Genomic DNA, 57,671 nt, shown 5'->3' with positions numbered 1-57,671 from the left:
CCCCACCGTCCCCGACGACCCCCGTACCATCAGGCGCGTCGACGACCTCCGAGCCGTACGACCAGCCGGGGCGACGAGCGGGAGGCCTCTCGGCGCCACCGACGCGGGTCGGTCACGTCCCGGCGATGACCGCGGAGACCCCACGGCCCACGAGGGCGAGCACCTCGTCCAGGCAGGCCGGGCTCACGGCGAAGACGTCGGCCTGGAGGCGTCGAAAGTCCGCCGTCCCGTCAGGCCGGAGGAGGTGGTACCCGTGGCCGGTCAGGATCTCCCCGGCGCGCCCCCGCGGCTCGCCCATGTGGTCGAGCGACAGCCGGTTCCACTCGAGCTGGACGACATCGATCCGGTGCTCGCGCAGCAACTCCTCGGCCCCCTCCAGCACCAGACGCTCGAAGCCCTCGACGTCGACCTTGACGCCCCGGACGTGGGTCCGCCCGGCCAACGCGACGTCGAGCGTGGTGGCCTCTTGGGCATCATCGCCAGCGCCGACCGCGATGTGGTTCATGGCGTCCAGGCCCCTGGTCATCCGGGCCCGGCCCACCGTGGCCGACACGATCTGCGGTCGGATGTCGATGTCGAACCCGTTCAATCGGGCGTTCGCTCGGAGCCGGGCCCGGGCCCCGGCATCAGGCTCGAAGGCGACGACCTCGGCCCCCAACTCGGCGGCCCACATCGAGTAGCTGCCGACGTTCGCGCCGACATCGACGAACAGATCCCCGGGTCCGAGGAGCCGTTCCCACAACCCGATCTCGGCGTGGTCGTGCGGGTTGGCGTACACCACGAGCGAGGAGCCGCGCTCCCGAAGATGGGCGACCAACCGCGAACGCCGGCCGACCGGGACGACGGTGGGGCGCCGCAGGAGACGGCCCCGAGCCTGGAAGGCCATGGCCTGGCAGAGCTGGCGAACCCGTCGGCCCCGGTTGGAGGGGTGGGTCCAGATCCAACGAACGACCTCGACGGCCAACCGTAGGGAGGACACCAGAGGGAACCTAGTGGCTCGCCCTCCGGCCCCACTGGCGAACCGTCAGGGTCCGATGACGGTCATCGCGGCCTTCACCCTCACCATCGGGCCGAGCCTAGGTCCGTGGCGCCGCCCGCCGACTGGGGCCCGGATCCGGACCCGCCATCCCGACCGGAGCGGCGACCGACCTCGGCCTCGATGACGGCTCGGATCGTCGTCACCGTCGACGCCCAGGTGAAGGTAGCGGCGTGGCGGGCCGCCGCCTCCACCCCGTCGTCGCTCATCCGGATCGCCCGCCAGGTGGCCTCGGCCAAGGCTTCGGCCGACCAGCTCGAGGCCACCGGTGCGTGCCCACCCGTCACCTCCACCAGGGCCGGGTCGGGGGAGATGGCGACGGGGACCCGCCGGCGCATAGCCTCCAGAGCGGGCAGGCCGAAGCCCTCGTGCCGCGACGGGAACAGGAGGACGGCCGAGTCGTCGACGACCGAGGCCAGCGCTCCGTCGTCGAGCCAGCCCGCCACCCGGACCCGGTCCCCGATGCCCAGCTCGCCGGCCATCGACTCCCACCGCCCCCGGTCCTCCGGGGGGACGCCCACCACCAGCAGGGGCAGGTCCACCGCGTGCCGCTGCCCGAGGGTGGCCCAGGTCTGCAGGGCAAGGTCGACGCCCTTGTTGGAGAAGTGCCCGTGCACCAGGCCGTGGGCCCGGGCGCCGCCTGTCGTCGCGGCGGCGACGTGGTCGGCGCCCAGGTGGGCCACGGTGACCGGGGCGTGGGGGGCGATCAGGGCGTCGAGGTCGTCCGCGGTCCGCTGGGAGATGGCGAGCACGGCGTCGGAGCGCCGCACCGCCCGGTGGTACAGGACGCTCCGCTGGAGGACCGTCGCCCTCGGGAAGTCCGTCGGGCGGACGCGGTGGCGCATGTCGTAGAGGAGGACGACGGTCGGCAGGGCGCGGACGCCGAAGGTCGGCAGCACCGGCAGGGTGGCCAGCAGGGCGTCGGCCCCCCGACTGAGCTCCCGGAGGGCCCAGGCCCCACGGGTCAGCCGGTTGACCTGCCGGCGAGAGCCGAGGTCGAGGGGGACCACCTCGAGCCCCGGGCCCGCGGCCGGGAGCTCACCCCTGACGGCCCGGTCGACGACCAGGACCAGCTCGTCGCCCGGAGCCACCTCGGCCCACGTCCCGACCACCGAGCGGACCGCGGTGAGCAGGCCTCCACCCCGCTGCACGCCGAGAGCGTCGACCACGACCCTCATGCCGTGACCGACCCCTGGGCCCCGAGGGCCCGGGTGCACTGAGCGGTGAAGTAGCGGGCCCAGCCCTCGGGCGTGTAGCTGGTGGACAGCGCCCGTGACCGGTCGGACATCCGGGCCCAGTCGGCCGCAGGGAGCCGGGCCGTGTCGGCCAGGCGGCCGGCCAGCAGGTCGGGGCGGCGGGGGGGCACCACCCACCCGTTGATCCCCTCGCGCAGTAGCCCCGTGGTGGCGCCGACCGCGGTGGTGGCGATGATGGGGAGCCCGGCCGCGCACGCCTCGTTGACGGCCACGCCCCAGTGCTCGACCCTGCTGGGCAGGACGAGCGCTCCCGCAGCGGCGTGGATGGCCGGCAGCTCGTCCGGCTGGACGAAGCCGAGCATCTCGACGTCGGCGAGGTCGGCCATCCGCTCGGCCAGGGGCCCCACCCCGGCGACCTGGAGGCGCCAGCCCTCCACCGCGCCGTCCGCCGTCGCCGTGGCCCACGCCTCGGCCAGGTCCTCGACGCCCTTCTCGGGGACCAGGCGGGCGCAGAGGAGGAAGGAGGGCCGTGCCGGTGGTGCCGACCGGGGACCGGTGTCGAAGGCGGCGTTGTCGGCGACGTAGGCGCCCTGCCAGATGGCGTCGTCGTCGAACCCGAGCATCCGGGCGAAGACGGCCTGGCGCTCACCCGGCAGGAAGGCGGCGTCGTAGTACGGCAGCACGTGGGACCGGGCCACCAGCCGCCCGGCCCACTGCTTCGGCGTGCCCCTCCACGGGTTGTCCATGAAGAGGACCCGCAGGGCACGTCCCCGCCACCGGCGCAGGACGGCCCGGAAGGCGGGGCGGTGCCACGAGACTGCGAGGATGGCGTCGGGACCGAAGTCCTCCAGGTCACCGAGGAGGCGCTGGGGATCAGCCTCCCCGGCGTAACAGTGTCGGCGCTCGATCCACCCGAACCGCTCGTCCCGGAACGGCGCCTCGGGCCCCGCGGCCCGGTGGGCGAGGTAGAGGTGGTGGCCCAGGTCTGCCGTGGCCCGGAGGCAGGCATCGACGTAGCCGGACATCTGCGGCCAGAGGAACGCCAGCTTCACGAGGGGTCCTCGAGCTCGGTCAATGATCGCCCGGGCCCACGGTCAGGCTGTAGGAGCCGTGACCGGCGAAGACCTCCTCCAGACGGACAGCGGCGGGCACCGGCAGCAGGGCGAGGACGTCCTCGACATCCGCGTTCCACGGAAAGCGCTCCAGCCGATCGGGGCGGCGGAGGTAGCCCTCCCGGTAGGCCTCCTCGGCCGAGAGGGACTTCGGCGCGACCTCGCGGGGCATCAGCATGGCGTTGTTGTACTCGAGCGCCACGATGGCGTACCCGTGCCGCTCGACCAGGATCTCCAGTTGGGAGATGGACTGGCCGTAGCAGTGGGAGCCGTCCCATTGGTGGTCGTCGCGGTACTGCACGGTGAAGCGAATCGGTGGGGGGACCTTCTCGTTGATCTCCGCGCAGATGAGGGACGGGCGGTACTCGGACAGGATCTGCTCCAGGACGAAGAAGTCGTAGCTGTCGATGTCGAGGTTCAGGAAGCCGAGATCAATCGGCACCTGTGCGGCGCGGAACAGGCTCACCACGTTCTCGGGCGTCACCCGCCCTCGGAAGAGGCGACAGCTGTCGAACCCGGCGTTCCGGGCCGCCAGCGATCGGAACAGCCGCCCGTCCATCTCCACCGAGAGCCCGGCCCAGCCCCGGGCGTAGAGCGCCAGGGAGTTCGACCCGGTGCGCCCGTCACTGGCCGCGATGTCGACGCAGAAGGGCACCACCGAGCGGTCGGCCAGGAGCTCGCGGATGATGCGCTCCTCGCCGTTCGCCGAGGCGGCCCGACCGACGAGGTCCTCGACCCTGCGGACGGCCGGAGCCAACGTGTGGCGCACCTCGGCGGGGAGGGAGTTGCGGGCCAGGCGCCGGAACCGGGTCGCGGTGGAGGGCCGCCCTGGGTTCTTGGGGCTCGCGTCTGGCATGCGCCGGTCCTTCGTCGAGGCGGTCCTTCCTCTCACCGCCATCAGTGTCGCACCCGCGCCCCGCGCCGTCGAACCACCGGCGGGCCGAGCGGACCCTCGGCTGCCACCGGGACGGTGGGCCGGGCGAGGGCGGACCTCAGGGCCACCCAGTGCCACGCCGCGGAGCCCGCCGACCCAACGGTCAGGCCGTAGACCATGCCGGGGGCCTCGCCCAGGACGGCCCCCAGGCAGGCGAGGACGAGGGTAGGCGCGGCCGAGTAGAGCCGGATGCGCAGGAGCACGGCGGCCTCCTCCAATGCACGAAGGCCCATGGTCGGCCCGGCCAGCACCGCGCCAGCGCAGGTCTGGGCGCAGACCGGCACCACCAGGTCCCGGGCGCTCGGCCAGGTGGCGCCGAACAGCAGCTCGCCCACCGGATCGAAGGCCCGGAGGGAGAGCACGACACCGATGGCCACCGTCACCAGCAACAGGATCACCGACGTCACCACCAGGACCTCCACCAGCCGGCGGGACGAGCGGAGGGCCAGCCGTCGCCCGTCGGGGACCAGGGTGACCATGACGCTCACGTACAGCACCTGCAAGGGCCCGAAGAGGGCGTAGCCGGCCCGGACCCCCCCCAGGGCGGCGATCCCGGAGATCAGGACCAGGGCGTACAGGGCCACCTGGGCGATTCCCAACGTCCCGATGAAGTCGACCAGGTAACGCCCCCCCAGGTCCAGGTTGGCCCGGATCCACCACACGCCGACGCGGGCGCTGAGGCGGAGGCGCTGGACAGCTACCGTGCCCATCCCCAGCACCGCCCCGGGCCCGGCCCAGGCCAGGACGGTCCACTCCGGCCGGATCTCGCCCCTGACCGCGGTCAGCGCGCCGAAGCTGGCCACCATGCCGACCAACCAGGCCACGTCGGAGGCGAAGGCGGCTCGGGGACGTCGTCCGGTGAAGCTGGCGTACCGCCAGGCGTCCTGCAGGACGAGGCCGGGGAGGCACGCCGCGAACGCCACCAGGCAGGCGCCGACCGACCCGCCGACCAGCGCCCCGGCTCCGAGCAGGACCACCACGGGCACGGGCACGAAGGCGGTGACCGCGCTGGACAGGTCGGCCATCAGGCGACGACCCGACTCCTGGCCCCGGACCAGGGCGGCTTCGAGGGCGAGGGCCCGCGCTCCTCCGACGGTGATGGTGAAGGACACCACCGTGGCCGCAAAGGCGCCGAACCCCACCGGGGTGAGCTCCCGGGCGGCCAGCACCGTGGCTGCCGCGTTGGTGCCGTTCGAGACCATCTGGTCGAGGATCGACCACGACACCCGGCCGGCTGCCGACCGGTACCTCCGGCGGGCGGAGGCCACCCGCCCGAGAGACCGACGGACCGCTGCGGAGATGGCGTGTGGGATCAAGGGTCGACCGTGGCGCCGTCGGGTGATGGGCAGAGGCGCGGGCTGATGGCGTAGAAAGCTGTCCGAGAGCGTGCGTCCCTCCCGGCCGGGCCGGCGCCTGGCAGACAGTATCGCCGACACCCTCGGCCGCCGGACCACGTCTCGTCCACCGTCCCCTCCCCCTGGTTGCTGATGCGTCGCTCCCTCCACCTCCCCAGCCCGTCGGCCAGCTCGGCACCGCCCCGCAGCCCGGCGGGCCGAGAGCCCATCCGCCTGAACCTCGGGAGCGGCCCCGACGCCGTGCCGGGGTGGCACAACCTGGACCGCTCGCCGAACATCCTCTTGGACCGCCTCCCCCTGGCCAAGGCCGCGCTGCGCAAGGTGGGCCTGATCGACGCCGGCCACATGGCGGCGTGGTCGAAGGGGATCCGCTACTGGGACGCCCGCCGGGGGCTGCCCTACGAGGACGGCACCGTCGAGGCCGTCTACTCCTCCCACACGCTCGAGCACATGTACCTCGACGTAGCCGAGGGCCTCCTCGCCGAGTGCCGGCGGGTGCTGCGTCCCGGCGGCCGGATCCGGCTCGCCCTGCCGGACGGGGAGCAGATCGCCCGGGCCCTGGTCGAGGACGGCTCAGCCGAGGCGGCCCGTCGCTACAACGAGGCCCTGGCCGCAGCGCCGGCAGCCCAGCCTCCGCGCACGCGCCTGTCCCACCTGGTCTCGGGGGCCTACCACCGCTGGCAGCCGACCTACCCGCTGGTGCGCGAGATGCTGGAGGACGTGGGCTTCGTGGCCTGCACCCGGCGCCAGTACCGCGACGGCGAGCTCCCCGACCTCGCCGCCGTCGAGACGCGGCCCGAGAGCTTCTTCATCGAAGCCACCGTGGGCCACGACCCGTCGGGGCCAGGTGGCCCCGACTCGCCCTAGCCTCCCGCCCGCGACGGCCGAGCCCTCACCAGGGCACGGCTCAGGACGCGGGCGCGTGAACCTTGCTCTCGAGGAACCACCGGTAGGTGCTCTCGATGCCCTCGCGCAGACCGACGGAGGCGCGCCACCCGAGCGCGTCCAGCCGGCTCACGTCCAGGACCTTCCGCGGCGTGCCGTCGGGCTTGGTGGGGTCGAACACCAACACCGCCCCTGGGTGGACGATGTCGCGGACCATCTCCGCCAACTCGCGGATGCTGAGGTCCTCCCCGGTGCCCACGTTGATCGGGCCCGGCTCCTCGTAGCGCTCCAGGAGGAAGAGGCAGGCGTCGGCCAGGTCGTCCACGTGCAGGAACTCACGCTTGGGGATGCCCGAGCCCCACACCTCGACCTCCTGGGCCCCGGTCGCCCGCGCGTCGTGGAACTTGCGAATCAGGGCCGGGAGGACGTGGCTGGAGGCCAGGTCGAAGTTGTCGTACGGCCCGTAGAGGTTGGTCGGCATGGCGGAGACGAAGTTGCAGCCGTACTGGGCCCGGTACGAGTCGCACAGCTTGATCCCCGCGATCTTGGCCAAGGCGTAGGCCTCGTTGGTCGGCTCCAGCGGGCCGCTGAGGAGCTGGTCCTCGGTGATGGGCTGGCTCGACAGCCTCGGGTAGATGCACGAGCTCCCGAGGTAGAGCAGCTTGGCGACACCGAAGCGGTGCGAGGCCTCCACCACCGTGGCGTGGATCATCATGTTGTCGTAGAGGAACTCGGCGGGCCGGGTGGAGTTGGCCAGGATCCCGCCGACCGTGCCGGCCACCAGGAACACGTACTCGGGGCGGTTGGCCCGGAACCAGTAGTTGACGGCGGCCTGGTCCCGGAGGTCGAGCTGGTCACGACCGGCGAGGAGCAGGTTGGTGTAGCCCTCGCTCCGCAGGCGCCGGACCACGGCCGAGCCGACCAGGCCACGGTGCCCGGCCACGAAGATGCGGGCGTCGGGCCGTATGGTCACCACGGGCTCGCCTCCCTGGTCCCTGGGCCTGCGATCACATGGTCCTCCTGCACGGCGGGTGTCGCCGACGGTCGGGCTGCGGGCCCGTCGACCCTACCACCGGCGCCCGGGTGGCCACCGGGTCCTCACCCGGGGCGGACCCCAACGGGGCGCCCCCGCTTGGGGCCGGGGCGGTGGGCGCCGTACCGTCCCCCCGTCGGCCGCCCCCTCCCGTGGCGAGGCGTCCCGGCCCCGTGCACCGCATGACCACGACCTCCTCCCGATCCGTGCCCGGCGACCCGTCGAGGCGTCGACGTGGGCCGGCGCGCCACGAGGCCCTCGCGGCCCGGGCCTTCGCCGCCGCTGCCGCGGTGGGAGGGGCCCTGGCCGGGTGCCACCCGACCGGGACCGACGTGGTCGACGTCCTCCTCAGCGCGGCCGCCGCCGTCGTCGTGACCCTGGCCGCGGCCCGGTCCACCCGCTGGGCCGTGCTCACCCCGGCCGTGGCCGCGGTGGCGTTCTCGGGCGGGTGGGCGCTGGTCCCGGCGCTGGCCTCGGGGGCGACCGCCTTCGCCGGGGCCCGCCGGTCCCGCCGGTCGCGCCTGTGGGGGGCGGCCACCGGGGCACTGGCCGTCCAGGCCCTCCTCCGGCTCCCCGACGTCGGCTTCCACGGGGCCACGGCCCTGGTCGCAGCACTGGCGGTGACCCCCGTCCTGGTCTCCGGCTACCGCAAGAGCCGGCGCCACGAGCGCCGAGCCATCCGCCGGGTGGCGCTGGCCCTGGTGGTGCTGGTCGGGGTGGTCGGAGGCGCCTACTGCGCCCTGGTGCTGTCCCTGGCCGGTGGCCTGGACCGGGCCACCGGCGACGCCCGGGCCGGGCTGTCGGCCACCCGGCGGGGCGAGACCGACGCCGCCCAGGCCAGCTTCGCTCGGGCCGCCTCGGCCTTCGAGCGGGCCGACTCCTCGCTCGGGGCCTGGTGGGCGGCCCCGGCCCGGGCCGTGCCGGTGCTCGGCCAGCACGCCCGGGCCCTCAGCAGCGCGGCGGCGGAGGGCCACCAGCTGAGCGTCACCGCGGGGGCGACGGCGGGGGCGGTCGACTACGACCGGCTGCGATCGACCGACGGGCGGTTCGACCTGGGCCGCATCCGGTCGGTCCAGGCACCGCTGGCCCGCACCATCGGCTCCCTGGACGGCGCCCGGCGGTCGCTGGCCGACGACGACTCGGGCTGGCTCGTCGCCCCCGTGGCCGACGGCCTCGACGACCTCGACGGGGAGCTGGCCCAGGCCCAGCGGGAGGCGGCGCTGGCCGACGAGGCCGTGCAGGTGGCCCCCGGCCTCCTCGGGGGCGACGGGCCCCGTCGCTACCTGGTCGCCTTCGTCACGCCGGCCGAGCTCCGCGGCTCCGGGGGCTTCATGGGCAGCTGGGCCGAGATCACCACCGACGGTGGCGAGCTCCGCCTCACCGACTCCGGCCCCTTCACCGACCTGGTGCCCATCGACGGGGCGGCCCCGCCGACCATCACCGGCCCGGAGGAGTACCTGGCCCGCTACGGGCGGTTCGCCCCCGAGCGCTACGTGGGCGACGTCACGTTCTCGCCCCACTTCCCCTACGACGCCCAGGTGATGCGCGAGATCTACCCGCAGACCGGACGGGGGGAGCTGGACGGCGTCATCAGCATCGATCCCATCGCTCTGGCCGCCCTCCTGACCTTCACCGGCCCCGTCGAGGTGGAGGGCTTCGATCGGGTCCTCACCTCCGACAACGCGGCCGAGTTCCTGCTCCGGGACAACTACGCCCTGTTCCCGGACGGGCAGCAGCAGAACGAGGCCCTGTCCCGCCTGGTGGAGACCACCTTCGACCAGCTCACGACCGGCGACCTGCCCGGCCCCCGCCAGCTGGCCGACGTGCTCGCCCCCCCGACCCAGCAGGGCCGCATCCGCCTCTGGTCGCCCCGGGGCCCCGAGCAGGCCCTCTTCGCCCGCCTCGGCGCCACCGGGGCCTTCCCCGAGGCCCGGCCCGACCACGACTTCCTGGCCCTCTCCAGCCAGAACACCAGCAACAACAAGATCGACGTGTTCCAGAGCCGGACCGTCGACTACGACGTGGACGTCGCCTCCGACGGCGGGGTCCGGGCCACGGCCCGCATCACCGTCCGCAACGACGCCCCCCTGGACGGCTCCGTCCCGGCCTACGTGATCGGCAACACCCGGGGTGACCCGCCGGGCACCAACCTCATGCTCCTGTCGGTCCACACGCCCCACGGCCTGGTGCGGGCCACGCTGGACGGCCGGCCGGTGGGCATGGAGTCCCAGGTCGAAGCCGGCTTCCCCGTGTACTCGCGCCTGGTCTCGGTCCCGCCCGGTGGGGCGGTGACCCTCGAGCTGGAGCTCCGGGGGGCCCTCGACGTGGCCGGCGGCTACGTGCTGGACCTCGCCCCCCACCCGACCACCAACCCCGACCAGGTCACGGTGCGGGCCACGGTGGGCGACGGAAAAAGGGTCGTGCGACACATCGACCAGGGCGACGGCCGGCGGCGGCTGGCGCTGCCGTCCGGAGCGTGATGGCACCCCCACGGAGCACGGTCCTGGACACGGAGCCGTCTCATGTAGCAAACTGCTCCGGTCCTGACCGCTGCGTCCCTCGGAGCCTTGCACCATGCTCAAGAAGATCGTGATCATCGCTGCGGCTCTGGTGGCCCTCCTGGCCACCCCGGCTGCAGCCCAGTACGGCGAAGTCTTCTCCGCCACCATCTCGAACAGCAACCCCGCCCCTGGCGAGACCACCACCATCTCCGGCACCTGTGAAGCGGCCGACGAGGTCGAGGTGGCCATCGAGGGCGAGGGCTCCCTCGGGACCATCCCGGTGGTCGACGACCAGTTCTCGGGTCCGGTGACCATCCCCTCGGACCTCGAGCCCGGCGTCTACACCCTCACCGTCACCTGCGGTGGCGAGGTGCTCAGCACCACCATCACGGTGGGCGGCAGCGGCGGGGGCACCACCACGGTGACCACCACCACGGCCACCCCGCTGCCCCGCACCGGCGCCGACGACACCAGCCTCCTCCTGAAGCTCGGTGGCGGCCTGGTCCTGGCCGGCGCGGCCTTCGCTCTCGTCGCCACCAAGCGGCGCAGCGCCACCGCCTGACCCTCCCTTTCCAGCACTCTCTGACCAGCCCGGTGCCCGGCACCGGGCTGGTCCGCGTCTCGGCCCCCGGTCCCCGACCCCGGCCGGTTCCCCTCCCACGACGACCCCGCCGATCCGTGCCTCCCACGGCCATCCCGGGCTCCGGCCCCGAAGGACCCAGCCACTACCGTGCACTCGATGACCGACCGACGTGAGACCGACCAGCTCGAGCTCCGGGACTACCTCACCGTCCTCCGCCGTCGGAAGCTCACCATCGCCCTGACCGCCATCGCCGTGGTGGCCGTCGCCCTCGGCCTCTCCCTCCTGCAGGAGCCGCAGTACCGGGCCACCGCCGAGATCCTCCTCCGCCGGCAGGGCACCCAGGACATCATCTCCGGCGACCAGCAGCCGACCAACAGCTTCGACGAGACCCAGCGGGTGCAGACCGAGATCGAGGTCATGCGCTCCCGCTCCGTCCGTGACGCCGTGCGGGACGAGCTCGGCTACACCGCCTCGGTGTCCATCGCCCCCAAGGGCGACACCAGCGTGGTGAGCATCAGTGCCACCGACGGCGAGCCGGCCCGGGCCGCCCGCGAGGCCAACGCCTACGCCGAGATCTTCATCACCATCCGCCGCGACACCAACGTGGCCGAGCTGGAGGCCGCCGTCGAGGTCCTCCAGCAGCAGCTGACCGAGGTCGACGACCAGCTCCAGCAGGCTGACGTCGGCGTGGCCGAGCTGCAGGCCCAGGTCGACGCCACCGACCCCGAGGACCCGGCCTACCAGGTCCTCCTCGACCAGCGTGACCAGGCCGCCGCCGCCCGCGACGCCCAGCGGATCTCGCTCCAGACCCAGCGGGGCGGGTACTCCGAGCGCCTGGGCCAGCTCCAGCTCTCCCTCAACGGGGCCCGGGCCGACGGCGGCGGGGAGATCGTGTCCACCGCCAGCGAGCCGGCCTCGCCGTTCGCCCCGGACCCCATCCGCAACGCCGCCATCGCCCTGGTGCTCGGGCTCCTGCTGGGCGCCGGTCTCGCCTTCCTCCGGGAGTACCTCGACGATCGCATCCGTTCCAAGGACGACCTCGACACCGTCACCGGGGGCGTCGACGTGCTGGGCCTGATCCCCAGGCTGGAGTCGTGGCGCAACCGGGCCGAGCCGCAGCTGGTGTCCCTGACGGCGCCCAAGTCGCCGGTGGCCGAGACCTACCGCGGCCTGCGCACCTCCCTGCAGTTCATCGGGGTCGAGCGCACCATCAAGGTGATCCAGCTCACCAGTGCCTCGGCCTCGGAGGGCAAGACCACCACCCTGGCCAACCTGGGCGTGACCTTCGCCCGGGCCGGCCACCGGGTCGTGCTCATCGACTGCGACCTGCGTCGGCCCCGCCTCCACCAGTTCTTCGGCCTCGACAACCACATCGGCCTCACCTCGATGATCCTGGGCGAGCACGGCGCCGACACCGCCGTGCAGCCCGTGCCCGACGTCCCCCGCCTCGCCGTGCTGGCCTCGGGGCCGCCTCCGCCCAACCCGTCCGAGCTGCTCTCGTCGCGGACGGCCCAGACCCTGCTCGACTCCATCGCCGACTACGCCGACTACGTGCTCCTCGACTGCCCGCCGCTGCTGCCGGTGGCCGACGCCGTGGTGCTGGCCAGCCAGGTCGACGCCACCGTGCTGGTCACCACCGTGGGCAGCACCACCAAGCGGGGCCTGCGCCGCTCGCTCGAGCTGCTCGACCAGGTCGACGCCCCCCTGGTCGGCATCGTCCTCAACGGCCTGGAGGCCGAGGCGGCGTATGCCTACGGGTACGGCTACGGCTACAGCTACGGCGGCTACGACGAGGGCCAGCGCTCCTCCGGCCTGCTGGGCCGCCGCAAGCGCAAGGGCTACGCCAGCGTGTCGGCCGACGAGGCCGCCGCCGCCCCGCTCCCCACCACCGAGCCCGTCGAGCGCTGAGGGCGCCCCCCATCAGGGGGCGGCCCCCACCGCCACCGGGGTGGCGCGGACGGCATCGGCCGACTGGCGGGCGTGGTAGCTGGACCGGGTGAGGGGGCTGGCCTCGACGTGGCCGATGCCCATGGCCTGGCCGACCTGGGCCACCCGGGCCAGCTCCTCGGGCGTCCACCACCGGGCCACCGGCAGGTGGTGGGTGGTGGGCCGCAGGTACTGGCCCACGGTCACGATGTCGCAGCCCACCGCGGCCAGGTCGGCCAGGGCCTCGACCAGCTCGTCCTCGCTCTCTCCCAGGCCCACGATGAGGCTGGACTTGGTGACCAGCCCGGCCTCCTGGGCCCGGGCCAGGACCGACAGGCTACGGGCGTAGCCGGCCGAGGGCCGCACCGCCCGTTGGAGTCGGGCCACCGTCTCCAGGTTGTGGTTGAGCACGTCGGGCCTGGTGTCGAAGATGGCGGCCAGGGCCTCGGGGTCGCCCTTGCAGTCGGGGATGAGCACCTCGACGGCGGTGGCCGGCCGGCGGGCCCGGATGGCCCGCACCGTGGCCGCGAAGCCCGAGGCTCCCCCGTCGGCCAGGTCGTCCCGGGCCACCGCGGTGACCACGGCGTGGGCCAGGTCCATGCGAGCCACGGCCTCGGCCACCCGCTCCGGCTCCCCGGGGTCGAGGGCCTGGGGGTGGCGGGTGTCGACCAGGCAGAAGCCGCAGGCCCGGGTGCAGCGCTCGCCGTTGATCATGAACGTGGCCGTGCCGTCGGACCAGCACTCGAAGATGTTGGGGCAGCCGGCCTCCTCGCACACGGTGACCAGGTCCAGGTCCCGCAGGGTGCGCTTGAGCCGGCGGTAGTCGTCGGTGATGCGGAACCGGGCCCTCATCCACTCCGGCTTCCGCTCGGCGATGGCCACCCCCTGGGTCACGCCGGCCTCGGCCAGGCGCCCCAGCAGCCGCACCGACGTGCCCTCCTCGGCCGCCCCCTGCAGGCCGTCGGGCACCCGCTGGGCCGGCTCCCCCGGTCCCTCGCCCCGGCTGAACGGGGCCAGATCGGCGGTCGAGGCCCGCCACACCACGTCGGCCCGGTCGGCCCCCGCGGCCCCCCACCGCTCGGCGGCCAGCCGGGCCACCACCTCGACCACGTCCCGCATCGAGGCGCCGACGCCCTCGGCCCGCAGCGAGGTCACCGGCCGCTCGGCGATGCCGCAGGGGACGATGGCCCGGAACATGTCCATGTCGGGGTCGACGTTGAGGGCGAAGCCGTGCATCGAGCGGCCCCGGGTGAGGCGCACGCCCAGGGCGCAGATCTTCCGGGGCTCGGGGCCGTCCAAGCCGACCCACACCCCCGGGTACTCGGGAAGGCGGCCGGCCTCGACCCCCAGCTCGGCCAAGGTGTCGATCACCAACTGCTCGACCGAGCGGACGTAGGCCACGGTGTCGGGCTTCGAGCCGCCACCGGCGCCGGGCACGGTCAGGATCGGGTAGCCCACCAGCTGGCCCGGCCCGTGGTAGGTGACGTCACCGCCCCGGTCGGACCGCTCCAGCTCCGCGCCCACCTGGGCCGGTGGCACCAGGACGTGGCCGACCTCGGCCCGCACCCCGAGGGTGAAGACCTTGGGGTGCTCCAGGAGGAGCAGGTGGTCGTGGCCCGGGGTGCGGTGCAAGCCGTGCTGCAGGGCCAGCGCGTCGCGGTAGCGCACCCGGCCCAGCCATCGGACGTGCAGCGGGGGCACGGCAGGAGCGGCCAGCGCCGCCACCTAGAGCTCGGCCTCCCAGTCGCGGGTCTCCAGGATGTCGACCACCCGCCGCAGGAAGGCGGCGGCGTAGGCGCCGTCGAAGGCCCGGTGGTCCCAGCCCAGGGTCAGGTTGCCGACCGAGCGGATGGCGATGGCCTCGTTGCCGTCGGCGTCGGTCACCACCACCGGCCGGCGGTTGACCCCCTCGGTGGAGAGGATCATGACCTGGGGCTGGTTGATGATGGGGAGCTGGACCAGGGTGCCCGAGGCCCCGGCGTTGGTGATGGTGACCGTGCCGCCGCTGATCTCGTCGGCCGACAGCTTGCGGCTGCGGGCCCGGTCGGCCAGGTCGGCCACCGCCCGGGAGATGGCCGGCAGCCGCAGGTCCTGGGCCCCGTGCACCACCGGCACGATGAGGCCCTCGTAGCCCAGGTCGACGGCGTAGCCCACGTTCACGTCGTGGTGGACCACCAGCTCGCCCTCGCCCACGCTGGCGTTCATGTGGGGGAACTCGGCCAGGGCGTCGACCAGGGCCCGGGTCACGAAGGGCAGGTAGGTCAGGCTGATGCCCAGCTCGTCGCGCACCCGCTGCTTGTGGGCCTGGCGGACCCGCTCCACCCCCTCCATGTCGACCTCCATGGCCGTGTAGGCGTGGGGGCTGGTGGCGGCCGAGCGCACCATGTGCTCGCCGGTGCGGCGCCGGATGTTGTTGAACGGCACCGACGTGTCGCTCTCGCCGGCCCGGGCCGGCGCGGTCCGGGGTGCCGGGGCGGCCGCCGGGGCCGGTGAGGGCCGCTCGGCCCCGGCCGGGGCTCCGGGCGGGGCCGAGGGGCGGGCGGCCGGGGCCCGGCCCCCTCCCCCGCCCTCCACGGCGGCCAGGACGTCGCTGCGGGTGATGCGCCCGCCGGCCCCGGTCCCGGTGAGGGAGGCCGGGTCGAGGTCGTTCTCGGCGATGAGGCGCCGGACCACGGGCGAGAGCACCATGCCCTCGGCCGACCCACCGGACGGTGGCGGCGGCGGGGCCTGGGCCGGGCCCTGGGCGTCGGTGTCGGCCTCGGCCGCGGCATCGCCGCCGCCGGCGGTGTCAGCGGTGTCGGGCTCCGGGGCCTGGCCCCCGCCCGACGGCTCGGTGGCGGCGTCGATCTCGGCTTCGGCCTCGGCCTCCTTGGCCTCGGCCTCGGCCCCCTGGTCCTCGGGCCGACCGGAGGACGGCACGTCGGAGCTGGCCGACGCCTGGGCCTGCTCCTCGGCCCCCCCGCCCTCGGCCTCGCTGCCGGCATCGGCGCCGCCACCGTCATTGCCGCCCCCGGCGGCGCCGTCGCCCACCAGGGCCAGCACCGTGCCCACGTCGACGGTCTCGCCCTCCTCGACCTTGATCTCGGTCAGCGTCCCGCTCACCGGCGAGGGGATCTCGGAGTCGACCTTGTCGGTCGACACCTCGACGATGGCCTCGTCCTCGGAGATCTCGTCGCCGACGGACTTGAGCCACTTGGTGATGGTGCCCTCGGTGACGGTCTCACCCAGCTGGGGCATCTGGATCTCGGCCATGGGGGAAGGACTCCTGGGGTGGGGACGGGGGCTCAGCCGTGGAGGCCGCGGCCGGTGAGGGACAGCACGGTCTCGCCGAAGTTCTCCGACAGCGACGGGTGGGGCTGGATGAACTGGGCCACCTCGTCGACGGTGGCCTCCCAGTTGACGGCCAGGTAGCCCTGGCCCAGCTGCTCGGTGACCCACGGGCCGGCCATGTGGACCCCGAGGATGCGGCCACCGGTGCCGTCCTCGGCCCGCTCGGCGATGACCTTCACCATGCCCTCGGTCTCGCCCAGGATCATGGCCCGGCCGTTGCCGGTCCAGCGGTGCTTCGACACCACCACGTCGTGGCCGGCGGCCTTGGCCGCCTCCTCGGTCAGGCCCACGAAGGCCACCTCGGGGTGGCAGTAGACGCACCACGGCACCCGGCCGTAGTCGACCGGCACCGCGGCCTCGCCCATGATCTGCTTGATGACCAGGATCGACTCGGCGTAGGCCACGTGGGCCAGGCCCGGGGTGGCGATCAGGTCGCCCACCGCGAACACGCCGTCGGCCGAGGTGCGGCACCACTCGTCGACCTTCACGAAGCCCCGGTCGTCGACCTCGACGCCGGTGCCGCCGAGGCCCAGCGAGTCCGAGAGGGGACGCCGGCCCACCGAGACCACGACCTTGTCCACGGCGACGGTGTCGCCGCCCTCCAGGCGCACCGTGGTGCCGCGGTCGGAGGGCTCGTGGCCCTCGACCTTGACCCCGGTGCGGATGGTGATGCCCCGCTTCTCGAAGGCCCGGCCCACCAGCTTCACCACGTCCTGGTCGACGCCGGGCAGGATGCCGGGCAGGGCTTCGAGCACGGTCACCTCGGCCCCCAGGTCGGCCAGCATGGAGGCGAACTCGCAGCCGATGGCCCCGCCGCCGATGACCGCCACCTTGTCGGGGACCTGGTCGAGCTGGAAGACCTCGTCGGAGGTGAGGACCCGGTCCCCGACCTCGAAGCCGGGGATGGTGCGGGGCACCGAGCCGCTGGCCAGCAGGACGTTCTCGCCGGTGACGGCGCTCGACTGCCCGTCGGCACCGGTGACGGTGACGGTCCGGTCGGGGCCCAGGGTGCCGGTGCCCTCGATGACGGTGACCTTGCGCCCCTTGAGCAGGCTGCCCAGGCCCTTCACCAGCTGGTCGACCACCGACCACATGCGGTCGGTCGAGGCCGGGAAGTCGAGGGTGACGTCGCCGGTGGTGGCAATGCCGAAGCGGCCGGCGTCGCTGACGGTGCGGGCCACCTCGGCCGTCTGGAGCAGCTCCTTGGCCGGGATGCAGCCCCGATTGAGGCAGGTGCCGCCGAGGCGGCGGTTCTCGATCATGGCCACATCCAGGCCGGCCGCCGCGCCGTACAGGGCGGCGGCGTAGCCACCGGGGCCACCACCGATGATCACCAGGTCGTGCGTGTCGGCCATGTGGCCGACCCTATCGTGACCGACCTGTCGCCGGGACCGCCGCGGACCCGGTCACCGGCCGGTCAGCGGCCGGCCAGGACGACCTGGACAGCGAAGGCCACCAGGATGGCCAGGCCGCACAGCAGGGCGGCGGCGATGAGGCGGCGGGTGCTCATGGGTCGGGCACCCTACGGGACCCGTCGGCTCCGCTCCACGCCCCGCCGCTCCCGGGCGACAGGCGGGCCCCGCTGCGCTAGGACGGGGGCATGCGCATCGCCGTGTCCGGCTCCCGGGGCCTCATCGGCTCCGCCCTCGTCCGCTCCCTCCAGGCCGACGGCCACCGGGTGGCCCGCCTGGTCCGGGCCGGGGGCCGGGTCGGCGAGGGCGACGTCCGCTGGGACATCGAGGCCGGCGAGATCGACACCGCGGCCCTGGAGGGGGTGGACGGCGTGGTCCACCTGGCCGGCGAGGGCATCGCCGCCGGGCGCTGGACCGACGAGCACAAGCGCCGGGTCCGGGAGAGCCGCACCCGGGGCACCGCCCTCCTCAGCGAGGCCCTGGCCGCTCTCGACGTCTCGCCCCGCGTGCTGCTCTCGGGCTCGGCCGTCGGCTACTACGGCGACCGGGGCGACGAGGAGCTGACCGAGGCCAGCCCGGCCGGCGACGGGTTCCTGCCCGAGCTGTGCACGGCGTGGGAGGCGGCCGCCGGGGTGGCCCGGCAGGCGGGCATCCGGGTGGCCCACCTGCGCAGCGGCATCGTGCTCGACCCCGAGGGCGGGGCGCTGGCCAAGCAGCTCCTCCCGTTCAAGCTGGGCCTGGGGGGCCGGGCCGGCCGGGGCGACCAGTGGCTGCCGTGGATCACCCTGGCGGATGAGGTGCGGGCCATCCGCTTCCTGCTCGACCACGACGTGGCCGGCCCGGTCAACCTGGCCGCCCCGGCGCCGGTCACCAACGCCACCTTCGCCCGCACCCTGGGCCGGGTGCTGCGCCGGCCGGCGGTGATCCCCCTCCCCCACCTGCTGACCAAGCTCCCGGCCGGCATCGGCCCGCTGGTCGACAACCTGCTGTTCCCCAGCGCCAAGGTGCGGCCCGCCGCCCTCACCGAGGCCGGCTTCACCTTCGAGGACCCCGAGCTGGAACCAGCCCTGCGCGCCCTCCTCGACCGTCCGGCGGCCTGACCCCGGGGCCGGGGCCGGGGCGGCTCAGTCGGTGACCTCGACACCCCTCCAGAAGGCCACCCGGTCCTGGATCTCGGCCGCCGCCTCCTCGGGCTCCGGGTAGTACCAGGCCGCCCCCTCGTTGACCTGGCCGTCGACCACCAGGTCCAGGTAGCTGGCCGTGCCCTTCCAGGGGCACACCGAGGTCTGGGGGTTGTCCCGGACCTCGACGGCCAGGGCGTCACGGGGGAAGTAGTGGTTGCCCTCGACGACGACGGTGTCGTCGGAGCGGGCGACGACGGTCCCGTTCCAGGTGGCGGTGGCCATGGTGGTCCTCCTCGCGTCCTCGCCCCGGGAGGGAGCGGACGCGGAGTCCAACCACCGGGCCCGACGGCGTGTTCCGGTCCGGGCGCGACACGACCCGCCTGGGGCGCTACTTCGGTTGCATCCGGATGCCGCCGTCGATGCGGACCGTCTCGGCGTTGAGGTAGCTGTTGGACAGCAGCTCGAGGGCCAGCGAGGCGAACTCCTCGGAGGTGCCCAGGCGCTTGGGGAACAGGACGCCGGCCTTGAGGCGGTCCTTGAACTGCTCCGAGGCCTCGCCGGTGCCGTAGATGGGGGTGTCGATGAGCCCGGGGGCGATGCAGTTGACCCGGATGCCCACCGCCGAGAGGTCGCGGGCGATGGGCAGGGTCATGCCCACCACCCCGCCCTTGGAGGCCGAGTACGAGGCCTGGCCGATCTGGCCGTCGAAGGCGGCCACCGAGGCCACGTTGACGATGGCTCCCCGCTCGCCGAACTCGTCGGCCGGCTCCAGCTGGCTCATGGCCGTGGCCGCCAGGCGGGTCACGTTGAACGTACCCACCAGGTTGACCTCGATGACCTTCTTGAAGATGTCGAGGTCGTGAGCCGAGCTGTACTCGCCGTCCTTGCCGATGGTGCGGGTGGCCCAGCCGATGCCGGCCGCGTTGACCACGGCCCGCAGCGGGCCGAGCTCCTTGGCCGCCTCGATGGCGGCGATGGCGTGGTCCACGTCGGCCACGTCGGTGGTGGCGAAGGTGCCGCCGATGTCCGAGGCCACGGCCTCACCCTTCTCGGCGTTCATGTCGGCCACCACGACCTTGGCGCCCCGAGCGGCCAGCAGGCGGGCGGTGGCCTCCCCGAGGCCGGACGCCCCCCCGGTGACGATTGCGCTGATCCCGTTGAGTTCCATGGCCGGCAATCTATTGACCGGGCGGTCTAGAGAGGAAACGGCCGCCCGGCGGCACCCCCGGTGATCAGGGGAAGCGCTCTCCGGTGAAGGTCAGGTTGCAGAGGACGCCGCCGCCGTCCACCGTGCCGCTGCCGGAGATGCTGATCGTGCCGCCCGCCACGGTGAAGCTCCCGGTCAGGGTCTGGGTGCCGGAGCCCGAGGGCAGCGGGGCGCTCAGGTCGAAGGAGTCGTCGGGGCCCAGCGGACCCTCCAGCACGCCGCCGCTGCCGGCGTCGAAGCGCACCGTGCGGTCGTCGCCCGAGCCGTCCACCGTCACCTCGAAGGTGCCGTCGTAGGCCGTGCAGTTCCCGCTCGAGCCCTCGGCGATCGTGGCATGGTACGTGTAGCTGCCCTCCACCTCGTCGCCTCCGCCCGGTGGCGCGGTGGTGTCCGGCGGCTCCGTGGTGCCCGGGGCCGCGGTGGTGGCCGGCGGGGCCGTCGTGGTGGTGGTGGTCGCCGGCGGCGGCTGGGCTGGCCCGTCGTCGTCGCCGCTGGTCCCGACCGGCCGGGAGAAGGTCTCGCCGGTGGTGATGTCGACCAGGACGAAGGTCTCGATGACCGTGGTGTGCTCGACGACGACGGTCAGGCCGCCCTCGGAGAAGCCGGCCCAACGGGGGCCGGTGTAGCGCTGGGGCACCGCCCGGGGGGCGGTGAGGGGGTTGCCGCAGTAGCACTTGGTCACCGGCTGGCCCCGGTCGTCGACCAGCACCGCGGTGCCGGCCTGGAGCACGGCCTGGCTGGCCACGGCCCGCCCGTCCCGGAAGCCGTGGTTGGTGACCCGGGTGTCGGACCGCAGCACCACCGGGGTGAGACGGTCGATGAAGGACGGGATCTCGGCCGGGGTGATGCCCAACACGGTGGCCCAGGCCCGGGCCTTGGCCGGGTTGTCCTGGAGGAAGGTGGCCAGCTGCTCGGTGTCGCACGCCCCCTCCCGTTGGGTCCCGCCGTAGAGGCCGGGCTCCCCGCCGGAGGTGGAGGCGATGGCCCGGCCGGCCGCGGTCCCGGTGGTGGTGGGCACCGTCTCGTCCTGGCCCACCGGGGTGGTGAAGGGGTCGCGGGCCGAGGAGATGGGCTCCAGGAAGACCTCCTCGGCCACCTCGTCCCCACCGTCGTCGCCGTTGACCACCACGACGGCGATCACGATGCCGGCCACCAGCAGCAGGGCCCCCACCCCGATCAGGAGGGCGACGAGGGCGCCGTTGCCCCCACCCGAGGGCGGGGGACCGGGGGGAGGGCCGTACCCGGGGGGCGGGCCGTACCCGGGCGGGCCGTACCCGGGAGGGCCGTAGCCGGGGGGCGCGGGCGCCGGCCCCTGGGGCCCGGGACCGGGCGGGTACCCGCCGGGCGTCGACTGCGGGGTGAACGGCACGGTCTCACCGGCCGGTCCGGGCGGAGGCGGCGGCGGGTTGCTCACGTCGGGCCCCGATCCCCGGTCGAGGGCGCCCCGCAGGGGCCCGATCTCACCCCGACCTGTCCCCGAAGATCACCCACGGAGGGCACAGTACGCCGCCCGGCCACCCGGCGCTCGGGTCTCGGGGGGGAGGGGGCCCTCAGCGCCCGGCCCGGAGGGCGAAGACGGTGGCGTCCGGCGTGTCGACCACGGCCACGAACCGGGGAGAGGCCCGCAGGTCACGCTCCAACCGGGTCAGCGCGCCCCGGGGCAGGACGCCGGTGGCATCGGCCTCGTCGCGCTGGGAACGGGTGATCAGGACGTAGCCGGCCTCGTACCGGGGGTCGGCCAGCCACTCCCCCAGGACCGTGGCCGGGTCGTCGAGCACGGCGCGCTGCTCGGTCCCGGGCTCGGACGCGATGGGGACGTACGTCAGGTCCTCGTAGCCGGCGAACTGCACCGGGTAGTTGTCGGTGCCGGTGACCAGCAGCGTGCCCGGCGGCGCCTCGGCCAGGACGTGGGCGGAGGCCGCCACCTCCGCCTCGCTGAACCGGTACCACTGGTCCTTGCCGTAGTAGCCGTACAGGAACCCGCTGAGGAGCACGGCGGACACCACGGCCACCGCCACGGCGCGCCGGGCCCGACCCCCGGGCCCGGGGGGGGCCTCGGAGCGGCGGGCCCAGATGCCGTCGGCCGCCATCCAGGCCAGGAAGGGCAGGGCGAAGAGGTAGGTCCGGAAGACGATCTCGCCGTCGAAGTCGTTGGTCACCACCAGCAGCACCGGGCTGGCCGCCAGGGCCAGCACCTCCAGGCGCAGCCGCCGCCCCCACACCTGGCGGAGGACGGCCACGCCGGCCACCACGACGATGCCGGCCACCGTGAGCCGGCCCATGGTCGACACGAGCTGCTGGTGGGCCGAGAGCTGGGCCGCGTCGACGAAGTTGCCCCCGGCGTTGCCCACCGGCTGGCCCACCGTCGAGGCCAGGTCCCGCAGGTTGTCGGCCACGAACGTCCGGGCCCCGGTGGCCACCCAGACCAGGCCGGCACCCGCCGTGGCCACCAGGGGCCAGCCGCTGCGCACCCGGCGGGTGGCCCACAGGGCGGCCAGGGCCACCACGACCATGAAGGGCGTGATCTGGTGGCTGGTCACGATGGCCACGGCCAGGAGGGCCAGGACCGCCCCGGCCCACGGGCGCGGCCACGCCGCCGGCTGGGGCCGCTCGACCCGGGACTCCCACCACCGGGACCGGGCCACCCGGCGCGGGAAGCGGTGCAGCACCACGCCCAGGAGGACGAGGTAGAGCACGAAGGCCTCCGACTGGGGCGAGAAGTAGTCCTGGCCCACCCAGTTGGCCACCATGAACAGCAGCACACCGGTCCACCGCACCCGGCGGTCGTCGCTGAAGGCCGAGAAGACGAACAGCAGGGCCGGGATGGTGGCCAGCTCGATGGCCATCGGCCACCAGCGCAGGAGCCGGAACGGCTCCTCCACGCCCATCAGGTCGAGGAGGCCGGCCACCTGGCTGAAGAAGCCGGGCCAGTTGTGGTAGACGCCGAGGGTGTCGATGCCGGGGTCGACCGAGCCGTGGCGGTCGATGTAGTCGACGATGCCCAGGTGCTTCCAGGCCCAGGCGTAGCGAAGCGTCCCGTAGAGCACGGCCGGCGTGCCGTGCACGGCGGCCACGAAGAGCACCACCGGCGTGCCCAGGCGCCACCCCGCCGGCCGGGCCCGGGCCACCTCGACGGCGAAGGCCACCAGCAGGAGGCCCAGGGCCGCCCCGTTGGCCGGCGACAGGAGGGACAGGAGGCCCAGGTCGGTCATGGCCCCCGGATCGGCGCCCCACAGGCCGACCACCCAGGCCGCCACGGCCAGGGCCCCGAGGCCCAGGGTGACCGTCGCCGGCTGCGGCGTGCGGAGGGGGCCGGTGCCGCCGTCGGCCGACCGCAGGCGGCGGGGCGCGGCCCGCCGGACCCGGGCCGGATCCGGCGCCGGCACCAAGTGGTCGAGGACCTGCTCGACGTTGCGCCGCACCCACCAGCCGTGGGCCAGGTCGGGGCGCGAGGTCAGGATCTGGGACGAGACGTGGTGCAGCCACGTGAGCTGGACCAGGAGCGGCTCGGGCAGGTCGAGGTTGGCGGGCAGGGTGCGGGCCCGCAGGCGCCGCTCGGCGGCGTCCAGGCCGTCGGAGGCCATGGCCACCACGTGGCGGCCCAGCTCCCCCCCGCCGGCGCGCTGGCGCTCGGTCAGCAGGAGGTGCAGGACGTCGAGCTCGGGGAGGGCCGAGGTCGTCGCTTCCCAGTCGACGATGCCGGTGACGAGCTGGCCGTCGTCGCTGAACAGCACGTCGTCCATCGACAGGTTGCCGTGGACCCGGCTGGTGACCACCCGGTGCCCCTCCAGGCCGGCCCGCAGCCCGTCCAGGACCTCCTCCAGGCGGGCCGCGGCCCGCGGGTCGGCCAGGGCCCGGGCCACCACCCGGCCGGGGGCGTCGACCCACTGGGTCAGCACCCGGTCGTCGACCACGGTGACCGTGGCGCACGCCTCGTGCAGCCGGTCGAGGGCCACCACCGCCGCCTCCCGGGCCACCGGCTGGAGGTCCGGGGGCAGCAGCGAGCCGGGCGTCCCGTCGCAGGTGGTCTCCACCATCCAGGCGCCGTCCTCCGACGCCGCCACCAGCTCCGGGATGAGCCAGCGGGTGGGGCCCAGGCGGGGATCACGGTGCAGGGCCCGGAGGCCGATGGTGTGGGCCACCACGGCGTCGACGCCCCGGAGCCCGGTGGCGGCCCGCACCAGCTGCTGGTCGTCGTCCCGGCGGAGCACGAGCCGGTCGTCACGGGCCGACACCACGGTCCAGCCGTGGTCACCCCGGACCTCGGCGGGCACCCGGTCCAGCCCGGCCGGCAGCCGGTGGCGGGCCCGGCGGCCCCGGGCCCAGGCCATGGCCCGCCGGGCCGCCACCCGCAGCACCTCGGCCCCGGCCCGGACCAGCTCGGGCTCGTCCCGGGCCGTCACGTAGCCGAGGGCCAGGGCGGCCACCACCTGGACCACGACCCACACCCAGCCCACCCCGGTGAGGCCCCACGGGCCCATGGCCAGCCACGACGCCACCATGGTGGCCACGAAGACCCCGGCGTAGAGGGTGACCACCCGGCGCAGGCGGCCCCGCACGTGGGCCACGCTGACCAACAGCGAGACCACGGTGTTGGGCACCGCCGAGAGGGCCAGCAACCGCAGCAGGGCGGTGGCGTCGTGGCGGTAGTCGCCACCGAAGGCGGCCAGGATCCAGGGCGCCCCCACCACCATGACGGCCACGCCCGGCAGCAGGAACGTCCCGACCTGCACCGCCGCCTTGCGCAGGCTGCGGTGGAGGTGGCGGCGCTCGATGGCCCCCTCGGCCACCAGCACGTCCCCCACGTTGCTGCTGACCAGGTAGAGGGCGTAGGCGATCTGGGCGGCCACGTAGTACGAGGCGTTCTGGGCCGCCCCCAGGACGGCCAGCACCACCAGCGGGGTGAGGTGCATGGTGGCGTGCCACAGGAGCGACGCCACGTGCTCGGCCCCCGCGAACCGGGTGATCTGGCGCCGGGTGGGGGCGACGGCCCCCTCGATCTCGGGGGGGTTGGCCGCCACCTTCAGGAGCCAGCCGTTGACCACCACCACGGCCACCACCGCCGGGATCGACCACGACAGGTACACCCCGGCGACGGGCACCACGCCGGCCAGGGCCACCAGCAGGACGATCTTGGCCACCGAGAAGCAGACGTTCTCCAGGGGGACCACCCAGGTGCGCCGCAGGGCGACCAGCACGCTGTCCTGGAGCTGGAACAGGCCCCACGCCCCCACGCCCACCACGAACGCCACCACCAGGACGGGCCGCTCGTGCAGGACGTCCAGCTCCGGCGCCCACAGGCCCACGCCCCACACGAAGACGGCCGCCGCCCCGCACCCGGCCACCAGGGCGAACAGGTAGGTGCGGGCCACCAGGCGGCGGGCCGAGGACCCCGACTCGGGGACGAAGCGGATGAGGCTGCGCTTGAGCCCGGCGGTGGCGATGCTGGACAGGAGGAGCATGGCCGACACCAGGGCGGAGCCGACGCCCACCTCGGCCGGCGAGTAGCGCCGGGCGGCGATGACCCAGTACGGCAGGCCCAGCACCGAGGTGATGCCGGAGGTGAGGATGAGGGCCAGGCCCCCGCTGGTGAGCGGGGAGCGCCCGGCGCCCGGGCCCCGGCGCCCGGGGCGGCGGCGGCCGGCGGCCATGGGGGGGCTCGACGGGCGCGCCCGTCGAGGCGGGGCGGCCGGCGCGGCCGGGACGGGCGAGCGGGTGGCGATCACGGCGCGGCCCAGACCCGCACCGAGTCGACGAGGAACGTGGCCGGGAAGCGGGTGGCGGCCGTGGGGGCGCCGGCCGGGCCGCCGACGGCCAGGTTGGCCACCAGGTACATCGGCTCCCGGGGCACCTGGGCGCCGGTGACCGAGAACCGGTCCACGCCGTCGATGCTCCAGGTGAGGCGGTCGCGGGACCAGTCCAGCACCACCGTGTGCCACCCCACCGACAGGTCCGCGGTCTGCACCTCGCGGCGCTTGCGGCCGCCCGCCGAGTCGTGGAAGGTCATCGACGGCCGGTCGGGGGCGTGGCCGTACACCTCGACCAGGTCGATCTCGGGCAGGGACCGGTTGGTCACCGGCAGCATCCAGATGGCGGGCCACAGGCCGGTGCCCCGCGGCACCCGGAAGCGGGCCTCGACCCGCCCGTAGGTGAAGGCGAAGCGGGGCCGGTCGGTCGGCTCGTCGCCGGGCCGGCCGGAGCTGACCATCCCCGACAAGTAGGGGAAGGTCCGGCCCTCGGCCACCGTGACCTCCGGCCGGGCCGTCAGCCGCAGCACGCCGCCCCGCACCTCGACCTGCTCGGCCCGATACCACTCCAGCTCGTCGTTGGTCAGGATGGTGCACCCGTCGGGGCCCCACCAGTGGCACGTCCCCCACCGGGACCGGGCCAGCGCCGTGCCGGGGAAGCCCTCGTCCAGCAACAGGGCGCCGACCTCGGCCGGCGGAGGGCAGCCGGTGGCGCCGAAGGCCAGGACGGCCACGGCCAGGGCCCGCAGGGCGCGCCCCCGGAACGTCACGCCGCCCGCCCGCCCCGCAACCTCTCGACGACGGCCGCCGCGCCGGGCCCACCGACCCGGCGCACCAGGCGCCAGGCCTTGGTCCGCACCGGCTCGGGGAACGGCGCCACCCGGTGGCCCCGGCCGTCGAGCACGTCGGCCACGACGTCGGTGCCGGCGTCGTGGAGCAGCGTGACCCGGGCCAGGGCGTAGGGGTCGTCCTCCCGGCTGCTGAGGGCCTCCCGCACCGCGCAGGCGGACTCGTAGCCGGCATCGACCACGGCCTCGCGGACCCGGCGATCGTGGTAGCCGTGGGGGTAGGCGAAGGAGCGGACGGGCCGGCCCAGTTGGCTCGACAGCTCCCGCCGGCTGAGGGCCACCTCGGCGGCCAGCGGGCCGGCCCGGAGCGTGTCCAGCTCGGGGTGGCTGAGGCTGTGCGAGCCGATCTCGCAGCCCTCCCGGGCCAGGTCCCGGACCTGGTCCCAGGTGAGCATGGGCGGCGGCTGGCCGAGGTCGGCCAGCCAGTCGGCCTGCCCCCCGACGGCGCCGGCCACGACGTAGAGGGTGGCGGTCAGGCCACGCTGGCGCAGGGCCGGCCACGCGTGCTCGGCGAAGTCGGCCAAGCCGTCGTCGAAGGTGATGGCCACCGGCCGCTCGGGCAGGTCGCGCCCCTCCCGGACGGCGTCGACCAGGTCGCTGATGGTCACCGCCGTGCACCCCCGCTCCACGATGAGGTCGAGGTGGGCGGCGAAGCGGTCCGGGTGCATGACCCAGGGTTGGAGGGCGGGCGGGGCCGAGGGGGCGACGCCGTGGTAGAGCAGGACGGGGATGGGGGTGGTCACCGGGGGCCTCCCGAGGGCGTGGCCGCCGGCCGGAGGCCGCGGCGCTGGTGGCGGGTCCGGACGTAGCGCCACGGCCCCGACAGCATGCCGGCCCGCTCGACCCGGGCCAGCTCGGCGTGGGTGCCGGGGCGGCGGGTGTTGCGGGGGGACGAGGGGGCCAGGGCGTGGCGGGCCCCGCGCCCGGCCCGGGCCGCCATGGCCAGGGCGGTGGCCGGGCGGTCGACCACCAGGCTGGTGAGGTAGGCGGTCAGGCCGGCGCCGTAGCCGTAGACCTGGCGCCGGAGGGCGTCGTAGCCCTCGTGGTGGTGGTGGAAGACGACGGCGGCCGGCTCGTAGACCAGGCGGTGGCCCCGGGCCAGGACGTCGTGGATGGCGGCCAGGTCGTCGCCCCCGAGCGATCCGCTGCCGGCCCCCAGGGCCGGGTCGAAGCCCCCCATGGCCCGCAGCACGTCGGTGGCGAAGGCCATGTTGGCCCCCGACCCGAACGAGCCGGCGGCGAAGGGGAACAGGGGGTCGCGGCGAGCCTCGACGGCCGGGTCGACGACGCGCCGGTCGTAGCCCTTGGCGAAGGCCGCCCCCCGCTCGATCCACCACTGCTCGGCCGTGCGCAGCTCGGCCGGGAAGATCAGCCCGGTCACGCAGGCCACGTCGTCGGCGGCGTCGAAGCCGGCCCGCACCCAGGCCGTCCAGCCGGGGTCGACCACCACGTCGTCGTCGGTGAAGGCCACGAACGGCGTGTCCACCAGGGGCAGGGCCGCGTTGTGGGCGCAGGCCAGCCCGGCCATGCCCTCCCGGACGTAGGTGATCCGGGGATCGGCGGCCCGCCGGGCCGCGACCAGGGCGGCGGTGGCGTCGTCGCCGGGGGCGTTGTCGACCACCACGATCCGGGCCGGGGGGGCGGTCGAGGCCTGGACCGAGTCCAGGGCGCGGCCCAGGGCCTCGGGCCGGTCGCGGGTGGCGATGGCGACGGTGAGGTCCGCCGCCCCACCGCCGCCACCGGCCACCGCCCCCGCCACCGGGTCAGTGCTCCGGGCCGCCCACCGGTCGGGGTCGACCCGTTCGGCCACCGCGGCGGGGGCCAGGCCGGTCCCGGGCACGGTGAGGTCGACGCAGCCGACGGGGACGCCGCCCCGGCGCAGGAGGCAGCGCACCTCGCGCTCGCACCCGGGGGCGGCGATGGCCGGCAGCGGGCGGTCGAGGTCGAGGTCGAGGACGCCCGACGAGGCGTCGACCGGGTCCGGCGCGGTCGGGCGCGGGACGCTCACGATGCTCGGCCGGGCCGGGCCCCCGGCCGCCCGGCGCGCTGGTCGAGGCGGCCGCGCGCGTACTCGAAGGTGACCAGGGCGGTGCCGGCCACGATGGAGGCCGCCCCGGTGGCCCCGGCCGGGTCGAGCCGCAGCGAGCGGCCCACGTTGCGGGCCACGGCGGCGGGCAGGGTCCGGGACACGTAGGCCCGCTCCGAGGCCAGGGCCCGCTCGCTGCCCGTGCGGGCGGCCACGCCGGCCTTGGACCGGCCCTCGGCCCGGCAGCGGCGCACGAAGTACTCCCACGAGGCCCGCTCCTCGGGGACCCGGTGCCACACCCGGGCCGCCGGCTCGAAGATGACCTCGCCGTCCTGGTGGCGCTGCAGGGCCCGGATGCAGACCTCGGTCTCCTCGCACCCGGCACCGTCGTGGCCCCGGCGGCCCAGCCCGGTGTCGAAGCCGCCCAGATCGGCCAGCACCTGGCGCCGGAACGACATGTTGGCGCCGATCAGGTTCCGCACCGTCGAGCGCACCTCGGGCAGGCCCCGGTAGGTGCAGCCCACCACCCAGTCCAGCTCCTCGGCCATCCACGAGGGCCGGCCGGTCTCCCACTGGGGCAGCACGGCCCCGCCGACGGCCAGCACCTGCGGGGTGCGGTAGGCGTCGAGCAGCCGCTCGATCCAGTCGATGTCGGCGTGGGCGTCGTCGTCGATGTAGGCCACGATGTCACCGCAGGCCTCGGCCCACGCCGTGTTGCGGCCTCCGGAGAGGCCCTTGGGCCCGGTGTTGGGCAGGACCCGCACCTGGGTGAGCTCGGCCCGGGCCCGGGCCAGCAGCTCGGGGTTGTGGTCGACGACGACGAGGACCTCGGCCGGCGGCACGGTCTGGGTGCGCAGGCTGTTGACCGACCGGACCAGGTCGTCCCACCGGGCCAGGTCGTGGGTGCAGACCACGGCGGAGACGGTGAGGGGATCGGCGGGGCGGGGCCGCCGGTGGGGGTGGCGGTCCCAGGCGTGGGGCGCCTCCGGGCTGGTCAGGGCGACCGCCGGCCGGGCTCCGGCCGACGGGGGCAGGGAGGCCCGGGCCACCCGCGTGCGCTCGACGACGATGGTGCGCAGCACCCGGAAGCCGTCGCGCACGGTGCGCAGGTTGCTCACCCCGTGGACCCGCTCGGCCTCGAAGCTCGGCACCTCCAGCACGACCAGGCCGGCGCTGAGGGCCCGGATGTTCATGTGGGTCTCGATCTCGAAGCCGGGGGCCCGGCCCTCCAGGTAGGGCAGCACGTCGCGCCAGCAGGCGTTGTAGCCGTAGCAGAGGTCCGAGAACCGCCCGCCGTAGGTGCGCCGCACGGCCTCGGTGAGCGCCCGGTTGCCGACCTTGCGGATCAGGCTCATGTCGTCGGTGGCCCCGCCGTGCACGAACCGCGACCCCTTCACGTAGTCGGCCCCGGCCATGAGGGCGTAGACGTAACGGGGGATCTCGGCCGGGTCCATCGAGCCGTCGGCGTCGAGGGTGACGAGGATGTCGCCGGTGCTGGCGTGGAACCCGGTCATGAGGGCCCGGCCCTTGCCCGGCTCCGGGTCGGTGACGATGACCACGTCGGGTAGGAGGCGCCGGGCCTCGGCCACGGTGCCGTCGGTGGACCGGCCGTCCACGATGACCACCTCGTCGACCCACTCCGGGAGGAAGGGCAGGACGTGGCGGAGGTTCTGCTCCTCGTTGAGGGTCGGGATCACCACCGACACGCGGGGGGCGGGACTGCGGTGGAGGGCCGGCCGCTGCCGGCGGTCGGATCGGCGTCGGTCCGGAGAGGAGGGCCGCCCGCCGGCTCGCCGCTCGGTCTCCGAGCGGCCCAGGAGGACCAGCTCGGGGCCGACGGCCGTCGGCGCGGGTTCGGTCGTGGTCACGGGCCGGGCTCCTGCTGCTCGGGGGAGGTTCTTGATCCCGAAGTCAACTACTCTCTGTAGCGAGAGTCAACCGACCGATCACCCAAAGTGAGATGACGAGCCCCGTGACCAGGTCAGCGCGGCAAACGCCGCCGCCCCGCCCCGACCACACACAGCACCCCCATGGCCGCCAACAGCAGCTCCGGCGACCACTGACCGGAGTAGAGGAGCACTTGGGACACCACGATGGTGGCCGCCGCGGCGGCCGCCCCACCGACCACCACCCGCTCCACCGTGGTCCGGGCCCCGAGGCGGGTAGCCACCACCAGGCCCGGCACGCCGATCACCGCCCACAGGACCAACACGCCGCGCACGGCCACCGGCCAGTCGCCCACGACCGCCAGGCCGGCCAGCGCGAACGAGGGCACGACCACGGCCAGCAGGTGCGGCATCGGCCGGGTGGTGGGGGTGAAGGCGTCGGACACGGGGAGGTCGACCTGAGCGGCGGGTGGGACGCCACCCATCTTGACCGTCCCGAGCCGCTCCCCCCTGACCGACCCCCGGCGCTCGCCCACCCGGCCCCCAGCGGCCCGCCCGCGGACGGAGGCCCGAGATGAGGGCCACCGCGGTGCGCCCCGGCGAGCTGGGCGAGGCCGAGATCGCCCGCTGGGCCGCCCTCCAGGAGGCCGATCCCGACCTGGCCAGCCCCTTCCTGCGACCCGAGCTGGCCGTGGCCATCGACCGGCACTGGCCCGACACCCGGGTCGCCGTCCTGGAGGACGGACCCGACGTGGTGGGCTTCTTCGCCTTCCACGCCGGCCGGCTCGGCGCCGGACGGGCCCTGGGCCTGGGCCTCACCGACGGCCAGGGCGCGGTCCTGGCCCCCGGCGTGCCCTGGGACGCCGGGGCCCTGCGCCGGGCCTCGGGCCTGTCGGTGTGGGAGTTCGACCACCTGGTCCCCGGCCAGGCCGACACGCTGGCCCCCCGACACGCCGCCCGGCACGCGTCACCGGTGATGGACCTGGGCGACGGGGTCGAGGCCTGGGCCGCCCGGCGGGCCGACTCGGGACGCATCAAGAAGGCCCGCTACCACGGGCGGCGGCTGGCCCGGCAGCGGGGCGAGGTGGAGGCCCTGTTCGACACGCGGAGCCACGACGACCTGGCCCTCCTGATGCGCTGGAAGTCGGCCCAGTACCGGCGGACGGGCCGGCGCGACCGCTTCGCCCAGCCCGCGGTGGCCGGCCTGGTGCGCGACCTGCTCGACACCCGCACCGACGGCTTCGCCGCCCACCTGTCGGCCCTCACCGTCGACGGGACCCCGGCCGCCCTGTGCCTGGTGCTGCGCTCGCACCACGTGCTGGCCCACTGGTTCCCGGCGTATGACACCGAGTTGTCCCGCTACCAGCCGGGCCTGGTCCACCTGCTGGAGATGGTGCCCCTGGCCGCGGCCGACGGCATCACCCTGTTCGACCTGGGAGCCGGGGAGCACGACTACAAGGACAGCTTCAAGGACCGGGAGGTCACGGTGGTGAGCGGCACCGTCCACCACCCCGGCCCGGCCAGCTGGCTCCACCGGGCCCGGACCGGCCCGCCCCGGGCGGCCACTGACTTCGTGCTGGCCCACCCCCGCCTCCGCCTGGCCGCCCGGAAGGCACTCCTCCGGGCCGGCACCGCCCGCGACCGACTGTCGAGCCGACGGCGGGGGTGACCGGCCCCCGCCTCGACCTCACGGCTGGGGGTCTGCTCGAGGCGTGCGGGTGGTCCACGGGAACCGATCCCGGCGTGGCCAACGCTCAACCGCTGACCGGTCCTCCGGTGCTCCGACGCAGGATCGATCCGACCGCATGGGGGAGGTCGCTCATGGTCGAGATCGTGACGGCGCCCGTGCCGTCGAAGTCGCTCTCGGCTGTGAGCCCGCCTCCGACGTAGACGACGCAACCCATGCCGGCCGCGCTGGCCGCGACCGCCCCCGGGCGGCTGTCTTCGACGACGACGCAGGCCGACGGCTCGAAGCCTTCGACCTGAGCCGCGTGCAGGAACAGATCGGGAGCCGGCTTCCCGGCGGCGACGTCTTGCGAGGAGTAGATCCGACCGGAGAAGCGCGGCAGCAAGCCAACGGCACCGAGGGTCGCCTTCAGCTTCTGGTGGGTTCCGCTCGACGCGACGCACATCCGTGCGCTGCCGAGCTCGTCGATCGCCGCGAGGACCCCCGCCACCGGTTGGACCTCCCGGCTCAGTCGTTCGATCAGCGATCGGGTGTAGCGCACGTCCCAGTCGGGCACGGGTCGACCGAGCCGCTCAACGACGGCCGCCCGCATGAACTCGTCGGAACGCCCCACGAACCTGTCGATGATCTCCTCATCGCTGACCTCCCAACCGAGATCCGCGAGCACTTCCCTCGCATGGGCGATCGAGATCCGCTCACTGTCGACCAACACACCGTCACAGTCGAGGATCACCAGGCCGTCGACCGTGCCGGCGTGAGCGCCGTCGATCGAGGACGCGGTCGCCGCGTGAGGCGCGGGGGGTCCGCTCGCGTCGGCGGGGATGGAGATCCTCGGATCGCGGGCCAGCCCGAGCTCCGACTCGTCCATCCCGAGATCGATGCCGAGCTGTCGGGCGTCGCGACGGAGGGCCTGCGCCTCGTCGGCCGAGGCGACGGCATCGGCCAGGACCAACAGCGCCCGCATCCGTTCGACCGGGGCGGTGCGCTCGGGAACCATGTCGAGCGCCTGCCGCGCCAGCGCCTCGGCCCCGCTGGTGTTGCCGTCGAGCAGGTCACAGCCGGCGAGGATCCGAAGCGATCGCGAGCGATGGGCCGAGGTTCGGCACAAGACGAACGCGTCCCAGACCATCGAGCGGGTGTCGTCGACGTGGACGGCGTGGCCTTCGCCCACCGCGATCTGGAGTTGCACCTCGGCCGACACCTGGACGAAGTACAGGAAGTACCGGTCACGCGAGGGAAGTTCGTCGTAGATCGATGCGGCCTCGGCCAGCAACGACGACGCCTGCTGGACATCGCCGAGCGCAAGGTGCGATTCCGCGATCCGCGTCAGGGCGCTTGCGACGTTGGTCTGGAAGTGCTCGACGGAGAGGAGATCGGGATCCTCGCGGACCCCGGTCGCAGGGTCCCGGAGCAGATCCAGGGCCCGCTGCTGTTCGAGCAACGCAGCGTCCGGGCGGGCCTGCATCGTCAACGTGTTCCCGGCGCAGCTGTGGGAGAAGACGTGGTACAGCGGGTGCCCGGTCCGCTCGGCTTCGATGCGTGACTGGGCGTAGTGGCCGAGCGCATCAGCGAACCGGCCGGAGTACTGCGCGGCCAGGCCGCGGAACTGGTGGATGCGGAACGCCACCGAGGCCTCGCCCGCTCGGAGGACCTCGATCTGGGCCATCTCGTAGAGCACGTCGGCGCCCTCGAGATCGCCGTTGTGGTAGCGGATCGCACCGCGGAGGAACAGCACCAGGGCCGCCTCCTGCGGCTCCACGATGCTGGTGCCCAACCACTCCAGCTCGTCCGCCGCGCCGTTCTGCCCGAGTCGGGCGAACACCGCGTTGTCGTGGAGGAACTGGAAGTACCGGCTCGCGGTCGCGACCAACGATCGAGCGATGGTCTCGCGTCCCACCTCGTCGAGCTGCACCCGATCCCGAGCCAACTCCCAGTCGTTCAGCCACTCCTGGAAGGCTGGTCCGTCCCCCAAGTCTCGTCGCAGCGCGTCGACGTGTCCAGCGCCTGACAGCAGGCGGATGGCCGAGTCGACCTGGTCGCAGTGCAGCAGGTGGTTGATGAGCGTGCTTCGCCGACTGCCCGAGTCCAGGGCCTCCTGGCTCAGCCAGTCGACGATGAGCTCGTGGAACCGGCGGACCTCCCGACGGGTGAAGTGATCTCGCAGGTAGTCGTGCACCGACTTGTGGAAGAACGCGAGGCGCACCGCATCGTGGTCCAGGAGCTCCTCCACCGCCTCCAGCGCCCGATGCAGGTCGTGGCTCGACACCTCCTCGAGGATCTCTCGGAGGTCGCGACGATCGATCTCACCAGCCGCGACGTGGATCGCTCCGAGCACGTCGGCGGTCACCGCCGCTCCGACCTGCTCGCTCGCCCGATCGACGACCCGCTTGATCGCCGATGCCATCGGGTCGGTGCCGGCGGACGGTCCTATCGCCGGATCTCGGTCCACCGAGTTCGCGAGCAGCAGCTTGAGCACCAGAGGGTTCCCCTCCGCGCTCTCGTGCAGGTCGGACAACCGCTCGAAGCTGATCGAGGACCCCGTGGTCTTCGCGTAGCGCACGGTCTCGGACAGGTCCAGCGGCTTCAGCGAGATCCGTCGGGCGTCGAGAGCGGTGATGATCTCGCCTTCGATCGTTCCGTCCCGCACCGACAGGAAGACCCTCGTCGATGGCGGGGGTGGAGCAGGCAGCAGTGAGAGGACGCGCTGGAGCGGAACGATGTCGATCTCATCGAGCCCGTCGACGACGAGCACCTCGCGTTCGCCTCGGCGGTCGATCTCCACCAGGAGGTTCGACAGGTCTCTCGCCAGGACGTCGACGTCGTCGGCGACGGCCAGCGGGAAGCCGTACTTGACCACGATCTGCCCGACCAACGACTGAAGGATCAAGCGCGGCTTGTCCCGGCCGGAGTCGCGGCCGACGATGTGGTGGACGGGTCGGGCCGTGTCGAGCTCGTGGATGAGCCGGCACAGGAGGGACGTCTTGCCCGAGCCCGGTGGACCGGTGATGACCCGGACCCCACCATCTCCCTCGGTGCTCGCGAGCGAGATGAGCGATCTGAGCAGCGCCTCCCGGCCGACGAAGGCATCCGACCGTGCTCGTATCAACCGTTCGAGACCCGCGAAGTAGTACCGCGATGCGCCGGGGGTCTCGGTCGTCACGTGCTGGCCACCCGTCGGAGATCGGCACCACCACGGGCCCAGCTGACGCCACGGGCGTCGGTGAAGGTCAGGTGGGCGTGCAGCTCGGCATCGAGCTCGGTGACGGGCACACCGTGGATCTTGAACTCGACCTCTCCGGCGGGCACGAGAACCGATGCCGACCAGTCCGGCTCTGCATCCGAGCGTGCTCCACGAACCGCGACGTTGAACACGGGGTCGATAGACCTGTTCACCACGTGACCCACGATCACGGCGACCGTGCCGTGAGCAGGGGCCTTCATCTCGTACCAGGCCGAGACCTGTCGGGCTTGCTCCTCCACCTCCTGGCGCATGGCCTCTCGACGGTCTCGCCGGACCAAGTACAGCGTCGAGACCAACGCGCCGACCGTGCCGACCGCGGAGATCCAGTCCGGCCAGGAAATGCCCGCAGCAAGCATCGAACCTCCCCGTTCCCTCCGTGGCACCCGCACGGGCCGAGCGAGCCTGACATGACGACCCGTGCGATGGCCCACAGTACCCAGCCCGGAGCGGTCACCTCCTGCCGTGACAGCGGTGGACGCCCTAATGTCCACGTCGGTTCGGAAGGGGTGGTCGGATGTCGCCGGTGATGACGCTCGTGATCTCGGCCGTGGTCGGTTCGCTGGCATCGCTCGGGACGAGCTATCTCCAGGCGTGGCGGGAGCGTCGCGACAAGCGCCGCGACCGGCTCCAGGACATCCTCGACACCTACCGCGAGCCGCTCGCCAGCGCCGCCTTCGACCTGCAGAGCCGGCTCTACAACATCTGTGTCAAGGGGTTCATGGACGAGTACCTGTCCAGCGAAAGGGAGTACGCCGTCCGGAGCACGCAGTGGCTCGTCAGCCAGTACCTGGGCTGGAACGAGATCATCCGCCAGCGGATCCAGTTCCTGAAGGTTGACGACGCGCAGCAGGACCTCGAGCTGGTCCGCCTCCGCCAGGAGATCGCGTCTGCGTTCGCCAGCGACGGCTCTGACCTGTCCCGCCCGCTCCGGACCTGGCGGTCGGACCAGCGGGCGATCGGTGAGCTGATGATCGTCGATCAGCAGGCCGACCGCTGGACCTGCATCGGATACGGCACCTTCCTCCGTCGAGTGGCGGATGAACCGCTTTTCTCCGACAAGGTCGACGCCCTACAGGTGGCCGATCTGCGCGACCCCTCGCGTCAGGATCGTGCCGTCCGACTCCAGCGTGCACTGGTCGACCTGATCGAGCGGATGGACGTCGATCGCTCGCGGTTCCCACTCGACCTGCGCGGCAAAATCCCACTGGACGAGCCACTCAGTCCGGCAGATGCCCTCGAAGAGCTCAGGGCGAGCACCAAGCGGCCGCGCCTCGCCAGCTTTCGATTCGACGGCTCGTTCCATGAACCGGCAGCGCAGTGGGCGGCAGAGCTCGGGTGGCACGTCGTCCACCACACCGACTCCTCGACCCACTACGTCCGCCTGCCCACGTGGCGCCGACCGGGCGGCCGCGTCACCGTGGAGCGACGGGCCGGGCGAGTCGAGATCCGGGCGGTGGCCGCGCTGCCCCCGCTCTGGCAGCTCACCAGGCGCCGTCTCAGGGTTCACGAAGAGCCCGTTGCGGGATGCACCCTCTGCGATGTGAACGTCCTGCTGGCCATGTTCGACCGGCCGATCGTCCGTGACCTGCCGAGCGACGACGGCTTCTCCTCAGGGCCGTAACGGCCCACGTTCGGCGGGGCGGGCAGCCGAGGCTGCTGCCGCTGGGGACCTTCACCCTCAGGAAATGTCGACGACGATCACCGCAGCTCTCGGGTCGAGAACGCATGGATCGACATCCCCTCACGGGCGGCCACGCGCTCGAACCGCTCACCGACGTCGTCCGGCGCCATCCGCAGGTAGTTGTCGCTGCGGGTGAAGAGGACCCAGTCTTGCGTGGTGAACCGGACCGACAGGTTGTACGCGTTGGTGGAGGAGCTGCGTGCGGTCGCCCCACGGTGGCGAAGCGCGAAGTGGTTCGCCGAGAGGTTCGAGGTCAGCAGCCGAACGATCGAGAGGGACCTGTCGGCGCTTCAGCAGGCGGGGGTCCCGATCTACGCCACCCCTGGCCGTCGTGGCGGGTACGCGATCGATGTCCAGCACACCCTGCCGCCCTTGAACCTCTCAGCGGCCGAGGTGGCGGCGGTCGCCACGGCGTTGGCGGCCGACACGGCGGCGCCGTTCACCCACGCGGGTCGAACGGCACTGCAGAAGATCCTGGCCGTGCTGGGTGAGGTCGACGCGGAAGGCGTGCGTGAGCTGGCGTCACGCGTCCGGGTGTTCGATGGCGCTGACGGCCATAGCCGCCCCTCGGCGGCCGTCGAACGAGCGATCGTGGCGCGGCAGGTCCTCGACATCACCTACCGTGACAAGGCTGGCGAGGTCTCGGCGCGAGCGGTCGAGCCCGTTGCGGTGTTGGGCGTCCGGCCGCACTGGTACCTGTGGGCGTGGTGCCGGTTGCGGCAAGAGCCACGGTCGTTCCGCCTCGACCGGATCACCGATGCGGTGATGACCGACGAGGTCGTGCCCAATCGGGGCCTCGATCCCGCCACCATCGAGCTGACCGAGCTGGTCGGGCGAGGGATCCTCGGGGGCTGATCCCCGCCGAGTCGGAGGGTTCTTCGTAAACACCGACACCATGTTGTCGTCGGGCCAGCCCACGGTGTGGCCGTGGCAACGAACCCGAACCCGTTCCGGCTCACCACCGAGGCCGAGGTCACCGCGATCCTCGGCGAGCCGCCTGGTTTCGTGCTGGCCAAGATCAGCGATCGAGTCGATGCGTCGGCCGCCTCGTTCATCGCCCGATCACCGCTCGTGTTCGTCGGCACCGTCGACCGCGACGGTGGCGTCGATGTCTCACCCAAGGGGGACGCCCCCGGGTTCGTCCACGTCACCGATCAGGGATCGCTGCTGATCCCCGAACGCAAGGGCAACAACCTAGCGTTCGGCCCCCACAACATCTTGGCCACCGGCCGAATCGGGCTGGTCTTCGTCGTACCCGGCCAACGCGAGACGCTCCGGGTCAACGGCGCCGCCGCCCTCGACAACGACCCGGCGCTGCTCGAACAGCTCAGCGCACGCGGCAAGCCTTCGCTGTTGTGCACCGAGGTGAGGGTCGAGGAGTGCTTCTTCCACTGCGGGAAGTCCATGATCCGCTCCCGAGCCTGGGACCCCGACAGCTGGAACGTCGACGGGACGTCTCTCATGGTCGACCAGGTCGTCGACGCCCTCGGCGGCGACCCCGCACTGGTGCCCATCGTCAACGCCCAAGTCGAGCAGAACTACATCGACGACCTCTGATCCGCAAGCCGCCAGGACGCCGAACGGCTGCTCTGTGGCCTTCCCCAGCCGCCGCCGTCCGGGGTCAGCATTCGTAGGACGTCGCCGGCATTCAGGCGGAGGGTGCACTTGTCGGGCAACGGCCCCGCCTCGGACTCGTGGCCGCCTCGTAGGAGCCAGTTCTCGCCAGCTGCGCCGGGGCGCCGCTGGCGAGCCCCAGGGTTGGGAGTCCCGGCGTTCGGTGATGAGGCCACGGTGACGTCTTCCAGCATCTCCAGGTCTCGCTCGATGCCGTCGCCGCCTCGGACGCTCCCGGCTCGCCCGCTGTCCGGCCGGATCCGATGGCGGCGGACCCGCAGCGGGAACGAGCGCTCCAGCGCCCCGATGGGCGTGTTGCGGGTGTTCGTCGAGCAGCTCAAAACACCCGATCGCTCAGCGGGGAAGCACCGTGATCGAGCACCGTGGCCCGGGCGCCCGAGCGAGGCGCCCATCGGCCGTGACCAGGGAAGCCTGCAGTGCCTCGGCTACCGCCACGTAGGTGGCGTCGTAGGCGCTCACGTTGCCACGAAGCTCCCAGATCCGGGGGAGCAGGCCCTGCACGCCGATGCGCTCTATGCCGAGGCGCCCCCAGGTGTCGATGGCTCGCCAGGCATCGTCGGCCTCGAGATCGCCTCGCAACACCTGGGACCGCAGCGCATGCGCCACCTCGGAGTCGGCCAGGTGAGGACAGGCCACCGCACCTTCTCGGAGCGCCGACCGCGCCTCGCCGTCGTTGAGCAGACCGAGGATCGCCGCCGAAGCATCGATGACGATCACCGCTCGCGGCGCCCAGCCTCGACATCGCCCACGATGGCCGCCGCCTCGGCCCCGAGGTCAGGAAGATCAGCCAGAAGCGCGGGATTGCCCTCCCGACGGGCGATCATCGCCAGCTCCCGGGTGGCGAAGGCGGAGACCGACATCCCCTCTCGCGCCGCCAAGCGTTCGAGGCGCTCACCGACCTCGTCCGGCACGTTCCGAAGGTAGAGCGTCTTCATGTCGCAGAATGCTAGCACAAATATCTCAAAGTGCGAATAGAGGCAAGCCCCCCGCGCATCCCCTTGACCGCGGCAACCTCACACCTCGACGTCGTCAAGCCAGGTCCGACGATGCACGATCGGGTCCTCGCCTCAGCCGACGATGCCATGCCATCGTCGGGATAGGCCCTCCCGAGCCCCACGGTCGAGATCGATCGGGCATCCACATCACATGGTTGACGGCGCCCGTGGACATCACGTGTTCCCGAGGTGACCCCAGCCGCCGCCGCCGGGGGTGAGCATTCTCAAGACGTCGCCGGCGCTGAGGCGCAAGGTGCACTTGTCGGGGAGGGGTTCGGCTCGGTCCTCGTCGCCTCCTGGAAGGAGCCAGTTCTCACCGCTGGCGCCGGGGGCGCCACCGGCGAGGCCCGGGGGCTGGGACGTCCGGCGCTCAGTGATGAGACTCACGGTCACGTCCTCGAGGACCTCCAGGTCTCGCTCGATGCCGTCACCACCCCGCGCCGAGCCAGCTCCGCCGCTCCCCTGGCGCAGGCGATAGCGGAGAACCCGCAGGGGGAACGCCCGCTCCAGGGCTTCCGTCGGAGTGTTCCTCGTGTTCGTCATACCCGTGTGAATTCCGGATTGGCCGGGGACGGGTAGGGCGCCTTGGTAGTCAACTTGACGTGTGTTGGTCATGCCGGTGTGGATCGCCGACTGGCCGGGGTGGGCGGGGCGGGCGCCCTGGCCTCCGGCGATGGTCTCGTAGTACACCCAGCCGTCGCCGCCGATGAGGACGTTGTTCATGGTGCCCTGGGAGGCGGCGCCCACCCGGTCGGGGGCGGCGCCGGCCAGGGCGGCCAGGCACACATCCGCCACCCGCTGGCTGACCTCCACGTTGCCGGCGCCCACCGCGGCCGGGAAGCGGGCCGCCACCACGGTGCCCGGCGGGGCGACGACCTCCACCGCCCGGAGCCCGCCACCGTTGGCCGGCACCGACGGGTCCAGCACCGAGCGCAGGGCGAACACCGCGGCGCTCACCGTCACCGCCTCCACCGCGTTGACGTTGCCTCGGCGCTGGGGGTCGCTGCCGGTGAAGTCGAACGTGACGTGATCGCCGGCGATGCGCACGGTCACCACGATGGTCGTGGGCTCGCGCTGGTCGGGCGCCGAGCCGAAGGAGTCGAGGACGTCGGACGCCGTCCACTCCCCGTCGGGGAGGGCGGCGAGGGCGGTCCGCACCCGGCGCTCGCCGTAGGCCACCACCTCGTCCAGCGGCTCGTCGGCCAGCTCGGCCAAGCGGGCCACGCCGACCACGTTCGCCCCCACCTGGGCGTCGATGTCGCCCCGGCGCTCGTCCGGCGTGCGGGACGAGGCCACCAGCACCTCCCGCACCTCGGGCGTGAACCGCACCGGCGGGAGGCGTAGGCCCTCCTGCTGGATCTCGGTGGCATCGGCGGGCAGCGACCCCGGCGCCGCCCCGCCCACATCGGCGTGGTGGGCCCGGTTGGCCACCCAGCCCACCAACCGGCCCTCCGGCGTGTGGCACGGCGCCACCAGGGTCACGTCGTTGAGGTGCGTCCCGCCGGCGAACGGGTCGTTGACCACCACCTGCACCCCGGGCTCGGGGTCGGGGCCCGCGGCGGCGATGGCCGCCCGCACCGACGCCGGCATCGACCCCAGGTGCACCGGGATGTGCTCGGCCTGCACCAGCAGGGTGCCATCGGCGGTGAACAGAGCGGCCGAGCAGTCGGCCCGCTCCTTGATGTTGGGGCTGAACGCGCCCCGGCGCAGGACCGCCCCCATCTCCTCGGCCACCCCGGTCAGGCGGGAGATGACCACCTGCAGGTGTGCGGGGTCCGGTTTCACTGGTCAGATCCCCCATCCGTGGGTACCGTCGACCTCACGCCACCGGCAGCGGGCGTCGTGCGCTCCTCCCCGTCACCCACGACCCGGAGTCGCCTGCCATGCCCCTCGTCGACGAGGCCAAGCGCCATGACCTGTACGTCGCCATCGAAGACCTGATCGGACCCGAGCGAGCCGAGACTTTCATGAACATGATGCCACCGACCACCTGGGACGACATCGCCACCAAGGCCGATCTCTCCGCCCTGGAACTGAAGCTCGAGGCCAGGCTTCACAAAGAGCTCCAGGCCCTGACCCGCACCTTCATGCTGGGCCTGTTCACCAGCACCGCGGCTACCAGCTCCCTCTGCATCGGCGCCATCGCCCTGGCGCAGTAGCTCACGGCGTCCTCCGCAGGAGGAGGGCCCCGAGGGGACCGGGCTCGGCCCGCCAACCGGGGGCCACGTAGACGGTGCAGTCGGCCTCGGCCAGCACGGCGGGACCCATTGCGCCGGCCCGGTCGGGGGCCGGCAGGTCGGTGACAGCCAGGGGGGCGGGACGGCGGGCGGTGGCCCGCAGGGCGACCACCTCGACGGGGGTGTCGGGCCGGGCGTAGCCGTTGCGGCGCCGGTGCTCGTCCGCGAAGGCGGCCACCGACGGCACCCGCAGCTCGTGGGACTGGCCGGCGTAGCGGCAGTCCAGCTCGACCACCACGTCCACGCCGTCGGCCTCCCCCAGGGCCGACACCGCCTCGGCGCCCAGGGCGGACAGCGCCCCGTCGAGGCCGGTGTGGTCGGTGGGGGTGGGCCAGGTCCGGACCACGTCGTGCTGGCGGGCCCCGCACAGCAGGCCCACCGCGGAGAGCACCCCGGCCCGGGGCGGGACGATCACCGTGGCCATCCCCAGGGCGTCGGCCAGGCCGCAGGCGTGGAGGGGCCCGGCCCCCCCGAAGGCCACCAGGGCCAGGCCCCGGGGGTCGACACCCCGGGCCACGGTGACGGCCCGCACGGCCTGCTCCATGGCCGCCTCCACCACCCGGATGACGCCGTCGGCCTCGATGCCGGCCCGGTCCAGGGCGGCTCGGGCCGCCCCCCCGTCCACGGGGCCCAGGCCCGGCAGCACCGTGTCGGGGGCCAGCCGCCCGGCCACCAGGTCGGCGTCGGTCACCGTGGGCTCGGTGCCGCCCAGGCCGTAGCAGGCCGGGCCCGGCACCGCCCCGGCGCTGCGGGGGCCGACGACCAGGGCGCCGCCGGGGTCGAGGGCGGCGATCGACCCGCCGCCGGCACCGATGGTGTGGACGTCCAGCGACGGCAGCCGCACCGGCAGGCCGGCCACCTTCCGCTCGCCCGCCGGCTCGGCCTCGCCCCCCCGCACCAGGCACACGTCGGTGGACGTGCCCCCCATGTCGAAGGTGACGGCGTCGGGGAAGCCGCAGGCCTCGGCCACCGCGGCCGCCGCGGCCACGCCGCCGGCGGGGCCCGAGAGCAGGAGGCCGGCCGGCACCTCGGCCGCCCGCTGGACCGGGACCAGCCCCCCGGCCGAGGTCATGACCAGGACCTCGTCGGCGGCGCCGGCCAGGCCCCGCAGGTAGGCGCGGCACGGGGGCCGGAGGTAGGCGTTGGCCGCGGTGGTGACGGTGCGCTCGTACTCGCGGAACTGGGGCGACACCTCGTGCGAGCAGGTCACGTCGTGGCCCGCGGCCCGCAGCCGGTCCGCCACGGCCCGCTCGTGGGCCGGGTCGAGGTCGGAGTGGAGGAGGCACACCGCCACCGCCTCGGCCCCGTCGAGGTCGAGGGCGGCCACACCGTCGAGGTCGACCGGCTCGCACTCGGAGCCGTCGGCGGCCAGCCGCCCGCCCACCTCGTGGCGGTCGGCCCGGGCCACCAGCGGCTCGGGCCGGTCGGCGAAGGGGTCGTAGAGCGAGGGCCGGTCCTGGCGGCCGATCTCGATCACGTCCGCGAACCCCGACGTGGTCACCAGGGCCACCCGGGCCCCCCGCCGCTCCAGCAGGGCGTTGGTGGCCACCGTGGTCCCGTGGGCCAGGACCTCCGGCCGGCTCCCGTCCCCACCGGTGGGCGAGGGGCCGGGGCCCACCGACTCGCCGGCGGGCCCGGGGGCGGGCAGGGCGCCGATGCCGGCCCGCACCGCCCGGCCCGGGTCGTCGGGGGTGGAGGGGACCTTGGCCACCGTGCCGTCGGCCGCCACCACATCGGTGAACGTGCCGCCGGTGTCGATGCCGACACGGGAGCGGGCGGGGGTCACGGCCAGCGAGTGTGCCACCCCCTCCCGCGGCGCGGAGCAGATCTCCCCCGCTCCACCCGCCGCACCGGCCACGGCATAGGGGTCGACGTTTCACCGGGGACCTCGGCGGGCAGCCTCAGGCAGCCAGGGGTCACCACCCCCGTGACGATCCGGCTTCCGGTCCTCATGATGGCCTCACCACCTCCCCTGAAGGCACGACCATGAACCGACGCTCGGAGCGCACCAACGTCCTCGTCGCCACCGGCGGCCTCGCACTGGTGCTGCTGGCCTCGCCGCTCTCCACGGTGGTCACCGTGGCGGTGGCCCTGAGCATGGTCGGGCTGGCCCTGGCCTACCGGCTCACCGCCAACCCGCTCCACGTGGTCCGGGCCGGGGCCGAGGCCGAGGCACCCCCCCACCCCCTCCCCTGAGATCGAGGCGCCCGGCCCCCCGGCCGGGCGCCCCAAGCCCGTCCCGCCCTCCGGGACGTCCGACGGCCCGGTTCCCCCGCCGGGCCGTCGCCGCGCCCGCCCCGATCACCGTCGGCTGGGGGCCTCCCACCAGGGCGACACCGCGGTCAGGCCGTCCAGACCATGGTGACGTCGTCGCCCAAGCGGCGCTCCAGGCGGGTGGAGAAGGTGCGGGCGTGGGCGTCGTCGCCGTCCCACACCACGAGGGCCAGGTCGGCCACGCTGGCCAGCCAGGCGTCGCGCCGGCCCAGGGCCTTGCCCCGATCGGCGGTGGTGGCCGGGACCTTCTTCTCCAGCACCACCTCCCGGGGGGCGGTGGCCCGCAGGGCCAGGAAGCGGTCGCGGTCGGCCCGACGCATGTGGTGCTCGGGGTCGGGCCAGGGCAGCACGGCCACCCAGTCGACGCCGGCATCGACCGCGGCCTCGCCGGCCAGGGCCTCGGCCCCGGCCCGGAGCCCGGTCAGGACCACCAGGCCCGGATGCATCTGGGCCTGGGCCTCCACCATCTCGGCCAGCCGGCGGCGCAGCTCCCGGAGCACGACCGGGTCCTCCGGCAGGTCGCGCTGGCCCCCCACCACGCACAGCGCACCCTCGGGGATGCGGCCGTCGCGCCGCCGGCGCTCGGCCCGGGCCTGGGCCGGGTCCATGTCGGCCAGCCGGGCGGCGGCGGCCTCGGACCGGCCCCAGGGCACGTCGGCCGGGCCCAGCGCGTCGGGGGTGGGGGGCACCTCGCCCCGGGCCTCGTCCCGGCCCAGGGCCGAGGCCACGGCCAGGCGGTCGACCAGGTCGTTCATCTCGTCGCCGGAGTGGCCCTTGACCCAGCGGGGCACGCCGAAGCGACCCTCCTTGTGGGCCGCGATGAGCGGCTCCCACAGGTCCTGGTTGGCCACCGGCTGCTTGGCCGAGTTGCGCCACCCCCGGGCCTCCCAGCCCTTCCACCAGCCGTCGCGGAAGCAGTTGGCCACGTAGGTGGAGTCGGTCACCACGTCGAGGGGCCCGTCCAGCATCTCGGTGGCCCGCAGCACGGCCATCAGCTCCATGCGCTGGTTGGTGGTGTCCGGGTCGTGGCCCCGGGCCCACGCCCCGCCGGGCACGGCCCACGCCCAGCCCCCGGGCCCGGGGTTCCCGGAGCAGGCCCCGTCGGTGTAAACGACCGTCGCCGCCACGCCTCTCCCTACCGAGCCGACGGCCGGGCCCGGGGGCCCGGGGCGGAGGACAGGCGCACGACGGTGGTCACCGGCCGAGCATCGCAGATCGCCTGCCCCAGCCCCACCCGATGCCGGCGGCTCGCGCCACGCCCCGACCCATCCCACCGGCCCCGAGGCCGTCACCGGGCGTTCGCGGCCGACCCTGTGTGATCGCCGGGAGGCGGTGCGAGAGTGGGGCCCATGAGCATCAGCGACGACTTCGTGGGCGGCCTCCCGGACACCGACCCCACCGAGACGCGCGAGTGGCTCGACTCGCTCGACGCGGTGGCCAGCGTGCAGGGCCGGAGCCGGGCCGAGTTCCTGATGCAGAAGCTGCTGGAGCGCAGCCACGAGCTGCAGTTCGGCATCCCGGCCCCGGTGCGGACGCCCTACATCAACACCATCCCGGCCCAGGACCAGCGCGAGCGGTACTGGTTCCCCGGCGACCACGACCTGGAGCAGCGCATCCGGGCCTTCATCCGCTGGAACGCCGCGGTCATGGTCATCAAGGCCAACAAGGCGGCCGACGGCATCGGCGGCCACCTCGCCACCTATGCCTCCTCGGCCTCGCTGTACGAGGTGGGCTTCAACTGGTTCTTCCGGGGCAAGGACGCCGGGCGGGCCGGTGACGCCGTCCACATCCAGGGCCACGCCGCCCCCGGCATCTACGCCCGGGCCTACCTGGAGGGCCGCCTGGACGAGAGCCACCTGGACAACTTCCGCCGCGAGCTGGGGGGCGGGGGCCTCTCCAGCTACCCCCACCCCCGGCTCATGCCGCACTTCTGGGAGTACCCCACGGTGTCGATGGGCCTGGCCCCCATCTCGTCCATCTACCAGGCCCGCTTCAACCGCTACCTCCACGCCCGGCAGATCGACGCCACCGACGAGTCCCGGGTGTGGTGCTTCGTGGGCGACGGCGAGACCGACGAGCCCGAGACCCTGGGGGCCATCGCCCTGGCCGGCCGGGAGCAGCTCGACAACCTGGTCTGGGTGGTCAACTGCAACCTGCAGCGCCTGGACGGCCCGGTGCGGGGCAACGGCAAGATCATCCAGGAGCTGGAGGCCGTGTTCCGGGGGGCGGGGTGGAACGTCATCAAGGTCATCTGGGGGTCCCGCTGGGACGAGCTGCTGGCCCGTGACGTCGACGGCGTGCTCCTCGACAAGATGAACAGCACGGTCGACGGCGACTTCCAGCGCTACGCCACCGTCGACGGGGCCCACATCCGCGACCACTTCTTCGGGCCCGACCCCCGGCTGCGGGCCATGGTCGAGGACCTCTCCGACGACGAGCTGCGGGCCCTGCCCCGGGGCGGCCACGACTACCAGAAGCTCTACGCCGCCTACCGGGCCGCCACCGAGCAGCGGGGCGCCCCCACCGTCATCCTGGCCAAGACCATCAAGGGCTGGACGCTGGGCGAGGGGGTGGAGGCCCGCAACGCCACCCACCAGATCAAGAAGATGACCCTGGTGCAGCTGCGCAGCCTGCGCGAGCGCCTGTACCTCCAGGACGAGATCCCCGAGGAGTCCCTGGCCGACGACCGAGACCCGCCCTACTACCGGCCCCCGGAGGGCAGCCCCGCCCACACCTACCTGATGGAGCGGCGCCAGGCCCTGGGCGGGCCGCTGCCGTCCCGGGTGGTCCGCGTGAAGCGGGAGCTGCCCCTGCCCCCCGACGACGCCTTCACCGAGCTGCTGGCCGGCTCCGGCAAGCAGGCGGCCAGCACCACCACCGCCTTCACCCGCCTGCTGCGGGCCCTGGCCCGCACCGAGGGCTTCGGCCGCCGGATGGTGCCCATCATCCCCGACGAGGCCCGCACCTTCGGCATGGACTCCCTGTTCAAGGAGTTCGGCATCTACGCCGCCCAGGGCCAGCAGTACGAGCCGGTGGACCACTCCCTGCTCCTGAGCTACACCGAGACCAAGGACGGCCAGCTCCTGGAGGAGGGCATCACCGAGGCCGGCTCCCTGGCCTCGTGGACGGCGGCGGCCACCAGCTACGCCACCCGGGGCGTACCCATGGTGCCGTTCTTCGTCTTCTACTCCATGTTCGGGTTCCAGCGGGTGGGCGACCTGATCTGGCAGGCCGCCGACCACCGGGCCCGGGGCTTCCTGCTGGGCGCCACGGCCGGGCGGACCACGCTGCTGGGCGAGGGCCTCCAGCACCAGGACGGCCACAGCCACCTGCTGGCCTCCACCGTGCCCGTGTGTCGGGCCTACGACCCGGCCTTCGCCTACGAGGTGGCGGCCCTGGTCCGCCACGGCATCACCCACATGTACGGGCCCGACGCCGAGGACGTCTTCTACTACCTGACCCTCTACAACGAGAACCACCCCATGCCGGCCATGCCCGAGGGGGCGGTCGACGGCATCGTGGAGGGCCTGTACCGGTGGGCCGGGCCCCCCGAGGGCACCGACCAGCAGGCCTCCGTGCTCTTCAGCGGCACGGCCCACCTGGCCGCCCGGGCGGCCCGGGACGAGCTGGCCGAGCACCACGGCATCGGCGTCGACCTCTACAGCGCGCCGGGCTACAAGCAGCTCCGGGAGGAGGCCCTGGCCGTCGAGCGGTGGAACCGCCTGCACCCGGGCGAGGCGCCCCGGGTGCCGCGGGTGGCCCAGATCCTGGGCGGCGGGGAGGGGCCGGTGGTGGCCGTCACCGACTTCATGGCCGCGGTGCCCGACCAGGTGGCCCGGTGGGTGCCCCGGCCCTACACCGCCCTCGGCACCGACGGCTTCGGCCGGTCCGACACCCGGGAGGCGTTGCGCTCGTTCTTCGAGACCGATGCCGGCCACGTGGTGGTGGCCGTGCTCTCGGCCCTGGCCCGGGCGGGGCGCATCGAGGCCGACCAGGTGGCCAAGGCCGCCGCTCGTCACGGCATCGACCCCGACCAGTCGCCGCCCTGGACCCGCTGAGGGAGCGAGCGGTGGGCCTCAGGCCCCGATGACGGTCACCACCAGGTAGGTCGGCCCGGCCTCGGGGGCCACGGCCCGGATCTCGGCCACCCGGTCGCCCTCGCCCACCCGCAGGCCGAAGGTGGTCTGGTCGCCGCGGAAGCGGTCGGAGACGTCGGGCGGCTCGCCCAGGTCGGTGAACTGGCGGGCGTAGGCGGCGAGGAGGTCGCGCACCTTGCCCTCGACCCGGACCACGAAAGACCAGCCCTCGCCCCCGCAGGCGCAGGGGCCCGGCAACCCGACCAGGGTGCTCCCGGTCTCGACGGCCCGGGGCGGGGCCAGCGGCGACCGCACCCCGACGCCCACGTCCTCGTCCGGGGGGGCGGTGACCACCTCGGGCAGGGCCACCGGGGCCAGGGGTGCGGTGGGGGCGGTGGCGCCGGCGTCCGCCCCGGCGCCCACGTCCTCGCTGCCGGGCGGCCGGTAGCGCACGGCCAGGCCGGAGACCGCGGAGAGCTCGGTGACGGCCTGCCGGGACTCGACGACCAGGCTCTCACCGTCGGCGCCGTCGACGTAGCGCCCCCGGCAGGTCAGGTCCTGCTCGGCGCTGGTGCACGTCCCGACCCGCTCCATGCCGACCGCCGAGGCCTGCGACGCCATGTCGTTGAACACCGCCACCGGGTCCCCGGTCACCAGCATGAGGGCCCGGAAGCCGCCGCCGGTCAGGTCCGGGAAGGGGATGCCGAGCAGCACCGCCCCCTCGGGGACCGACAGGTCCCCGCCCAGGGGGGTGCCGGGCCCGGCCATGCCCTCGGGGTCGAGGTCGAAGGGCCCGAGGTCGGCCCCGGAGACGGCGACCCGCCGGCTCGGGTCCTCGCCGGGGAGGGTGGTGGCGGCCGTGTCGTCGTCACCCCACCCGCAGCCCCCGGCGAGCAGGGCCAGGGCCACCGCCACGACCACCGCCGGCACCAGCCGGGGCCGCGAGGAGGGACGGGGGGGCATCGGCGCGACCGTAGGCGACCGGCACCGGCCGGCCGCGGCGCTGGCGGCGGGTCGGTACCGTGGCCCGGTGCCTGCGCCCACGTTCCCCGTCACCGGTGTCGACGCCGCCGACGAGCTGCTCGTCGCCGATCCCCTCGCCCTGCTGATCGGCATGCTGCTCGACCAGCAGATCCCCATGGAGAAGGCGTTCATGGGCCCGCTGCTGCTGGCCGAGCGGATGGGTGGCCAGCTCGACGCGGCCGCCATCGCCGCCCTCGGGCCCGACGAGCTGCTGGCCACCTTCCGGGGACCGCCCGCCCTCCACCGCTTCCCCAAGAGCATGGGCGAGCGCACCCAGGCCATGTGCGCCCACCTGGTCGAGCACCACGGTGGGCGGGCCGAGGACGTGTGGGAGGGGGCGGCCGACGGGGCCGACCTGCTGAGGCGCCTGGTGGCCCTGCCCGGCTACGGGCGGGAGAAGGCCCAGATCTTCGTGGCCATCCTGGCCAAGCGCATGGGCATCCGCCCCGCCGGGTGGGAGGAGGCGGCCGGGCCGTTCGCCGACCCCACGCCCCGGTCGGTGGCCGACATCGACTCCCGCGAGGCCTTCGACCGGGTCCGGGCCTGGAAGAAGGAACAGAAGGCCAAGAAGCTGGGCAAGGGCGACTGAGGTGCCCATCGCCATCCGAGGCCGCCACGCGCTGGTGGCGCTGGCCGTCCTGGCCCTCGGCGGCCTCACCGCCTTCGGCTGCGTCGGCCCCGCCGTCGGGCCCGAGCGCATCCACTCCTTCGCCGTCACGGCCATCGTCCGCGAGGACGGCACCGTCGCCGTCCGGGAGGTCATCGACTACGACTTCGGGGGCGAGAGCCGACACGGCATCGTGCGGGTGATCCCCGACGACGGGGGCACCCCCGAGCAGGTCGCCGTCTCCTCCCCCACCGCCCCGGATCAGGTCCAGGTCGAGCACCTGGGGGTGGAGACCACCCTGCGCGTCGGCGACCCGGACCGGACGGTGAGCGGCCGCCACCGCTACGTGGTGCGCTACGTGCTGCCACAGACCGTCGTGCCGGGTGGCGTCGCCGGCTCGCCCCCCACCTTCGCCCTCGACGCCATCGGCGCCACCTCCGAGGTCCCCCTCACCCATGCCCGGGTCACCGTGCTGGGCGCCACCCTCGACGCCCGCCGCTGCACCGTGGGGCAGCCCCAGTCGCGGCGCCCGTGCACCATCACCGCCGTCGACGGCGGCTACCGGGTGGCCGAGGACCACCTGCCCGACCACGCCGGCATCACCGTCGACGGCCAGGTGCTGTCCACCAGCCCGGCGTCCTTCCCGGGTGAACCGCCCTTCGAGGGCCGCAGCTCGTCGGACCGCTGGGCCTGGGCCGGCATCGTGGCCGGCCTGGGGGCGCTCGGCGCCCTGGCCGTGTTCCTGGCCTGCCGGCAGATGGGCCGCAACGAGGTGGCGGGAGAAGGGGCCACCGAGGCCGCCTTCGTGCCCGTCGACCAGCAGGCCTTCGGCGTCGCCCAGGGCGCGCCCGGCACCGCTCCCCCGCCCACGCCGGGAGCCCGCATGGTGGCCGACACCGAGATGGGCGAGCTGGCCGGCATCGACTTCGTGCCCCCGCGCGGGGTCGAGCCCTGGCAGGCCGCGGTGGTGGCCCGGGAGGTCGTCGACGACCGCACCATCGGCGCCTGGTTCGCCAGCCAGGCCGCCCACGACATCCTGGTCCTGGACAAGGACGGCCAGGACGTCCGCCTGCGGCCCGGGCCCCGGGCGGCCAGCGCCGACGCCACCGTCGCCCCCATCCTGAACCGGGCCCTGGCCGGCCAGCAGGAGATCGCGCTGGGCACCTACGACCCCGGCTTCGCCGCGGCCTGGAAGGAGGCCGGTGCCGCCATCGACGGCTGGTCCGTCGGCTCGGGGACGTTCCGGCGCCGGCCCCCCCGGTACGGGGCCGGCCAGAAGGGCTGCCTGACCGGGCTGACCGGGCTCACCCCCGTCGTGCTGGTCGCCGTCCTGCTGGGCAGCGGCGACGCCTTCGGGGGGACCCGCACCACCTTCGCCGCCATCGCCCTGGCCCTCCTGGTGCCCGGCGTGGTGGCCATGGTCGTCTACCGCCGGCTCATCCGCAGCCTCAGCGCCCGGGGCTCGGCCATCGCCCTGCGCACCGAGTCGTTCCGCCGGTTCCTCCACGACAGCGAGGCCCAGCACGTCGAGTGGGCGTGGCAGAACGGCCTGCTCCGCGAGTACTCGGCCTGGGCCGTGGCCCTGGGCGAGGTCGACGCCTGGAACGGCGCCATGGCCGCCTCGTCGGTCCCGCCGGTGGAGCAGCACGCCACCAGCGGCGTCCTGGCCCCCGCCCTCTACGCGTCGAGCTTCAGCTCCACCACCACCGCCCCGTCCAGCTCGGGCTCCGGCGGGGGCGGGGGCTTCTCCGGCGGCGGGTCCGTGGGTGGCGGGGGCGGCGGGGGCAGCACCGGCAGCTGGTAGCGCCCGATCTCGCTGGCGCCGGGGGGGCCGGGGTGCAAGGGTCGGCGGCGGCGCCATCCCGGGGCCTGAGCCGCCACCCGACGGGGGACCGATGCACCACCTGCGACCCGATCACCGCCCGCGCCGCGCCGCCCCCCAGGGCCCCTTCCGACGCCGGGCCGTGGCCCTGGCCCTGGCCACCGCCGTCCTGGCCTCGGCCTGCTCGTCGGGCGCCGAGGCCGGCGGCCGGGACGCCGGCACCACCGAGGCCGGCCCCTCCTCCACCACGGCGGCCCCGACCGGCGACCCGGCGATCTACCCCGGGGCCGAGTGGGCCGAGGCCGATCCGGCGGCCTCCGGGCTCGACCCCGCCGCCTTCGACCGCCTGGCCGCCCAGGCCGAGGCGGCCGACTCGTCGTGCCTGGTGGTGACCCGCCACGGGGCCGTGGTCGACGAGCGCTACTGGCAGGGCAGCGACGCCGAATCCGCCCAGGAGGCCTTCTCGGTCACCAAGTCCATCACCAGCACCCTGGTGGGCATCGCCCAGGACGAGGGGGACCTGGCCCTGGACGACTCGGCCTCCCGCTACATCCCCTCCTGGGCCGGTACGCCGGCCGAGGCCGTCACCGTCGAGGACCTGCTGAGCAACGACTCGGGACGGGAGTGGAGCCTGAGCCTCGACTACGGCCAGATGGTGAACGCCACCGACCAGACCGCCTTCGCCGTGGGGCTGGGCCAGCCCCGGCCCCCGGGCCAGGAGTGGGTGTACAACAACTCGGCCATCCAGACCCTGGACGAGGTGCTGACCACCGCCACCGGCCAGGAGCCCCAGGACTACGCCCGGGCCCGCCTGTTCGACCGCATCGGCATGGACCGCTCGGAGATGACCACCGACGCGGCCGGCAACACCCGCACCTTCATGGGCCTCCAGACCACGTGCCTCGACCTGGCCCGCTTCGGCTACCTGATGCTGCGGGGCGGGGAGTGGGACGGCGAGCAGGTCGTCTCCCGCCAGTACGTGGAGGCCGCCACCGGCCGCTCGTCGACCGAGCTCAACGCCGCCTACGGCTACCTGTGGTGGCTCAACCGGCGGGGCCAGCTGGCCGACCCCGACGTGGCCACCACCGGAGCCCCCGACGGCGCCCGGCCCGACGACCAGATGGTCCCCGGCGTCCCCGACGACGTCTTCTGGGCCCTCGGGCTGTTCGACCAGATCGTCGCCGTGATCCCCTCCGAGGGCATCGTGGCCACCCGCATGGGCGGCCCCCCGGACCCGGAGACCCCGTTCAGCCAGACCGAGCTGACCGAGGGCCTGCTCGAGGCGGTCACCGACCGGTGACCTGACCGCTCAGGCGTTGGCCTGGCGGTCCAGCCAGCCCAGCAGCACGGCCACGGCCCGCGGGTCGTGGCGGAGCTGGTGGCCGGCCCCGTCGATGAGCCGCAGCTCGGCCGAGCCGTGGGCGTCGGCCAGGACCCGAGCGTCGAACTGGGGCACGGCCTCGTCCTCCCCGCCGTGCACCAGCAGCAGCGGCCGGGGGGCCAGCCGGTCGACCACGTCCACCGGCCGCCGCTCCCGGAGCTCCCGGGCCCACTGCTCGGGCTGGGGCGGGAAGCCGGGGGTGGAGATGACCCCGATCTCGCGGGTGTGCTGCAGGAGGCGGCGGGGGTGGCTGGCCCAGTCGTCGAAGTCGGCCGGGGCGGCCAGGGCCGCCACCCCCATCACCCCCGGGTCGGCGGCGCCGGCGCAGATGGCCAGCCCCCCGCCGGTGCCGAAGCCGGCCAGCCACGTCCGCTGCACGTCGGGCACGGCCCGCAGCTCCTCCAGGCCGGCGTGCACGTCCTGGTACCAACCCCCCAGCGAGAAGTCACCCTCCGAGCCCCCGGCGCCCCGGAGGCGCAGGGCCAGCACCACCCAGCTCAGGGTGGAGGCGATGCGGTCGGCCAGCTCGGGCAGGTCCTTGCCGGCATCGGCGCCGCCGGCGGTGGCCGGGGGCAGCCCGTGGGTCAGCACCAGGCCGGGGCGCCCGGCCGAGGTCCGGCCCCGGGGCCGGGCCAGGTGGCCCACCAGGGACAGCGAGCCGGAGCGGACCGGGTGCTCCTCGACCGGCACGGCAGGCCCGGCCGGCGGTCAGGCGCCGACGTCGGCGTCGACGTCGACGTCGGCCTCGGCCCGCAGGGCGGCCCGGGCGCCCGGGCAGCGACAGGGCCGGTAGCCGCGGTTGCGGGCCTCGGCCAGGGTGTCGGGCCCGAAGGCCAGGTAGGTGCCGGCGGCCATGAGCTCCTCCACGGCCTCCTCGTCGCAGTGGTCGAGGTCGTGGACCCGCTGGTTGCGCTTGTCGCCCACCCACCGGTTGTGCTCGAAACGCGTCGGCCGCTCCATGGCCGGACCTTACGCCGGAGCCGGGCCGGTCCCGGAACCCCGGCACCGCGCCCGTCCCCGGGCCGTGGGGGCGTTCGGACATCCCCACCGGCAGGGGGCAGAATCGGAGCCATGCTCTCGATCCACTGGTTCCTGCCCACCGGGGGCGACTCGCGCGACGTCGCCACCAGCGGGCCCGACACGCACCGGCGGGAACCGGACGTCCCCTACCTGGCCCAGGTGGCCCGGGCCGCCGACCGCCTGGGCTTCGAGGCCGCCCTCACCCCCTGCGGCACCGCCTGCGAGGACGCCTGGATCGCCACCGCCCCCCTGATCCCGCTGACCGAGCGGTTGGCCTTCCTGGTCGCCTTCCGGCCCGGCCTCCTCTCCCCCACCCTGGCCGCCCAGATGGCCTCCACCTACCAGCGGATGTCGGGCGGGCGCCTGCGCCTCAACATCGTCATCGGAGCCGAGGACGCCGAGTCGGCCCGGTTCGGCCCCCCCATCGACAAGGCCACCCGCTACGCCCGGGCCGCCGAGTTCCTGCAGGTGATGCGGGCCGCCTGGGGCGAGGAGCCCTTCGATTTCCGGGGCGAGTTCTACGACGTCACGGCGGCCACCACCCGGGCCCGGCCGGAGCCCCCGCCCCCGGTGTACTTCGGGGGCGCCTCGCCGCCGGCCGAGGAGGTGGCCGCCCGCTGGAGCGACGTGTACCTGGCCTGGGGCGAGCCCACGGCCATGGTGGCCGAGCGGGTCGACCGCATGCGCCAGAAGGCCGCGGATGTCGGCCGGACCCTCCGCTACGGCATCCGCTTCCACGTCATCACCCGGCCCACGGCGGAAGCGGCCTGGGCCGCGGCCGAGCAGCTGCTGGCCGGGGTGAAGCCCGAGCAGGTCGCCGCGGCCCGGGCCGACTTCGCCGCCACCGCCTCGGAGGGCCAGCGCCGCATGGCCGAGCTCCACCGCGACCTCGACCCCACCGACGTGCGGGGCCTGGAGATCCACCCCAACCTGTGGGCCGGGGTGGGCCTGGTCCGGGGCGGGGCCGGCACCACCCTGGTGGGCAGCCACACCGAGGTGGCCGACCGCATCGAGGAGTACGCGGCGCTGGGCTTCGAGGAGTTCATCCTCTCCGGCTACCCCCACCTGGAGGAGGCCTACTGGTGCGGCGAGGGCCTGCTGCCCGAGCTGCGCCGCCGGGGCTGCCTGGCCCCCCTGCCCGGCGACACGGCACCGGCCGAGAGCCGGTTCTCCACCTTCCGCTGACCCCCGGACGTTGGACCGGAAACCGCCACATCGGTCGTCACCGGTCCAAGGTTCGAGGCGGTGCGGTCCCGGGGACGGTCAGTCGGCGGGGCGGCCGATGGCGCCGATGGCCTCCAGGTAGGCCAGGCGGGCGTCCAGGATGGCCACCACGTCCTCGTCGGCCAGGTCGGGCCGGGCCTCGGTCACCCGGGCCAGCACCCGGCCCACGGCGCCGTCCTGGTCGAGCACCTCGTCGTCGTGGCCCCGGGCCACCTCCTCGGCGGTGGACTCCTCCAGCACCTCGGCGTCGGTGCGCAGCACCCAGCGCACGTCGTCGTGGCTGACCCGGGCCGTGACCTCGTCGGGCAGGCGTTCGGCGATGAAGGCGATGGCCTCCTCCAGCTCGAACACCGCGGGCCGGGCCCGGTCCTCCAGCAGCACCACCTCGCGCCCCACGGCGTAGAGGGCGATGGCCACCACCAGCACCACGGCCAAGCCCACCAGGATCACGACCAGCACCCCGGCATGATGCCAAGCGACCGGCCCGGCACCGGCACCGGAGCGGCTCGCCCTAGGGTCACGCGGTGGGACGACGCACCCCGGCCGGCGGCCGACGGGGGGCCCGGGCTGTGGTGGCCCTGGCTCTGGTGGCGACCACCGTCGGAGCCTGTTCGTCCCGCGGCGACGAGGACGGTGGCCCGGCATCGACCACCACCGGGGCCGCGCCTCGGGTCGAGGTCGAGGTGGTGCCGGCCGGTGGCGCCCGCCTGTCCACCCACGCATCCGTGCTGCCCGTCCTGGTGCTGGACGGGGCCCTGGTGGCGGTGGGCGACGGGGCGGTGGCCCCGGGGCGGGCCGACCCGCTGCTCCGCTCCACCGACGACGGGCGGACCTGGACCGTGCCCCGGACCCCGGACGCCGACCCCGGGGATCTGTCCACCTGGTCGCTCCACGAGGTCGACGGCCTCGGCATCCTGGCCGGCGGCGTGTCCACCACCCTGGCTCCCCCGCAGCCGGTGCTCTGGGTCTCCGACGACGACGGCGCCACCTTCACCGCCGGGGCCGGAGTGGCCGACGGCGCCGTCGGGGGGACGGTGCGCGAGGTGGTGGCCCTCGACGATCGGCTGGTGGCCCTCGGGGACGTCCAGGTCGACGGGTCCCCGGTGGCCCGGCCGGCCACCTGGACCTCCACCGACCGGGGCCGCACCTGGGTCCGTACCCTCCCGGGCGACGGGGGACCGGGGGGGCCGGAGGGAGGCGGGGCGGCGGCCCTGGTGCTCGTCGGCGGGCGCCTGCTGGCCCCCACCGGAGACGGCATCGTCGCCTCCGACGACGCCGGGCGGACGTGGGAGCCGATCGACGTCCCCACGGCGCCCGGACACCGGATCGTCGACCTGCTGTCCGACGGCGGGGTGGTCGTGGTCACCACCTCCAACAGCTACTCCGACCCGGTGGAGACGGCGATGCTGTCCAGCACCGACGCCGGCACCACCTGGCGTCGATCCGCCCCCCTGCCCGGGGTGCGGGACCGGGACGGCACGGGGACGACGCTCAACGCCCCCTCCGACCTCCACCGCCTGCCCACCGGCGACCTGGTGGCCACCACCTCGACCGCCGAGGACTACGACCGCTACCTGCCCTACGTCCTGCGCTCGACCGACGAGGGCCGCACCTGGGAGGTGGCCGACCTGGGCCAGGACTGCCCGTCCTACGAGGCGTCGGCCCGCCTCAGCCCCCTGGCCACCGCCGGGCCGCTGCTGGTGGCCGTCTACGAGTGCGTCAGCCGCCGCCGGGCCCAGCTCCTGGCCTCGGTCGACGGCGGCCGCACCTGGACCGAGGCCCGCCACCCGGCCCTGCGGGCCATCCGGGTGGGGGCACCCTTCACCTCCGGCGACGGGCGGGTGTCGGTGCTGGGCGGCGACGGCACCCACCGGTCCGTGGTCCACCTCACGGTGCGCCGCTGACCGACGTCGCGCCGGCCCGGCGCGACGACGCCCCGGGGTGGACCGGGGCGTCGATCGAGGGACGGGCCGGGGCCCGGCGGCTACAGGCCGATGCGCTGGGCCAGCAGCTCCCGGTGGTAGGTGGGGTCGCCGAAGAGCAGCTCGGTCGACTTGGCCCGCTTGAAGTACAGGTGGGCCGGGTGCTCCCAGGTGAAGCCGATGCCGCCGTGGATCTGGATGTTCTCAGCCGCGGCATGGAAGTAGGCGTCGCTGCAGTAGGCCTTGGCCAGGGAGGCCACGACGGGCAGCTCGTCGCTGTCCTCGGCTGCGGCCCAGCCCGCGTAGTAGGCGGCCGACTTGGCCGACTCGACCTCGAGCAGCATGTCCGCGCACTTGTGCTTGATGGCCTGGAAGGAGCCGATGGGCCGACCGAACTGGACGCGGACCTTGGCGTACTCGACCGCCATCTCCAGGCACTTCTGGGCCCCGCCGACCTGCTCGGCCGCGAGGGCGACGGCGGCCAGATCGAGGGTCTTGCCCAGTGCGCTGCCGCCCTCGCCCTCGGTGCCGATGAGGCGAGCCGGGGTGTTGGAGAACTCGACCTTGGCCTGCTTGCGGGTCTGGTCCATCGTCTGCAGCGCGGTGCGGGTGAGTCCGGAGGCGTCGCCGTCGACAGCGAACAGGCTGACGCCCTTCGGCGTGCGGGCGGCGACGAGGATCAGGCTGGCGGTGTGCCCGTCGAGG

Annotated in this window: 47 protein-coding genes; 17 read left to right on the top strand and 30 right to left on the bottom strand. The window is 74.2% G+C overall.

The genetic code is table 11. The features are described 5' to 3' along the window. Positions 1-112: 112 nt before the first annotated feature. The 5 genes from VEW93_04990 to VEW93_04970 form a co-directional block, all read right to left on the bottom strand. Positions 113-979, bottom strand: a complete 867-nt coding sequence (locus VEW93_04990) for an FkbM family methyltransferase (protein ID HYI61141.1) — start codon at positions 977-979, stop codon at positions 113-115. 80 nt (positions 980-1,059) lie between these two features. Next, positions 1,060-2,214 carry a glycosyltransferase gene (locus VEW93_04985; GenBank protein ID HYI61140.1) on the bottom strand — a complete coding sequence of 385 codons (1,155 nt, stop codon included), beginning with the start codon at positions 2,212-2,214 and terminating at the stop codon, positions 1,060-1,062. Next, positions 2,211-3,284: a glycosyltransferase family 4 protein gene (locus VEW93_04980; GenBank protein ID HYI61139.1), complete on the bottom strand. Its 1,074-nt coding sequence runs from the start codon at positions 3,282-3,284 to the stop codon at positions 2,211-2,213. The genes VEW93_04985 and VEW93_04980 overlap by 4 nt, the downstream gene beginning before the upstream one ends. A gap of 19 nt (positions 3,285-3,303) precedes the next feature. After that, the gene (locus tag VEW93_04975) at positions 3,304-4,200 is read right to left on the bottom strand and encodes a hypothetical protein (protein ID HYI61138.1); all 897 of its coding nucleotides are present in this window, start codon (positions 4,198-4,200) and stop codon (positions 3,304-3,306) included. 41 nt (positions 4,201-4,241) lie between these two features. After that, positions 4,242-5,480 (bottom strand): hypothetical protein, encoded by a 1,239-nt coding sequence (locus VEW93_04970; protein ID HYI61137.1) that lies wholly within the window; start codon positions 5,478-5,480, stop codon positions 4,242-4,244. 285 nt (positions 5,481-5,765) lie between these two features. On the opposite strand from VEW93_04970, the gene VEW93_04965 reads away from it, so the two are divergent. Then, on the top strand, positions 5,766-6,500 hold the full coding sequence (locus VEW93_04965; GenBank protein ID HYI61136.1) for a methyltransferase domain-containing protein: 735 nt from the start codon (positions 5,766-5,768) through the stop codon (positions 6,498-6,500). A 40-nt stretch (positions 6,501-6,540) separates the two neighbouring features. On the opposite strand, the gene VEW93_04960 is transcribed toward VEW93_04965, so the two are convergent. Further along, positions 6,541-7,491, bottom strand: coding sequence for a GDP-L-fucose synthase (locus tag VEW93_04960; GenBank protein ID HYI61135.1), 951 nt, complete (start codon positions 7,489-7,491; stop codon positions 6,541-6,543). A gap of 242 nt (positions 7,492-7,733) precedes the next feature. Between VEW93_04960 and VEW93_04955 the strand changes: the two genes are divergently transcribed. From VEW93_04955 to VEW93_04945, 3 genes are all read left to right on the top strand, one after another. Continuing rightward, the gene (locus VEW93_04955; GenBank protein ID HYI61134.1) at positions 7,734-10,031 is read left to right on the top strand and encodes a DUF4012 domain-containing protein; all 2,298 of its coding nucleotides are present in this window, start codon (positions 7,734-7,736) and stop codon (positions 10,029-10,031) included. Between the two features lie 94 nt (positions 10,032-10,125). Further along, positions 10,126-10,614, top strand: a complete 489-nt coding sequence (locus VEW93_04950) for an LPXTG cell wall anchor domain-containing protein (protein ID HYI61133.1) — start codon at positions 10,126-10,128, stop codon at positions 10,612-10,614. A gap of 177 nt (positions 10,615-10,791) precedes the next feature. Next, positions 10,792-12,543 carry a polysaccharide biosynthesis tyrosine autokinase gene (locus VEW93_04945; GenBank protein HYI61132.1) on the top strand — a complete coding sequence of 584 codons (1,752 nt, stop codon included), beginning with the start codon at positions 10,792-10,794 and terminating at the stop codon, positions 12,541-12,543. A 12-nt stretch (positions 12,544-12,555) separates the two neighbouring features. On the opposite strand, the gene lipA is transcribed toward VEW93_04945, so the two are convergent. From lipA to lpdA, 3 genes are read right to left on the bottom strand one after another with little or no spacing between them, the layout of a single operon-like run. After that, on the bottom strand, positions 12,556-14,262 hold the full coding sequence (gene lipA, locus VEW93_04940) for a lipoyl synthase (GenBank protein HYI61131.1): 1,707 nt from the start codon (positions 14,260-14,262) through the stop codon (positions 12,556-12,558). 24 nt (positions 14,263-14,286) lie between these two features. Then, positions 14,287-15,813: a dihydrolipoamide acetyltransferase family protein gene (locus VEW93_04935; protein HYI61130.1), complete on the bottom strand. Its 1,527-nt coding sequence runs from the start codon at positions 15,811-15,813 to the stop codon at positions 14,287-14,289. 32 nt (positions 15,814-15,845) lie between these two features. After that, positions 15,846-17,246: a dihydrolipoyl dehydrogenase gene (lpdA, locus tag VEW93_04930; protein HYI61129.1), complete on the bottom strand. Its 1,401-nt coding sequence runs from the start codon at positions 17,244-17,246 to the stop codon at positions 15,846-15,848. 245 nt (positions 17,247-17,491) lie between these two features. On the opposite strand from lpdA, the gene VEW93_04925 reads away from it, so the two are divergent. Continuing rightward, a complete protein-coding gene (locus tag VEW93_04925) occupies positions 17,492-18,403 on the top strand; it encodes a TIGR01777 family oxidoreductase (GenBank protein ID HYI61128.1) in 912 nt (303 codons plus the stop codon). A 24-nt stretch (positions 18,404-18,427) separates the two neighbouring features. On the opposite strand, the gene VEW93_04920 is transcribed toward VEW93_04925, so the two are convergent. The 9 genes from VEW93_04920 to VEW93_04880 all read right to left on the bottom strand — a co-directional run bounded on the left by VEW93_04920 (position 18,428) and on the right by VEW93_04880 (position 30,626). After that, a complete protein-coding gene (locus tag VEW93_04920; GenBank protein HYI61127.1) occupies positions 18,428-18,709 on the bottom strand; it encodes a DUF427 domain-containing protein in 282 nt (93 codons plus the stop codon). Positions 18,710-18,815: 106 nt separating this feature from the next. Next, positions 18,816-19,595 carry an SDR family NAD(P)-dependent oxidoreductase gene (locus VEW93_04915; protein ID HYI61126.1) on the bottom strand — a complete coding sequence of 260 codons (780 nt, stop codon included), beginning with the start codon at positions 19,593-19,595 and terminating at the stop codon, positions 18,816-18,818. A gap of 64 nt (positions 19,596-19,659) precedes the next feature. After that, on the bottom strand, positions 19,660-20,805 hold the full coding sequence (locus VEW93_04910; GenBank protein HYI61125.1) for a DUF6777 domain-containing protein: 1,146 nt from the start codon (positions 20,803-20,805) through the stop codon (positions 19,660-19,662). Between the two features lie 379 nt (positions 20,806-21,184). Then, positions 21,185-25,285, bottom strand: a complete 4,101-nt coding sequence (locus VEW93_04905; GenBank protein ID HYI61124.1) for a hypothetical protein — start codon at positions 25,283-25,285, stop codon at positions 21,185-21,187. 71 nt (positions 25,286-25,356) lie between these two features. After that, complete coding sequence (locus tag VEW93_04900) at positions 25,357-26,151, bottom strand: glycoside hydrolase family 16 protein (GenBank protein HYI61123.1); 795 nt, start codon at positions 26,149-26,151, stop codon at positions 25,357-25,359. Then, positions 26,148-26,972, bottom strand: a complete 825-nt coding sequence (locus tag VEW93_04895) for a polysaccharide deacetylase family protein (GenBank protein HYI61122.1) — start codon at positions 26,970-26,972, stop codon at positions 26,148-26,150. The genes VEW93_04900 and VEW93_04895 overlap by 4 nt, the downstream gene beginning before the upstream one ends. Next, entirely contained in the window at positions 26,969-28,237 is a 1,269-nt protein-coding gene (locus VEW93_04890) for a glycosyltransferase (GenBank protein HYI61121.1), read from the bottom strand. Before VEW93_04890 ends, VEW93_04895 begins: the two co-directional genes overlap by 4 nt. Then, complete coding sequence (locus VEW93_04885; GenBank protein ID HYI61120.1) at positions 28,234-30,123, bottom strand: glycosyltransferase; 1,890 nt, start codon at positions 30,121-30,123, stop codon at positions 28,234-28,236. Before VEW93_04885 ends, VEW93_04890 begins: the two co-directional genes overlap by 4 nt. 113 nt (positions 30,124-30,236) lie before the next feature. Further along, complete coding sequence (locus tag VEW93_04880; protein ID HYI61119.1) at positions 30,237-30,626, bottom strand: hypothetical protein; 390 nt, start codon at positions 30,624-30,626, stop codon at positions 30,237-30,239. Between the two features lie 89 nt (positions 30,627-30,715). On the opposite strand from VEW93_04880, the gene VEW93_04875 reads away from it, so the two are divergent. Then, complete coding sequence (locus VEW93_04875) at positions 30,716-31,810, top strand: GNAT family N-acetyltransferase (protein HYI61118.1); 1,095 nt, start codon at positions 30,716-30,718, stop codon at positions 31,808-31,810. Between the two features lie 85 nt (positions 31,811-31,895). On the opposite strand, the gene VEW93_04870 is transcribed toward VEW93_04875, so the two are convergent. Together VEW93_04870 and VEW93_04865 are read right to left on the bottom strand one after the other, a co-directional pair. Further along, positions 31,896-34,988 carry an HAD-IA family hydrolase gene (locus VEW93_04870; protein HYI61117.1) on the bottom strand — a complete coding sequence of 1,031 codons (3,093 nt, stop codon included), beginning with the start codon at positions 34,986-34,988 and terminating at the stop codon, positions 31,896-31,898. Next, entirely contained in the window at positions 34,985-35,425 is a 441-nt protein-coding gene (locus VEW93_04865; GenBank protein ID HYI61116.1) for a hypothetical protein, read from the bottom strand. The genes VEW93_04870 and VEW93_04865 overlap by 4 nt, the downstream gene beginning before the upstream one ends. 170 nt (positions 35,426-35,595) lie before the next feature. Between VEW93_04865 and VEW93_04860 the strand changes: the two genes are divergently transcribed. The 3 genes from VEW93_04860 (at position 35,596) to VEW93_04850 (ending at position 38,307) form a co-directional block, all read left to right on the top strand. After that, on the top strand, positions 35,596-36,690 hold the full coding sequence (locus VEW93_04860) for a hypothetical protein (protein HYI61115.1): 1,095 nt from the start codon (positions 35,596-35,598) through the stop codon (positions 36,688-36,690). 216 nt (positions 36,691-36,906) lie between these two features. Continuing rightward, positions 36,907-37,605 carry a WYL domain-containing protein gene (locus VEW93_04855; protein ID HYI61114.1) on the top strand — a complete coding sequence of 233 codons (699 nt, stop codon included), beginning with the start codon at positions 36,907-36,909 and terminating at the stop codon, positions 37,603-37,605. Between the two features lie 72 nt (positions 37,606-37,677). Beyond that, positions 37,678-38,307 (top strand): MSMEG_1061 family FMN-dependent PPOX-type flavoprotein, encoded by a 630-nt coding sequence (locus VEW93_04850; GenBank protein ID HYI61113.1) that lies wholly within the window; start codon positions 37,678-37,680, stop codon positions 38,305-38,307. A gap of 411 nt (positions 38,308-38,718) precedes the next feature. On the opposite strand, the gene VEW93_04845 is transcribed toward VEW93_04850, so the two are convergent. From VEW93_04845 to VEW93_04835, 3 genes are all read right to left on the bottom strand, one after another. Next, positions 38,719-39,102: a type II toxin-antitoxin system VapC family toxin gene (locus VEW93_04845; GenBank protein ID HYI61112.1), complete on the bottom strand. Its 384-nt coding sequence runs from the start codon at positions 39,100-39,102 to the stop codon at positions 38,719-38,721. Continuing rightward, a complete protein-coding gene (locus VEW93_04840) occupies positions 39,099-39,320 on the bottom strand; it encodes a hypothetical protein (protein HYI61111.1) in 222 nt (73 codons plus the stop codon). Before VEW93_04840 ends, VEW93_04845 begins: the two co-directional genes overlap by 4 nt. Positions 39,321-39,554: 234 nt before the next feature. Further along, entirely contained in the window at positions 39,555-41,165 is a 1,611-nt protein-coding gene (locus VEW93_04835) for a hydantoinase B/oxoprolinase family protein (GenBank protein HYI61110.1), read from the bottom strand. Between the two features lie 98 nt (positions 41,166-41,263). On the opposite strand from VEW93_04835, the gene VEW93_04830 reads away from it, so the two are divergent. Further along, positions 41,264-41,539, top strand: a complete 276-nt coding sequence (locus tag VEW93_04830) for a hypothetical protein (GenBank protein ID HYI61109.1) — start codon at positions 41,264-41,266, stop codon at positions 41,537-41,539. Position 41,540: 1 nt separating this feature from the next. Here the strand turns inward: VEW93_04830 and VEW93_04825 are convergent, their stop codons facing one another. After that, a complete protein-coding gene (locus VEW93_04825; GenBank protein ID HYI61108.1) occupies positions 41,541-43,403 on the bottom strand; it encodes a hydantoinase/oxoprolinase family protein in 1,863 nt (620 codons plus the stop codon). A 200-nt stretch (positions 43,404-43,603) separates the two neighbouring features. On the opposite strand from VEW93_04825, the gene VEW93_04820 reads away from it, so the two are divergent. Continuing rightward, the gene (locus VEW93_04820) at positions 43,604-43,813 is read left to right on the top strand and encodes a hypothetical protein (GenBank protein ID HYI61107.1); all 210 of its coding nucleotides are present in this window, start codon (positions 43,604-43,606) and stop codon (positions 43,811-43,813) included. A gap of 146 nt (positions 43,814-43,959) precedes the next feature. Here the strand turns inward: VEW93_04820 and VEW93_04815 are convergent, their stop codons facing one another. Next, complete coding sequence (locus tag VEW93_04815) at positions 43,960-45,018, bottom strand: ribonuclease H (GenBank protein HYI61106.1); 1,059 nt, start codon at positions 45,016-45,018, stop codon at positions 43,960-43,962. Between the two features lie 222 nt (positions 45,019-45,240). On the opposite strand from VEW93_04815, the gene aceE reads away from it, so the two are divergent. Further along, entirely contained in the window at positions 45,241-47,949 is a 2,709-nt protein-coding gene (gene aceE, locus VEW93_04810; protein ID HYI61105.1) for a pyruvate dehydrogenase (acetyl-transferring), homodimeric type, read from the top strand. Positions 47,950-47,967: 18 nt separating this feature from the next. Here aceE and VEW93_04805 read toward each other — a convergent pair whose 3' ends face one another. After that, on the bottom strand, positions 47,968-48,930 hold the full coding sequence (locus tag VEW93_04805) for a hypothetical protein (GenBank protein HYI61104.1): 963 nt from the start codon (positions 48,928-48,930) through the stop codon (positions 47,968-47,970). Between the two features lie 67 nt (positions 48,931-48,997). On the opposite strand from VEW93_04805, the gene VEW93_04800 reads away from it, so the two are divergent. The 3 genes from VEW93_04800 to VEW93_04790 all read left to right on the top strand — a co-directional run bounded on the left by VEW93_04800 (position 48,998) and on the right by VEW93_04790 (position 52,719). Next, positions 48,998-49,579 carry an HhH-GPD-type base excision DNA repair protein gene (locus VEW93_04800; protein HYI61103.1) on the top strand — a complete coding sequence of 194 codons (582 nt, stop codon included), beginning with the start codon at positions 48,998-49,000 and terminating at the stop codon, positions 49,577-49,579. Between the two features lies 1 nt (position 49,580). Next, positions 49,581-51,401, top strand: coding sequence for a DUF2207 domain-containing protein (locus VEW93_04795; protein HYI61102.1), 1,821 nt, complete (start codon positions 49,581-49,583; stop codon positions 51,399-51,401). A gap of 91 nt (positions 51,402-51,492) precedes the next feature. After that, the gene (locus VEW93_04790; GenBank protein HYI61101.1) at positions 51,493-52,719 is read left to right on the top strand and encodes a serine hydrolase; all 1,227 of its coding nucleotides are present in this window, start codon (positions 51,493-51,495) and stop codon (positions 52,717-52,719) included. A 9-nt stretch (positions 52,720-52,728) separates the two neighbouring features. Here VEW93_04790 and VEW93_04785 read toward each other — a convergent pair whose 3' ends face one another. Continuing rightward, the gene (locus tag VEW93_04785) at positions 52,729-53,490 is read right to left on the bottom strand and encodes a hypothetical protein (GenBank protein ID HYI61100.1); all 762 of its coding nucleotides are present in this window, start codon (positions 53,488-53,490) and stop codon (positions 52,729-52,731) included. Between the two features lie 18 nt (positions 53,491-53,508). Further along, positions 53,509-53,760, bottom strand: a complete 252-nt coding sequence (locus tag VEW93_04780; GenBank protein HYI61099.1) for a hypothetical protein — start codon at positions 53,758-53,760, stop codon at positions 53,509-53,511. A gap of 111 nt (positions 53,761-53,871) precedes the next feature. Between VEW93_04780 and VEW93_04775 the strand changes: the two genes are divergently transcribed. Then, a complete protein-coding gene (locus VEW93_04775) occupies positions 53,872-55,005 on the top strand; it encodes an LLM class flavin-dependent oxidoreductase (GenBank protein HYI61098.1) in 1,134 nt (377 codons plus the stop codon). Between the two features lie 78 nt (positions 55,006-55,083). Here the strand turns inward: VEW93_04775 and VEW93_04770 are convergent, their stop codons facing one another. Beyond that, positions 55,084-55,503 (bottom strand): hypothetical protein, encoded by a 420-nt coding sequence (locus VEW93_04770; GenBank protein HYI61097.1) that lies wholly within the window; start codon positions 55,501-55,503, stop codon positions 55,084-55,086. Positions 55,504-55,568: 65 nt separating this feature from the next. Here VEW93_04770 and VEW93_04765 point away from each other — a divergent pair, with 65 nt between their 5' ends. Continuing rightward, positions 55,569-56,948, top strand: coding sequence for a sialidase family protein (locus tag VEW93_04765; GenBank protein ID HYI61096.1), 1,380 nt, complete (start codon positions 55,569-55,571; stop codon positions 56,946-56,948). 80 nt (positions 56,949-57,028) lie between these two features. Here VEW93_04765 and VEW93_04760 read toward each other — a convergent pair. Beyond that, on the bottom strand, positions 57,029-57,671 hold a 643-nt coding region (locus VEW93_04760; GenBank protein ID HYI61095.1), incomplete at its 5' end, for an acyl-CoA dehydrogenase.

This window comes from Acidimicrobiales bacterium, assembly GCA_035630295.1.
Lineage (GTDB): Bacteria > Actinomycetota > Acidimicrobiia > Acidimicrobiales > Iamiaceae > Iamia.
The sequence above is the reverse complement of the archived record's forward strand: the minus strand, read 5'-3'. Positions and strand labels throughout refer to the sequence as shown.

Excerpts from the sequence above, each read along its gene's own strand:
- VEW93_04965 (HYI61136.1), top strand. The coding sequence starts at position 5,766 with ATGCGTCGCTCCCTCCACCTCCCCAGCCCGTCGGCCAGCTCGGCACCG.
- VEW93_04975 (HYI61138.1), bottom strand. The coding sequence starts at position 4,200 with ATGCCAGACGCGAGCCCCAAGAACCCAGGGCGGCCCTCCACCGCGACC.
- VEW93_04860 (HYI61115.1), top strand. The coding sequence starts at position 35,596 with ATGACGCTCGTGATCTCGGCCGTGGTCGGTTCGCTGGCATCGCTCGGG.
- lpdA (HYI61129.1), bottom strand. The coding sequence starts at position 17,246 with ATGGCCGACACGCACGACCTGGTGATCATCGGTGGTGGCCCCGGTGGC.
- VEW93_04915 (HYI61126.1), bottom strand. The coding sequence starts at position 19,595 with ATGGAACTCAACGGGATCAGCGCAATCGTCACCGGGGGGGCGTCCGGC.
- VEW93_04790 (HYI61101.1), top strand. The coding sequence starts at position 51,493 with ATGCACCACCTGCGACCCGATCACCGCCCGCGCCGCGCCGCCCCCCAG.
- VEW93_04820 (HYI61107.1), top strand. The coding sequence starts at position 43,604 with ATGAACCGACGCTCGGAGCGCACCAACGTCCTCGTCGCCACCGGCGGC.
- VEW93_04805 (HYI61104.1), bottom strand. The coding sequence starts at position 48,930 with ATGCCCCCCCGTCCCTCCTCGCGGCCCCGGCTGGTGCCGGCGGTGGTC.
- VEW93_04830 (HYI61109.1), top strand. The coding sequence starts at position 41,264 with ATGCCCCTCGTCGACGAGGCCAAGCGCCATGACCTGTACGTCGCCATC.
- VEW93_04945 (HYI61132.1), top strand. The coding sequence starts at position 10,792 with ATGACCGACCGACGTGAGACCGACCAGCTCGAGCTCCGGGACTACCTC.
- VEW93_04775 (HYI61098.1), top strand. The coding sequence starts at position 53,872 with ATGCTCTCGATCCACTGGTTCCTGCCCACCGGGGGCGACTCGCGCGAC.
- aceE (HYI61105.1), top strand. The coding sequence starts at position 45,241 with ATGAGCATCAGCGACGACTTCGTGGGCGGCCTCCCGGACACCGACCCC.
- VEW93_04935 (HYI61130.1), bottom strand. The coding sequence starts at position 15,813 with ATGGCCGAGATCCAGATGCCCCAGCTGGGTGAGACCGTCACCGAGGGC.
- VEW93_04780 (HYI61099.1), bottom strand. The coding sequence starts at position 53,760 with ATGGAGCGGCCGACGCGTTTCGAGCACAACCGGTGGGTGGGCGACAAG.
- VEW93_04875 (HYI61118.1), top strand. The coding sequence starts at position 30,716 with ATGAGGGCCACCGCGGTGCGCCCCGGCGAGCTGGGCGAGGCCGAGATC.
- VEW93_04925 (HYI61128.1), top strand. The coding sequence starts at position 17,492 with ATGCGCATCGCCGTGTCCGGCTCCCGGGGCCTCATCGGCTCCGCCCTC.
- VEW93_04840 (HYI61111.1), bottom strand. The coding sequence starts at position 39,320 with ATGAAGACGCTCTACCTTCGGAACGTGCCGGACGAGGTCGGTGAGCGC.
- VEW93_04955 (HYI61134.1), top strand. The coding sequence starts at position 7,734 with ATGACCACGACCTCCTCCCGATCCGTGCCCGGCGACCCGTCGAGGCGT.
- VEW93_04865 (HYI61116.1), bottom strand. The coding sequence starts at position 35,425 with ATGCTTGCTGCGGGCATTTCCTGGCCGGACTGGATCTCCGCGGTCGGC.
- VEW93_04985 (HYI61140.1), bottom strand. The coding sequence starts at position 2,214 with ATGAGGGTCGTGGTCGACGCTCTCGGCGTGCAGCGGGGTGGAGGCCTG.
- VEW93_04905 (HYI61124.1), bottom strand. The coding sequence starts at position 25,285 with ATGGCCGCCGGCCGCCGCCGCCCCGGGCGCCGGGGCCCGGGCGCCGGG.
- VEW93_04880 (HYI61119.1), bottom strand. The coding sequence starts at position 30,626 with ATGGGTGGCGTCCCACCCGCCGCTCAGGTCGACCTCCCCGTGTCCGAC.
- VEW93_04920 (HYI61127.1), bottom strand. The coding sequence starts at position 18,709 with ATGGCCACCGCCACCTGGAACGGGACCGTCGTCGCCCGCTCCGACGAC.
- VEW93_04970 (HYI61137.1), bottom strand. The coding sequence starts at position 5,480 with ATGGTCTCGAACGGCACCAACGCGGCAGCCACGGTGCTGGCCGCCCGG.
- VEW93_04950 (HYI61133.1), top strand. The coding sequence starts at position 10,126 with ATGCTCAAGAAGATCGTGATCATCGCTGCGGCTCTGGTGGCCCTCCTG.